The organism is Bartonella japonica, assembly GCF_040545385.1.
GTDB lineage: Bacteria > Pseudomonadota > Alphaproteobacteria > Rhizobiales > Rhizobiaceae > Bartonella > Bartonella japonica.
In genome coordinates this window covers 173015-230685 of sequence record NZ_JBEPLT010000001.1, presented here as the reverse complement: position 1 = coordinate 230685, position 57671 = coordinate 173015, and the positions used below count along the sequence as shown (strand labels likewise).

Below are 57671 nucleotides of genomic sequence, written 5' to 3'. Positions count from 1 at the left end.
GAGTCTTATTTAGTATACAAAATTTGATACAGATTATAATATATTGATTCATCTTATATTTATTTCAAACATGCGGCAAAATTAGATTTATATGCTGATTCGTCGAAAATTGCTAAAGCTCACATTTCATTGTTTTTTTTATTGTTGAGTTAATTTCTTCTTATAAAAAGAAGAAGTCCTTTTCTTAATGAGATTTACATGTCCTGCTCTTTTTTCAAAAAAATAATCTCATCATAACCTTCCTTACCACCCTACCTTCCTCACAATTTAAAAATCAACTTAAAAATCAACGAACATCAATATATGACCATTACAAAGATTTATAAAAACTTGAAAAGAATTTTTCATATAAAGAAGTCTTTCTATTCACTTGCATTTTTTTTTAATTTCTCCTACCGTTCGAGAAAAAATGATTTTAAAGGAATAAAAAAATGGCAACTCCAAATTATGTTGTCAAAGATATTGCGCTTGCTGCCTATGGACGTAAAGAACTTGATATTGCCGAAACAGAAATGCCTGGTCTCATGGCTTGTCGTAAAGAGTTTTCCTCAAGCCAGCCTTTGCGTGGAGCGCGCATTTCCGGCTCGTTACATATGACGATCCAAACAGCTGTTTTAATTGAAACATTGAAAGCGATCGGAGCTGAGGTACGGTGGAGTTCTAGCAATATTTTTTCCACGCAAGATCATGCTGCAGCGGCTATTGCAGCCACTGATACCCCTGTCTTTGCGGTCAAAGGCGAAACACTTGAAGAATATTGGTCTTATATAGATGCTATTTTCCAATGGCCAGATGGCAATCCCTCAAATCTTATCTTAGATGATGGAGCTGATGCGACAAATTATATTTTGATAGGATGTCGTGCAGAAACAAATAAAGATATATTATCACACCCCAAAACAAAAGAAGAAGAATTCTTTTTTAAACAAATCCAAAAACGTATGGATGCAACACCAGGTTTTTTCACACGCCAACATGCAGCAATCAAAGGTGTGAGCGAAGAAACGACAACAGGTGTAAACCGCCTTTATCAATTGCAAAAAGAAGGCTTTTTGCCTTTTCCTGCCATTAATGTCAATGATAGTGTTACGAAGTCGAAATTTGATAATAAATATGGCTGTAAAGAATCATTGGTCGACGGTATTCGACGTGCAACAGATATAATGATGGCTGGGAAAGTTGCCATTGTTTGTGGTTACGGTGATGTAGGGAAAGGTTCAGCGGCCTCTCTTTCAGGTGCTGGTGCTCGCGTCCAAGTAACAGAGATTGATCCAATCTGCGCCCTTCAAGCAGCTATGGATGGCTATGAAGTCGTGGATTTAGATGATGCCGCCTCCAGTGCCGATATTATCATCACAGCAACAGGCAATAAAGATATTGTTCGCTTAGACCATATGCGACAAGTTAAAGACATGTGTATTCTTGGAAATATTGGCCATTTTGATAATGAAATACAAGTAGCAGCTCTTAGAAATTTACCATGGACAAATATTAAACCACAGGTTGACATGATCACCTTTCCTGATGGAAAACGTGTTATTTTGCTTTCTGAAGGGCGTTTACTTAATCTTGGAAATGCTACAGGACATCCCTCTTTTGTCATGTCTGCCTCGTTTACTAACCAAGTTCTAGCGCAAATTGAACTCTTTACGCGTTCAGAACATTATAAAAATGAAGTGACCGTTTTGCCGAAGTATCTTGATGAAAAAGTTGCGCGCCTTCACCTTGATCGGCTAGGAATAAAATTAAGCGTATTATCAGAAGAACAAGCTGCTTATATTGGAGTTACACCACAAGGACCTTATAAACCAAATCATTATCGTTACTAATATGTTTCCTTGGGTTAAAAAAAAAGGAAAAGGTGCCGTGCTAAGCTTTGGTGATCATGACCCCAAAGAAAAAGCTCAAAAAATGATCCGGATTTGTACGTATCTTTTTTGCCTTCTTTCCCTTTTTTCCCCTACATACGTTGTTGCACAATCATGGGAAACACATTTACCGTTTATCTTCAATTTACCAGATGGTCCATGGCTTCTTTTAGCACTTTGCGGAGGAGTTTCTTGTGCCTCCCTTCTTACGTGTGTGGCAGTTATTATGCGTGCTAAAAAAACTTCACGCAAACCTCTGCAAGCCATGCAAACAGACTTTTCTGAAAAACTTAAATATTATGAGTGGCTTCTAGAAGAAACAGGGCAAATCCTTCTCATTTGGGAAAAACCAACCGAATCTCCTCGTGTTGTTGGGCATCTTCCCACTTTACAAAAAACAGAAATTTCTCAGCAAGATTTGCAACATTTTGAGCTTTGGATTGAGAAAAATTCTCTGCGAGAACTTGATTACGCATTAACGCAATTGCGTTATAAATCTCATCCTTTTGAGCTTTCCATCACCACTATAAACAATATGCTATTACAAGTTACAGGGGTTATTGCCGGAACAGTAGCCATTGCGCGCTTTCAAGATATCTCAACACAGCAAAGCGAAAATGCACGTTTACAAAAAGATATTGCCAAAATTCTTATCGAGCTCAGAATGCAGCGTAATCTTCTTGATCGCATTCAAGAACCTGTATGGATACGTGATGATAAAGGAGACATTTGTTTTGCTAATCGTGCCTTCAGAGAAATGACACGCTTTCGAGAAGGCAGTAATGAAGTCTACGATCTTTTCAATGAAACAACACAACGCAAAACAGAGGAAACAGAAACATTTTTTCAAGAACATATGCATACAGTCATTGATGGAGAACGGCACAATTTTCATCTCACACGGATTACAACAGAAGAAGGAATGGCAGCGTTTGCCCGCGATGATAGCGCATATGAAAATCTTACCAATGAATTGAGACGCATTCTTCAAAACCATTGTGAAACACTTGATCAAATATCAACAGCTGTAGCAATTTTTGATACCAACCAAAAATTAAAATTCTGCAACCATGCTTTTAAAATTTTATGGCCATTAGAGAGTTCTTTTCTAGAAAGTGAACCGAGCCATACATTGTTTCTTGAACGTTTGCGTGAAAAAGGACTCATTGCTGAACATCCTGATTGGCGTGCATGGAAAGAAAAGCTTTTTAACGCCTATCGGCAAACAGAATCAAATCAACAAATTTGGAACCTTCCAGATGGACGTACGGTACGTGTCATTTCTACCCCTCACCCACAAGGAGGTGTCACTTGGCTTTATGAAAATCTTACTGAAAAAATTGATCTTGAACGACGTTATAATACACTCATTAAAATACAAGGCGAAACTCTTGATAAACTTTCAGAAGGAGTAGTGGTCTTTGGCACTGACGGACGTCTCCGTTTATCCAATCCAGCCTTATCTAAATTATGGTCTCTTCCCTCTAATTTATTAGTAGAGGGTACTCATATTACCCAATTACAAAACCATTGTTCAGCCCTAACTTTGAGAAAAGAATGGGACCAATTTACCCAATTTATTACAGGCTTTGCCGAAAAACGCGACACATATTCAGGTCGTATAGATCTTGTCAATGAAATGATCATCGATTACACACTTGCACCACTTCCCGATGGGCAGACAATGCTTACTTTCCTAAATGTCACAGATTCCGTTCATGTTGCACGTGCCCTTCAAGAAAGAAATGCAGCCTTAGAAAGTGCTGATCGTCTGCGGAATGAATTTGTGCAACATGTTTCCTATGAATTGCGTACACCTCTCACCAATATTATTGGATTTTCTGATCTTTTACGTGATCAAATTTTTGGGTCTATCAATAAACGCCAAAAAGAATATCTCGAACATATTCACTCGGAATCAAACACTCTTTTAAATATTGTTAATGATATTCTTGACCTTGCAACCCTTGATGCGGGTATCATGGAACTTGATATAAAGCCTGTTAACATTACTGATGCAATGATACAGGCAGTAACACGCGTAGAAGAGCGCCTTAACGGGCGTTATATTACGCTTTTACAGCAAATTTCTCCATCCTTAAATTTTATTTCTGCTGATGCAACACGTTTACATCAAATCTTCGTTAATGTTTTGAGCAATGCTATTAATTTTGCAACAGAAGCAAGTATCATTGAATTTTGTGCCGACGAAGAAGCTGAACATATTGTTTTCAGTGTCTATAATGAGGGATCTGATATTCCTAAAGATATTCTTGACCGCATTTTTAAACGTTTTTCTTCCCATTCGCATCATGGTGGACGAGCAGGAGCAGGGCTTGGTCTTTCCCTTGTGAAAAGCTTTGTTGAACTTCACGGTGGACATGTTGAAATTCTTACCGGCACCGGACAAGGAACAACAGTTAAGTGTTTTTTCCCAATTTCTAAAGGAGATAAAGTTCTTTAATCTCGTTCTTTCTTATAACAGAATTTCCTTCAGTCATGGAATCGTTAATGAATTTTAGTTTTTTTCTCGAAAATGAAGAAGCAACAAAGCTTTTTGCACAGGATTTAGCCCTCGCTTTAAAGCCAAGTGATCTTGTAACATTACAAGGTGATCTTGGAGTGGGAAAATCAACCATCGCACGTACAATCATCCATACACTTGCCAATGATAATACTATGGATGTTCCAAGTCCTACTTTTACTCTTGCCCAAAGTTATCAACTTCCGCAATTGGAAATTATTCATGCTGACCTTTACCGCCTTTCTATGGCAGAAGAAATTGATGAATTAGGGCTTCATGAAGCGCGTGAACAAAGCATTTTGCTTATTGAATGGCCGGAAAAAGCTGAAGATCTTTTAGGGACTGTTACCTTTGCACTCACCTTACGATATGAAGGCTCTGGGCGTCATATCACTCTTACATCATCACAACATTCTACAGAACGTCTTCAGCGATCGTTTGCAATTCGCACATTTTTAAAAACCCATAAACGCGGTCATGTCCATCGTCATTTTTTGGCAGGTGATGCCTCTGCACGCATATATGAACTTCTGGATGATGGACATCATAAGGAAGTTCTTATGGATGCGCCAACTATGCAAATAGCACAAAACACAGATCTTTCTTACATAACGACGGCACGTCTTGCAAAAGATATCCGTCAATTTATCGGAATTAATCAGCTCATTTTAGACAATGGATTTTCTGCTCCTCACATTTTTGTCACAGATTTTGAAAAGGGTCTTGTAATTTTAGAAGATTTCGGACGTGAAGGACTTTTAGATCAAACAGGCAATCCGCTAGAAGAGCGTTATATTGCCTGTAGCCAATTGCTGGCTGCTTTTCACCAAAAATCATGGCCTTCAGAAAAACAATTTACAACATTTTTGCTTCAAATTCCCTCCTATGATTGCCAAACTCTACAATCAGAACTCTCCTTATTTCTGGATTGGTATATTCCCTTTCAAACACAAAAAAGCTTGAATCAGGAACAACGTAATGCATTTTTTAACTGTTGGCAGCCCTATCTCGATAGCCTTGTCCAAGGAGAAAATACCTTTGTTATGCGTGATTATCATTCTCCTAATATTCTTTGGCGCAAAGATAAAAAAGGAATGGCCCGCATTGGTCTTCTTGATTTTCAAGATGGTTTAAAAGGTCCAACAGCCTATGACCTTGTATCTTTAGCGCAAGATGCACGCGTATTTATCCCACCGACCCTCGAAACAAAAATTCTTGATACCTATTGCAATGCACGTCATAAAGCACCGCGACCTTTTGATGAAGATGAGTTGCGTAAACTCTATGCATTTGCAGGCGCTCAACGGGTTTCAAAAATTTTAGGGATTTTCGTACGACTCCATCAGCGTGATGGAAAATCATCTTACCTTAAACATCTACTCCATCTTCAGGATTATCTTGCTCGGAATCTCGCACACCCTATTCTTGCACCTCTACAAAATTTTTATCAAGAAATAGGAATCCTTGTAAAGAAATAGATGCTATATTTTGATTAACGATGATAACTTATGATTGTGTAAATTGAATGAGAACTTTGAATCAGATTTTTTCATTTTAATCCCTTTATGATGAATCAAAAGAAAATATTCTTTTGCACATTACCAACATGGATTAGTGTGTAAAAAAACACTTCAAAAACAAGACAATTACCTTCTATAAATCGTTCCAATATAAGAGAAATATTAGCAACTGACAAAACAATGATCATGCTAGCTTACACTTTTAAACATAAGGATGGTGATTAGTACCGTAACATCATCCTCTGCCTTGCAAGACATCAAAGTAATTCATTTTTATTATAAAATATGAAAATAAATTGAATCCACCTGTATTTTTTTAAACTTTTTGTGAAAATTAACAAATATTCTTTACGAAATTAATTGCTCAAATATTACAACGTCACGGATATCATTTTTCTGCAAATGATAAGACATGCGATAAGCATTCAAAGCATTGATTTATAATGATAATTTATAGTTATTCATATTGAATTAGATCCCCGAATAACGTAAGATTCCCTTATTTCAAACCTGCTTATCTTGAATCAATCAAAACCATTCGCTTGCACATCACAAGCGGGATGAGTGTGTGGATAAAATTTGTATAAGAAAGGACTAAAAATGACTCTTATGAACCATCTTAATGCAAGGGCTGCCGCAACATCGGGAGCTAGCAAATTTGGGAGGCTAGCAAATATAACGATAGTGCCAGCTTGCTTCTTCACAAACGTAAAGATGGAGGTGCTCAATGGATTTACCGTTATAATACCCTTCACGGGCCCCGTCGTGAAATAGGTTTGGATGCTTTAGATTTAGTAAAGCATTTCTTTTGTTGAATTGTCTCAGGAATTTTCTTTCTATTTTGATATGATTACTTAAATTTTGTAATATATTTCAATATTTGTTTCATAAAAAATCTATTGTGCAAATAGCGTTTTTTCATTTTTCTTTGCATAAAATTATTTTTTCTCCTGTATAAAAATTGTATACAGTATAAACAATGCAGATAATCAATAAATGGAATATTTTCCATGCACATCAAATGAGATCACATGCCCCAGAACCCACGTGTTTTTTCTATCTCCCCAGGAACTGCTTTTCTACCATGTTTTGTTGATGCACTATTCTCAGGTGCTCTTATTCATGATTTTGCATCCAGCGGAGATATCCAAACAGTCCTTGCGGATACTCTCATTTATGTGCCAACACGTCGCGCTGCGCGCGCTCTACGTATAGCCTTTGCTGAAAGAGATGATAAAAAATCAACCTTCTTGCCAATCATTTGCCCTTTAGGAGATGTTAACGAAGACAGTATCTTTTTTGCTGAACACTATACGAATACTCTGAACCCACCACTTGGAGAAATTGAACGCCTTCTGCTTTTAGCACGTCTTATTCGCCCTTGGCGTGAAAATTTACCAGCTCATTTGCATGCCATGTTTGGTAAAGAAGATGTCCTTATTCCTGCTCATACTGCTGATGCAATTTGGCTTGCTCAAAATCTAGCAAATTTGATGGATGAAATTGAAACAGAGTCAGCAGATTGGTCAAAACTTAAAGAAATTGCACCAGATACAGTAGCTGAATGGTGGCAAATCACACTCAGTTTTCTTACTATTGTCACACAAAACTGGCCACAAATCTTACAAGAAAGACAACGTAACAATCCAGCTGAATGGCGCAATCAAGTACTCAAAATGCACGCCGAAATTTTACACCACACACAGCCAAATAAACCCATCATTGTCGCTGGTGTGTCAGGCTCCATTCCCGCAGTTTCTCACCTCTTAAAGGTTATTGCGACTCTTCCCAAAGGAGCTGTTGTTCTTCCAGGTCTTGATCTTCACATGGATGAAGAACAATGGGAGGCATTAGACACAATGAATGAAAAAACAAATGATGATTCTTTTGATCATGCTGCTAACGTTTTTAGTCATCCCCAATACCATTTAAAAAAACTTCTTTCTCTCATGAAATGTCACCGCATGCATGTGTGCGAAATTGGTCAACAAAGCGCAATAAAGAAAAAACGGGCAGCTCTTGTATCAGAAGCATTCAGACCAACTTCTACAACAGACAAGTGGGCACGAATTATACGTGATGATTACGAAAATATTTGCACAAATTGGTCATTCATCGAAGCTATAAACGAACGCGAAGAAGCACTTACCATCGCTGTTGCTTTACGCAATGCTATTGAAGAACCTCAAAAAACTGCAGCTCTTATTACAAATGACCGTAATTTAGCACGTCGTGTTTCCGCGGAATTACAGCGTTTTGGAATTGAAGCAAATGATTCAGGTGGCATACCTCTTGCACAAACACTCCCTGCAACCCTTTTACGACTTATTTTAGAAAATGTATTTCAACCTTATGACCCTATTGCTTTTCTTTCTCTGCTCAAACACCCCCTCACAACGCTTAAACACAGCCGTCATCATTTACGCGAAATGGCAGAAAATTTTGAGATTTTTGTTCTTCGCGGAAACACGGGCAGTGTGAATCTTTGCGAATGTGACCAATTTTTTGAAAAATGGATGAAAATACGTTTCCAAAATACTAACATCAGCACCTTTGATCAACAAAAGAGTGAAGAAGCACATCTTCTTTGTCAGCTTTTGGTTAAAGCTGTCGAACCTTTAGCGTCTCTTATGAAACAAGTAAAGGAATGCACCATCAATGAAGCTGCGGCGGCAACAGTTGAAGTTTTTGAAAATTTCGGGCGTGATGAAAACAATTCTCTTGCCCATCTTTATCAAGATGAAGCGGGACAAGCTCTCCTAACTTTTTTGCGTGAATTGGTCAGTGACCAATCAGGACTCAAATTTCATCTTTGCGAATGGCCTGCTATGTTTTTAGCTCTGATGGCAACCCGTTCCGTTACCCCCTCACCCGGAGGACATCCACGCTTATTCATCTGGGGGGCTTTGGAATCGCGCTTGCAAACGGTTGATACCGTGGTTATCGGTGGGCTCAATGAAGGATCTTGGCCTATTACAACCCGCAATGACGCCTTTTTATCGCGACCAATGAAAATGATGTTAACTCTTGAACCACCTGAACAGCGTATCGGTCTTTCTGCGCATGATTTTCAGTGGGCTATGGGAATGGATAAAGTGGTTATGAGCAGAGCACTGCGAGTTAATCACGTTCCTTCTCTTCCTTCACGCTGGTTACAACGCTTGGAAACAGTTATAGGAAAACAGGTTTGGAAACAAATCCGTACACGAGGTGAAATATTACTTCATTGGGCGAAAATGATTGACAACACAAACACAACTGCATGTGTGCAGCGCCCTTGCCCTGTACCGCCTCTGAAAATGCGTCCACGTCATTTTTCGGTCACTGAAATAGCAACATTACGGTATGATCCTTATGCCATTTATGCAAAAAAAATCTTGCGTCTCAAACCGCTTAAGCCCCTCATTCGTAATCCTAACGCTACTGAGCGCGGAATACTTTACCACTCTATTCTTGCTGCTTTTTGTAAACAAGTAAAAAATCCAAACGCCGCAAATGCATTAAATGTCCTCTTAAATATTGGACGTCAAGAATTTGATAAATGCAATTTACCTACAGATGTTAAAGCAATCTGGTGGAACAATTTTGAACATTTTGCTCCGTTTTTTATTCAATGGGAAAAAAGTTTAAGTCCTCGAGAACGATATAGCGAAGTCGTATCACACAAAATACCTATAGGAACCACAGGTGTAACCCTCGCAGGACGTGCTGACCGTATTGATGTTTTGCCAGATAAAATGGTTGAAATTATTGATTTTAAAATCAGCTCTCCCCCCTCATCAAAACAAGTTCACAGCTTATTATTTCCACAATTGGCATTGGAAACAGCTTTGCTGATGCAAGGCGCATTTATAGACTTTCAAGATCTGATGCCCTCAAATTTGTTTTATATTCCCCTCAATAAAAAAGGTAAAATCATTTCCCAATCCATTTTTTTACAGAAAAGAGAAAAAGATGACCAAAGTGTAATGGACCTTGGTAAAAAAGCATGGAAATATCTTATCGCATTAATGGAATATTATCAAAATCCGCAACAAGGCTATCTTTCACATGCCATCCCCATAAAAACACAATATGAAGGTGATTATGACCATCTGGCACGCTTATGGGAATGGTCCAACAGCCTTCACCAAGCAGAACAATCATGACTCTTTTTTCTATTCCTGAAGCAGCCCTTGAGGCACAAGCAACGGCAACACATCCAAAAACAAATGTTTGGGTTTCTGCAAATGCAGGCTCTGGAAAAACCCACGTTTTAAGCGAACGTGTTATTCGTTTGCTTTTAAATGGTACCCCTCCAGCACGTATTTTATGCCTCACTTACACAAAAGCTGCCGCTGCCGTTATGCAATCGCGAATTTTTCGCACACTTTCTAGTTGGAATGAACTCGATGATACACAGCTTCTAAAAACCTTATCGCAGCTTGAAAATAAGCCCATCAACGCACAAAAATTGGCTTATGCACGTCAACTCTTTGCTCGTGCCCTTGAAACACCTGGAGGCTTAAAAATTCAAACTATCCACGCATTTTGTGAATCTCTTTTGCATCAGTTTATGCTCGAAGCCAATATTGCAGGACATTTTGAAATGATCGACGATATCCGTCGAAAAAAATTATTACAAGAAGCGCGTTGTCAACTTTTAGAGTATAACGATGCACAATCTGCTTTGAAGCAGTTACTTGAAGTTATTGGTGAACATAATTTTAACCAATTGCTGTATGAAACCACTGAAAAACAACATGAACTGTCGAATTTTTTGTCTTCTCTTCATTCAGAAAATGGAGAACAGAAATTGCGTGCGCTCTTTAATTTAGCGCCCGATGACACAAGCCAACATCTTCTGGAAAAAATTCAACAAACTGCTCATCTGCCTCTTTACGCTTTTAAACATTGCCAAACCTATGGCAATAAAAGTCTTAAAGAGATGATCAATAAATTTGCTCCATTAGAAAATACGACTGATGAAACAAAGATTATCAACATTATTTCTGATATTTATTTTAAAAACACAGGAGAACCTCGTAGTTTTGCACGTTTCTCTTGTAAAAAATCAGATGATATTTGGCCTTTTATTCAACCAATTATTGAAGAAAAACAAAGCCAGCTTTCTGTTCTTTTCAAAAAATATCAATGCCTAAAAATTATGACACTTAATGTGGCTGCTTTTCAACTTTGTGCCTTATATCTTAAAATCTATGCAAATTTAAAAAAAGCCAATGGTTTATTCGATTTTGATGATCTTATTGAACGCACACTTTATTTATTACAGCGTAAAGGAGCAAGCCAATGGGTGCATTATAAACTTGATCGTGGTCTTGATCATATTTTGCTTGATGAAGCACAAGATACTAACCCCAAGCAGTGGCAAATTATTCAACTTTTAGCACAAGAATTTTTCACTGGGCATGGTCAACGTACGAATACACGCACGCTTTTTGCTGTTGGAGATGAAAAACAGTCTATCTATTCTTTTCAAGGTGCTGCACCAGAAAATTTTGCTGCTAATGGACGAATTATTCAAACAAAAGCAAAACAAGCAAAACAAAAATTTGAAAAAGTACAATTACATTATTCTTTTCGCTCTACACCTGATGTCCTTAAAAGTGTGGATCTTGTTTTTGAAACACCAAAAAATTATAAAGGATTGTCAGCAGAAAATACAAAAACAGTGCATGAAGCTATTCGTGTTCACAGTCCAGGTGAAGTTATTTTATGGGATGCCATTTCCAAAGAAATAAACGAATTGCCTGATGATTGGCATACCGCTGTTGATCATTTAGATACTCCAGCAATGCTTTTGGCAGAAAAGATTGCTGAAACTATCGCTAACTGGTTACACAAAGGAGAAACACTTCCCACAAAAGGACGTTTTTTGCGTGCCAGTGATATTATGATTTTGGTCCGTAAGCGTGATCAATTTGCCTCGACGCTTTCTCGTGCACTTAAACAACGCGATATTCCTGTCGCTGGTGCTGACCGTTTACAGCTTATCAATCATATGAGCATCCGTGATCTCATGGCGCTTGCCCGTTTTATCTTGCAACCACAAGATGATCTTTCTCTTGCTTGTGTTTTAAAAAGTCCACTTTTCGCGCTCACGGAAGAGGAACTTTTTCAGCTTGCAGCCTACCGTACTGACTCGCTTTGGAAAAACCTTTGTACGCACGCATCATCTTGTGCATCTTTTAAATATGCCTTTGAAAAACTAAGCTATTATCGCACTCTAGTAGATAAAATACCAGTATTTGAATTCTATAGCCATATTCTGAATAATGATAAGGGACGACAAAAAATTTTAGCGCGTCTAGGATCTGAAGCAAATGATGTGCTCGATGCTTTCATGGACTATACATTGTCTATTCAAAAAACTGGTTTACCAGGATTACAAGCCTTTTTAGAAACACTCAGTGTAAGCGAACCAGAAATTAAACGAGAATTTGATCAAAACCATGAAGAAGTTCGCATCATGACTGTTCATGCTGCTAAAGGACTAGAAGCTGCTGTTGTATTTTTGGTTGATCCAGGCAGTGCTATTTGGCATTCTGCACATGCGCCTCATTTGCTTAAAGTTCCTTTACACAATACACAATCGAACGATCAACAAGGTTTTATTTGGCGTCCTAATGAAAAATTTGACATCCCCACTTCTGAAAAAGCTCTTTCGCATTTAAAGGAGCGCGCTGAAGAAGAGTATAAACGCCTTCTCTATGTAGGAATGACACGCGCTGAAGACAGATTATTTATCTGCGGATACAGTGGTAAAAAAATCTTCTCTGACACATGGTTACAATTGGTAAAGAAAGCTCTTACACCGCATATGGTTGCTATAAAAGGTCCTGCAGAAGATATTGCGGCTTGGCGCTATTGCATCACACCTTCTTCTTCTATGCCTATAGACCAAGAAATATCTTGTGCTAAAGACCAAATACTTCCACCTTTACCTGACTTTTTCTCCCGTAAAGTACCAGAAGAACAAGCCCTACCAAAACCGTTGAACCCTTCCGTTGCTAGTCTTTCTATTGAAGCTGATAGTGAAATTTCCTCTCAGACAAAATATCTTAGCATTTCACCTGTCTTGGGAGAAACAAACACCAAGAGAGCCTTTTTTATCGAATATGGTAATATTGTTCACAGGTTACTACAATATCTCCCCAATTGTCCCCCTCGAAAACGTCGAGATTACGCACGACATTATCTCGATACCAAAGCCTCTCACTGGAATGAAGATCAAAAAGAAAATGCACTGCGTCATGTTTGGCAAATCCTAGATCATTCTTACCTTAAACCCCTCTTCTCTGAACACTCACGTGCTGAAGTTTCTTTGACGGGTATTGTAAAAATTCGTGGAAAAAAACAAACGGTTTCCGGTCAAATTGATCGTCTATACATCACTCAAGATAGCGTTATTTTTGCTGATTTTAAAACTGGAACACCGCCAGAAGATCAAGCTGCTATTGCGCCACACTATTTGCTGCAAATGGCTCTTTATCGAAAATTGTTGCAAACTATCTATCCTGACAAAGACATTCAGGCTCTTATTGCATACAGCAAAGAAATCAAAGTTTTCAAACTTCTTCCAGAAAAACTCGATGCACTTCTTGATGAAATTGCTTAATAAGTTCAGAAATTTTCCTCATAAAAGCTTCTTTAATAATTTATCTTTGCAATAACTTGATATGGCTTGTTAATATACCAATCTATAAAAGTGAATATATTTAAAGGATAAATCAATGGTATGTATAAAAATTGATAAGAGCAATTTCGAAAGTGAAGTTCTGACTTCTTCCACCCCTGTTGTTGTAGATTTTTGGGCAGAGTGGTGTGGTCCTTGCAAAATGATTGCTCCAATTTTGGATGAAATTTCAGTAGAAATGCAAAATCAAGTTAAAATTGTCAAAGTGAATATTGATGAAAACCCAGAACTGGCTACCCAATATGGTGTGCGCTCGATTCCTACCTTATTGATGTTTAAAAACGGGAATGTTGCATCAAATATGGTTGGCGCTGCTTCTAAAGGACGTATTTCTGACTGGATCAAAGAAGGACTTCATTAAATTTGCTTGTAATGTTTTTTACGATAACCTGCTATGAGCATTATTTTACTTGTTTTTAATATTATACCTACTCTTGCATTCATACAGTTCATAATGAGCATATTTATGCCTTTTTAAGAAACTTTTTCCCATATTGGTGCGCTATCTTTGAGAATGAAAGAATGGTTTTTTAATTTTGAACACGTAGATTTTAAAGGAAATAAGCTTACCGTCTTTGAGATTTCATTGAAGCTTAAAAATGATTAATTCTCTTTAAAATCAAATTATTGTAGCAAAGGAGAGGTATTATCCTCTCCTTTTATTTAATTCTTTAAGAACTATTTTTTGTAACGCATATTTGTTTATTCAGAGCGTATTTGATAGTCTTTAAAGACTGCAAATTTTATTTTTGGTGCCCGTTCTGCCTCATAATTCAATGAAAAATGGTTTTCTGCTAAAAAAACTGGATCACCCTCTAGGTCATGAGCAATAGCAAAACGATGATTGATAAGAAATTTTTGAAGTTCCTCTTTGCTCTGTGCCGAAATCCAACGACATATATTAAAACGTGCTGCTTCAAAACTTACTGGTAAGCCATATTCTATCTTCAGTCGTTCCTTGAGAACATCAATTTGCAAAGCACCAATGACACCAATGAGAGAAGGTGAACCATCATCAGGGATAAATAATTGTACAACTCCTTCTTCAGCCATTTGCTGTAAAGCTTCTTTCAATTTTTTTGCTTTCATCGGATCGCCTAAACAAACACGACGCAAAATTTCTGGTGCAAAATTAGGTACTCCCTTAAACAGAATATCTTCTCCTTCCGTCAAGGTATCACCAATACGCAACGTTCCATGATTAGGAATCCCTACGATATCACCAGCATAGGCTTGATCAGCAATTTGGCGTGAACGTGCAAAGAAAAATTGCGGTGCCGAAAGTGTCATCGATTTTCCTGTTCGTACCAGCTTTGCTTTCATACCACGTTCAAGCGTTCCTGAACAAACCCGAAAGAATGCAATACGGTCACGGTGATTGGGATCCATATTCGCCTGAATTTTAAAAACAAACCCCGTCATTTTTGGTTCTGTTGCTATGACATTGCGTTGATCTGCACTCTGATCACGAGGACTCTGTCCAAAATCGATGAGTGCATTGATCAAATCACGAACACCAAAATTTCGTAAGGCCGAACCAAAATAAACCGGTGTCATATGCCCTTCACGGAAAGCTTGAAGATCAAAGTTTTTGCAGGCACTTCGTGCAAGTTCTACCCCTTCGATAAAAGACAAGCGTTGATTTTCAGGAAGCAAATTTGCAACTTCATCAGGTCCAGAAACCGTCTGTTGCATTACCTCATCATCTTTTTGACGAAAACGATTATTGTGAAAATCAAATGTTCCAACAAAATCTTTGCCCATCCCAATTGGCCAAGTTATTGGTGCAGTATCTAGGGCAAGTTTTTCTTCAATTTCATCTAAAAGTTCTATAGGATCACGTGCTTCACGATCCATTTTGTTGATAAAAGTAACAATAGGAATATCCCGCATACGACACACCTCAAACAATTTCAGTGTTCGAGGCTCAATTCCACGTGCACCATCTAGCACCATAATAGCGCTATCAACAGCTGTGAGAGTGCGGTATGTGTCGTCAGCAAAATCCTCATGTCCTGGAGTGTCTAGCAGATTAAAGATATGATCTTCATATTCAAATGTCATCACCGATGTTACAACTGAAATACCGCGGTCCCGTTCAATATTCATCCAATCGGAACGGGTTTGAATACGATCTTTTTTCGCTTTCACTTCACCAGCAAGTTGAATGGCTCCACCAAATAATAAAAGCTTTTCTGTCAGCGTTGTTTTCCCTGCATCTGGATGAGCTATAATTGCAAATGTGCGACGCCGTTTTACTTCCTGCACTCTCTTTTCCATTATTCCCCCATAGGTCGTGTAAGCGCTTCAGAAATCAGTGCACGCGTTTCATTAATCCCATACAACGCAATAAACGATCCCCACCGTGGTCCTCGTTCTTGTCCTAAAAGAACCTCATATAACATTTGAAAAAAGACATTTGAAACACCCGGACCGCCTTCAGGACTTTTTTTGTTATGATCTTGATAGCGTTCCGTTAAACGTGCAACATCAAGAAGCGCATTTTGAATCGTGTTTCCATCAACACATGTAGATAAGCTAGCTAATTTTTCATCAATTTGTATTAATGTTGTACGCTCACTCTCATCTGGTGCTCGAAATTTTTTGTTCGGTTTGACAAAAATATCAAAATACTTAATGGCAAATTGTACCAACTGATCAAGTTCTGGACAAGTTTGGGCGTTTACTCCTTCTGTATAGCGAGAAATAAACCCCCAAAGAACTTCTTTATTCTCCGCATTTGAAGCACTTACTAAATTTAACAGCATTGCAAAAGATACAGGCAAATCAACTTGCGGAGGGCAACCATTATGGATATGCCATACAGGATTACTAAGCCGCTCTTGCCATTTTTGACGACCATAAGCTGAAAGATGCGCATAATATTCATCAACAGCTTTTGGAATAACATCAAAATAGAGCCGTTTGGCTGTTTTTGGCTTTGAAAACATATAAAGCCCAAGACTCTCCGTAGGAGCATATGTTAACCATTCATCGATGGTTAAGCCATTTCCTTTCGATTTGGAAATTTTTTGTCCCTTATCATCCAAAAAGAGCTCATAATTAAACCCTTCTGGTGGATTACCCCCAAGTACTCTACAAATTTTAGAAGAAAGATTTGTGGAATCAATAAGATCTTTTCCCGCCATTTCATAATCAATGCCAAGCGCTTTCCAACGCATCGCCCAATCCACCTTCCACTGGCATTTCACTTTTCCACCAGTCACTTCCGTTTCAATGGTTTCTCCAGTTTCAGGCTCAATATAAGTAACGGTGCCTTTTTCAACATTCCGAGCAATCATCGGAACCTGCAGTACTTTTCCAGAAAATGGAGAAATAGGTAAAAAAAGTGAATAAGTCGCCCGCCGTTCTTCTCCCAATGTTGGTAGAACAATTGCCATCACCTTATCATAACAGGAAAGTATTTTTAAAAGTGTTTCATCAAAATGGCCCAAGCCATAATAATCAGTGGCACTTGCAAACTCATAATCAAAACCAAAACGATCAAGGAAACTACACAAACGTGCGTTATTCGCCGCCCCAAAAGAAGGATAAGTCTCACCAAAAGGGTCTGGTACCCTACTCAGAGGTTGACCAAGATAACTTTCCATTTTTTCGCGATCAGGTACATTATCGGGAACCTTGCGCAAACCATCCATATCATCAGAAAAACAAAGCAGCTTTGTTTTTACTTTATTCTCCGTAAGAATATGAAAAGCATGACGCACCATGGTTGTACGCGCGACTTCCCCAAAAGTTCCAATATGCGGTAAACCAGAAGGTCCATAACCCGTTTCAAATATTATACTCTCTGGATAACCTGTTTTTTCATACCGTTTAATGATCTTACGTGCTTCTTCAAAAGGCCAAATTTTTGATTGAACAGCCGCATCTTTTAATTCAGACGAAAGGCTAAGGGCATCACACTGATCACGCATCATTATCTCTATCCTAAAAAATTAAACTCTTTAAATGTATGGTGTATGGTTCTTGAATTTATTCGTCAATAATAGCAAGTGAAAAGCGCGCTTAAAGTCTTCTTATTATGCTCTTATTGTAACAAATTTTTGCTTTGTTCTTTCCATTGTATTTTCTTTTATTTTTATATCAATGCAATATCAGTGTCATATGAACCGTAATTTACTCATTCTGCTTATTGGTATTCTAATTACCGTGATTTTAGGTCTTTCTTACTACACCTGTCAGCAAGAAAAAAATCCACGTGTATCGAACTTAAAATCGGAGAAGTAACCTCTTCACCAATACCAGTGAGCGAATTGAATACTATAAGCCTTATAACGTTGTAAGGGTAATTTTATGGTGTTGTTTATTCGCATTCTGATAAACGCGCTGCCAATGTACGCAAACGAAGAGCATTTAACTTAATAAAACCAGCAGCATCTTTTTGATCATAAGCACCTTCATCATCCTCAAAGGTTACCAATTTACTGGAATAAAGAGACTTTTCGCTTTGACGTCCTTCAACAATCACATTTCCCTTATAAAGCTTTAATGTAACTTCACCTTCAACATTTTCTTGAGATAAATCAATAGCAGCCTGCAACATTTTGCGCTCAGGTGAAAACCAAAAGCCATAATAAATGAGTTCTGCATAACGTGGCATTAATTCATCTTTTAAATGAGCAGCCCCTCTATCCAACGTCAAAGACTCCATCGCACGATGAGCTGTTAAGAGAATGGTTCCTCCTGGCGTTTCATAAATGCCACGTGACTTCATACCGACAAAACGATTTTCCACCAAATCTAACCGACCAATACCATTATTTCGTCCATAATCATTCAATTGCGAAAGTAAAGTCGCAGGAGATAATTTTTTTCCATTAATCGAAATGGCATCACCTTTTTTAAAACCAATAGTGATTCTTGTTGCTTGATCTGGAGCAGCTTCTGGTGAAAGAGTACGCATATGCACATATTCAGGAGCAGGAAATGCCGGATCCTCTAGAATTTTCCCTTCTGATGACGAGTGCAATAAATTCGCATCAACTGAAAAAGGTGCCTCACCTTGCTTATCCTTCTCTATCGGAATTTGATGTATATGCGCAAAATTCATTAAATCCGTCCGACTCTTAAAAGACCAATCACGCCATGGAGCGATAATTTTGATATCAGGATTAAGTGCGTAAGCAGAAAGCTCAAAACGTACTTGATCATTGCCTTTTCCTGTTGCCCCATGAGCAATTGCGTCTGCCCCTGTTTCCTTGGCAATTTCAATAAGGCGCTTTGAAATAAGTGGGCGAGCAATTGAAGTTCCTAAAAGATAGGTACCTTCATAAACTGCATTCGCTCGAAACATAGGAAAAACGAAATCACGCACAAATTCTTCGCGTAAATCCTCAATATAAATTTCTTTAACACCAAACATTTCAGCTTTACTACGAGCAAGAGCTAATTCTTCTCTTTGACCCAAATCAGCTGTAAAGGTTACAACTTCTGCACCGAGTTCACTTTGTAACCATTTAAGAATAATTGAGGTATCTAATCCTCCTGAATAAGCCAAAACAACTTTTTTAATATTTTGCCACTTTTGCATCTTAAATTCTGTTGTATTTGTCTTTTTTACATTTAGAAAAGATGTAAAAAAGAATGAAAATGTGTAAAATAACAATATAAGAGGTATAAATTTAAACCTCTTTGCACAATAAATAAAGAGGTTTATATGTCGTTTCTTCCTGAATGGCCTATCTTGATACAATTTTCTGCAGCAGCATTAATTTTAGCACTTATTCCAGGACCTGATATTATGCTGTCAGTAAGTGCTACCATTGCACAAAGTAAAAAAGCTGGAATTGTATGCGCTCTAGGAAGCGCAACAGGTTTTGCTATTCAGGTTACTGCTGTAGCTTTGGGTCTATCAGCGCTTATTTTTACCTCACCACGTGCTTTTTTCTTCCTCAAAATTGTGGGAGCCTTTTATCTTTTATGGCTTTCTTTGCAAGCAGTGCTTAAACATTCGAAATTTTCTCTCAAACAGATACCTAAAAAACATAAAAGCCTTAAACAAAACTACTTCGCTGGTATTGGAATCAACCTTTTAAATCCTAAAGTTATTCTTTTCAATGTCATTTTCTTACCGCAATTTATTCATGTTGATGATCCTATGGCTACACCAAAACTGTTCATTTTAGGTCTTCTCTATATCCCTATTTCTCTGCCTATTACAATTTCCATGGTTTTTATGGCTCATAAGCTTACTCAGAGACTTCGACAAAATCCTTCTTATATCCGCTATCTGGATTGGCTTATGGCAGGCATCTTCACAAGTTTTGCTTTGCGCCTTCTTATCGCTCAAGATTAAAGTTGTCTGTTGCCTGTCCCACATTCAAGCTGAAAACGTTCAGATTTTCTCAAACGTTCTGAAGCTGATTTGAGCTGACCGCACGCAGCTAAAATATCACGCCCACGTGGCATTCGAATAGGTGAAGCATATCCAGCTTGATTAATGACATCAGCAAAACGTTCAATTTGTTCCCAATCAGAACATTGATAATTACTCCCCGGCCATGGATTAAAAGGAATCAAATTGATCTTAGCTGGAATACCTTTTAATAATTGAATTAAGCGCTTAGCATCATCCAAGCTATCATTTATGTCTCTCAGCATAACATATTCAAATGTAATTCGCTTAGCATTAGAAAGACCAGGATAGCTACGACAAGCATCCATTAAGAGAGCAAGAGGATATTTTTTATTGATTGGAACAAGCATATCCCGAAGCGTATCATGTACCGCATGGAGTGAAATCGCCAACATAACACCAATTTCTTCTCCAGTTCGGACAATTCCGGGAACAACACCACTGGTTGAAAGCGTAATCCGACGTTTTGATAAAGAAAGTCCCTCTCCATCAGACGCAATTAATAAAGCTTTTTTGACTGCTTCAAAATTATAAAGCGGTTCTCCCATGCCCATCATAACAATATTGGTGATTTTACGCCCTTCAACCGGAACAATCGCTCCATCAGGAGTATTTTTATCAGGGAAATCACCCAAACAATCACGTGCAACTAATAACTGTGCTAAAATCTCCTCTGCTGTCAGATTACGAACAAGTACCTGCGTTCCTGTATGGCAAAAAGAACAAGTTAATGTACACCCTACCTGTGATGAAAGACATAAAGTACCACGCCCTTCTTCAGGAATATAAACCGTTTCAATTTCAACAGGCCTTCCAGCTCCACGCGCAGGAAAGCGCAAGAGCCATTTACGCGTTCCATCTTTTGATATTTGTTCTCCAACAATTTCCGGACGAGCAATAGAAAAATGACTTTTAAGCATTTCCTGCATGGATTTAGAAATATTCAGCATTTCATCAAAATTTGAAACACCACGCACATAAAGCCAATGCCAGAGCTGACGTACACGCATACGCGTCTGACGCTCTGGCACACCAACACCCCTTAAAGCTTGCACCATTTCATCTTGTGATAAACCAATTAAAGAGAGCTTAGAGCTCTCCTGCATGATAATATTATCTTTTTCTCGTGCTAGACATGAACCAACAGGTCTAAGGTCATATGAAATGGCCATCGTTTTCAAATCTATATCGTTATTTTAGAGTTACAGAAACTTTAATAGCATTCCTGAGTCGCATTTAAAGCAGCGGTGATCCCTCTCAAGGAATAAGTATAAGTTGTATGAGTTCCTCGTTTTGAAATAGCCTTCACCGTCATATTGATTCCAGAACGCATAGCAGCAACGAGCTGTTTTTCTAGCGCTGCAGATGCCAACCAAGCTGACGAATCTTTAGTGAAAAAATCAAAATCTTTATCCCCTATCGTCACAGTAACTTTTGAACCTTCTTTAAGTGTATATCCAGCTATGAACTGTGGTTCAAAAGAAACTGGCGAATGAGAACGTTTGGTAACCAAAAAGAAATTATCTCCATGCTTCACTGTCGTAGGAAATGCCTCCAAGGGTACAGATAACACGTAGCAAATTGTATTTTTGGGTGATTTATAAGAATAAGCTCCCCAAGCTTCAAATTGACTTAAACGGCTCGGCACTTGCGCACATACTGCTCCGACAGCAAACAGAACCATTATAGATGCAACAATAAAAGTCTTTCCAGATATCTTCATTTAATTCACTTCTTTAATCTCTAACAAAATGTTTTCATTGGAAACGCTCAACAAAAACTCGTCAATCTATTAATTTAGTTGTTACAATCCTCTAAAAAAGCAAAATATTCTTGTATAAATGAGAGTAAATACTTACGTTTAATTACTAAAACATGAATTTTTTATTCAATAACAAGATTTCAAAAAATAACATTCTGATTTCGTGCTATCAATTTTGTTTTTCGCGTAAACCTACCTCTCATGAGGTATGAACATATGCTCATCCTGCTAAGAAATAAACTACATTTTTCTACCGTAGGAGATTTCTCGCAAAACCCTCGGAATGTATTCCATAAAAAACACTCCACATTCCACAATCTTTCGAATATCATCCATAAATTTTAATTTATTAAACTCATTTTGTGTTAATAAAAATCACAAACTCTACTTTTCACCGATTATAGTATGTTCAGACTTCATATTCAACACCCATCGTAGATACTATGTAGGTACTATCTCTCCACGATTTTAAAATTTTTCTGCAAAAAATTATAAAATATTATCAGAAAATATTTACCATGAAATACAAATTATTTTGATGCAATTTATAAACAACAATATCAGACTGCTTGCTTTCCACAAAAGTTTATAAACCTTTTTCTACCCAATACTTTCAACAAACTCTCAATTAATTTAATCGTGATTGAACAAACTTGTACATTCATCAACAATCTTTTTTTAAAACCAAAAACCCGTAATTTCCATTTTGCACCGTTCGAAATTGTTCTTTAATACGCGCTCTACACAGTAGCTGACATTTAAACAAAGTTTGTTCTTAAACTGTTAACCTTTCTCACCATTTTACAAAAAACATATGATTTCCTTTATCCCCTTTGAACCTTAAACATAAAAAAAGATTCAAAGCACCTGAATTTATGAAAAACTTAATTCATGGATAAATATCTAAAATAAATAGATAAAAAAGTATGATAATGAATAGTTCGTACACAAAAAATAACAGAAATTAAAAGTCATTTTTTCCTCTGTTTTGGAAGTAAAGCTTTCCTCAAAAAAGTTTCCTTCAAAACTATGTGAAGCAATCACCGATACTCAGTTCATTAAATACAAATTATATTATTTCTCAGCCTGCTTTGTGGTATACTGCTCACGAACAGTATCTCACAAAGTTATTTTAAGCTGCATTTGATTCTGAATTTTGAATCAACAAAGCGTAAAGTTCATGGACCTCATGTGTATTGCGCAATTTTTGAACAACATCAGCATGACGCAAAACACGCGCAATCTGTGACAAAGCTTTTAAATGATCTGCACCAGCATTCTCAGATGCTAAAAGAAGAAAAACAAGATCTATTGGTTCGTCATCAAGAGCTTCAAAATCAACAGGACACTCAAGGCGCGCAAATATACCAGTGATTCGGTCAATATTTGGCAATTTTCCATGAGGAATCGCAATGCCACCACCCAGACCAGTTGAACCTAGTTTTTCACGCTGCAAAACAGTATCAAAAATGATACCCTCATTAAGCCCTGTTAATTTAGCTGCCTTTTCAGCTAAAGCTTGCAAAACTTGTTTTTTCGAATTCGCCTTAAGAGCCGGAATAATTGCTTCCGGTGCTATTAACTCACTCAAGTTCATACTTCAATTTTCCTTTTGCACGCTCTAATGCCCACAAACAAACCCGTGAATGGTATGGATACCTAAAAAGTCCTGTTGCTTTCTCGCATCATAGCATGTGTATCTACTTTTCAATTTACAACAGCTGACAGATTAACTCACCTCATATCACTATCAGCGCAACAATAAATAAGTACTCAGATCCTAATTAACAGTATGAGAAAAAAGGAAACGTAGCTGTACATAAAATTAATTTTCCTATGATACGAGCAAAGACCCTTATTCATAAATTTATTTAACTTTTCATCACAGAAGTTAGCGTACAATTTTTCATCAGTTTCTCCTCTCCTTTTTTAAACTCGCTTCTATAAAATATGAAGTACCACAAAGAAAATGGCACTTTGATTTTGATAATTACTATCATTATGCAGCTTAAATGCTGTTTTCCTATAACAGTCCCAAAAGTTCTTAAGTCGTTTAATGATATTTTAAAAAGATTTACAAATCTGATTGAATACCTGCAGTTATGTCCCATCTTTAAATGCGCAAAGAAAACCAACGAAATACCACAAATCCTATTTGACAACCGTAATATATAGACCCCATGGTGCTACCATCAAAATATTCAAAACAGCATCATCGATATGTTTTTTCATCCAACAGAGAAAAGTATTTTTAATCATACCTTACAACAACACGCGCGCTTATTCATGGCCCCCATTTATCATTCATTATAAAGTTAATCCAGTGATATCTTTCCTACGGTACAATTAAAAATAAATAAAACAGATAAAACAACAGGATAACTCCATATTGATGAAGCTTTTTTCATCGCCTATAAAAAATTTAGTTTAGGATTATCATCATAAAAGAAATTCAGAATATTTTCTCAACAAGAACACGCTAAACACAACCAGTCGAGAAGATCTTATTGCGTACCAATCTCAAAAAACGCTCATCCTTCCTTTGCTGAAAAGCAACCATATTTCCCTACTATTTCACATCACTTAACAACATCATTATAATTAAAATATAACAGAAAAACTGTTGTTCCTGATTATATGGCAAAAATATCTATCAATAATAACTGTATAAAAATCAATAAAGTTTTATCCACCCTTAATGAAAAATATTTGATTGCCCAAAGGAGTGGAAAGCGTTTGTACAGACCATGTTGATCTATTGAAACTGAAATGAGAATTCATAGAAGATTAAAATCAAAGAGAAAATTGATTTCCCAAATAAATTCTGCGCACATCAGCGTTGTTGATAATATCATGAGGACAACCATGAACTAACACTTGTCCAGCATGAATGATGTAAGCACGATCAACAAGACCCAACGTCTCACGCACATTATGATCTGTTATTAACACACCAATTCCACGCTGAGTTAAATGACGAACAAGCTGTTGAATATCAGAAATAGCAATGGGATCAATTCCCGCAAATGGTTCATCAAGTAACATAAAATTGGGGCGAGAAGCTAAAGCACGTGCAATTTCAAGCCTTCGACGCTCTCCTCCAGACAAGGAAAGAGCAGACATTTTCCGTAAATGATCAATTTTGAATTCATGTAAAAGAGCATCTAACTCTTCACAGCGCTTAACACGGTCTTTTTCGACCACTTCTAACACAGCTTTAATGTTATTTTCTACTGAAAGACCACGAAAAATAGAAGCTTCTTGAGGGAGATACCCAATACCTAAACGAGCACGCCTATACATCGGAAGATGGGTGATATCAAATCCATCAATTTTAATGGATCCCCCATCAGATTTCATGAGACCTGTCACCATATAAAAACAAGTCGTTTTACCTGCACCATTGGGACCTAAAATGCCAACAGCTTCTCCAGTATGAATATCAAAAGAAACATCTTTAATAACTTGTCTTCCACGATAGATCTTAACCAAATGGCTCGCAACTAAAGTTCCCTTTAAGTGATTACTTAAAGCTTCACTTACAAAATCATGTTTGTTCATCTGTTTTTTTCTTTTGATTCCAAACATGAAGTCTTAATTGCCACTCTTTTGACTTTGCTTAAAAATGATAGAAACACGGCCTTTTTTTTCAGATGCTTCACAACCTTCTAGAAAAGCCTTTCCGCTTTTCATATCTGCTGTCAATTTACACCCTGTTGCCACATTATCACCATCGGTTAATACAACTTTTCTCCCTGTCAAATGCATCATTTTTGACTTTCCATCAAAAACACCTTTATCACCCGTAACAATTTGTGTGGCAATTTTTACATAAACTTTTCCTAAAGCTTCCATTTTCTTAATAACCGCTGAACCCAAAAAAGCCAATGGTGCTTCCGTCTTCATGTCTCCCAGATCCCTATCAGCTACTTTATGCGCTTTATCATAATAAACAACTAATTTTGCTGTTCGCAAAAGACGCTCCCCCTGAACCACCGAAACATCACCATCAAAGAGCGCTATTCCCTCTTTATCACGTATTTCTAAAGAATTTGCATAAAGTTCAACCGGTTTTTGATCATTTGAGAGATTAATTCCTAAATGAGCCACTTCAGCATGTCCAGAAACTTCTCCTCCTCCCAGTATTCCAACACCAAAAGCTAAAGTAATACACATCCATTTTTTGTATAATTCCTTCAGCTTCATCTTATCACTCTCAATTCTTCTATTTACATACACCCATGTTTCTCTTTCATAAATGTTTCTCAAAATTTGTATTGATATTCTCTCATTTCTTGTCAAGAACCAAATACACACCACCATGAAAGTACATATTTTGTCCTTTTTCTCGAATTTTCAAAGCATTTGATGAAAGATGCAAACCTGCACGTTGAATATTGACACGTTGATCTGTATTTAATTGCCCTTCAGATAAATTAATATGTGCCGCCATAAATTGTACAATCATTCCATCATTTGTTGTAATCGTGAATGGCTTGTTCAGCTGCAAATACCCATTAATATTATCGTAAACGCCCCCTTCTGCATCGAGGAAAACCCGTTTTTGTTTGCCTATAAACGCCTCAGCAGTAATGTTTTGTAATCCAATTACTCCAGAACCTGTACGATCCTGAAATGCCTTTTCTGCTTTAAGCCAATAAGGCTCATGAGAACGTGTATAACCTTCTAATTTTGGATTGAAAATCGCCAATTTCATTATACTCTCCTCTTCATTTTTATTCAATGTTACAGAAACAGAAGAAACGGGAGCAAAGAAAAATGTAAACAGGTAAAAAACAAACGCTATAGCCAGTGCTACAAGAGGTAAAAAAAGTTTTAATATGTTAATGTAACGTGAATGACGGGAGGCTTTTTTAAAAACATCACCAGAAGATGATTTTTTCGAAAAAGCTTCATAATGATTATGTACGGACATACTATCCTAATCTCTTAAATATGCGGCACTTTTTATTTTTTATAACTCTTATAAAATGTATTTTCAAATTTTGTTTCTTGCAATTTGTATTTTCTTGGTTTTATTTTGCTTTCATTTATTTATATATGTAATGTAATCTATAAACGTACAGAGAAAGAATTTTTTGTGTGAAAGTGAGGTTATTTTGGTTAAATCAGAGCTTGTGCAAATTATTGCTCGTCAAAACCCGCATCTCATTCAACGTGATGTGGAAAATATTGTGAACGCTATTTTTGAAGAAATTTCAACAGCGCTCGCTAATGGTAATCGTGTTGAGCTGCGTGGTTTTGGAGCTTTTTCTATTAAAAGCCGCTCAGCCCGTAATGGTCGCAACCCGCGAACAGGAGAAGCCGTTGCAATTGAAGAAAAATGGATTCCTTTTTTTAAAACAGGTAAAGATTTACGTGATAGGCTTAATCAATGAGTAGCCTTATAATAATCAAACGTGTCTTTTTAGTGATTATTGCGGCAATTCTCACTGTGTTTCTGATCGCTTTTATCGTAGCTAATCATCAAATGGTTACGTTAACGCTCGATCCATTTCGGACAAACTCTAAAAACTTTACCTATAATGCTCCTTTTTTTACATGGCTCTTTCTTTTTTTAGGTATTGGTATTTTTTTAGGAAACTTAATCAATTGGTTTGCATATCATAAATGCAAAAAAGACCTAAAAAAAAGCAATGAAGAGCTTGAGAAATTAAAAATGTCGATTGCGAATATGATAGAATGATATTGTATAATTTTTCTTTCATCGTGTTTATTGCAAAATGAAAAGTATCCTTCCTATTTTTTCTTATACATGCTTTAATTGATTTTAAACTTTTGTTCTTTTACGAGAAATTTAAGAAGTGTTTAACGTGAATTTTTAAAATACCTGTATCATCGTGAAACAAAACATGCCTGCACAATGCTTTCAACCTCATAACAATGATAGATATCCGCAGGAAAAGTTGCCTGTTATTTTAGAAACAGGTGCTAGTGCAGATTATGCTCTCATTGACTCTGGTAATGGGCAAAAACTGGAGCGTTATGGAGATTATCGCATTATCCGTCCAGAAGGCCAAGCATTATGGAAACCAACTCTATCACAAAAGCAATGGACTGATGTTGATGCTATTTTCACAGGAAATCGAGATGAAGAGGGTGTTGGTCGCTGGCATTTTCCCAAAAAACCACTTAACGAAACTTGGCCACTTTCTTGGAATGGACTGTCTTTTCTAGGACGTTTTACTTCCTTTCGTCATGTAGGAGTCTTTCCTGAACAAGATGCCCATTGGCGCTTTATGGAAGAACAAATTGTTAAAGCTGCACATCCGGTCAAATTGCTCAATCTTTTTGGCTATACAGGTATTGCTTCCTTGATTGGTGCACGCGCAGGAGCAAGTATAACACATGTTGATGCTTCTAAAAAAGCAATTGCTTGGGCAAAAGCCAATCAAGAAAGAGCAGGATTATCAGATCGCTCTATTCGCTGGATTTGCGATGATGCTGTAAAATTTGTCGAGCGTGAACTGCGTCGTAATAAAAAATATGATATGATCGTTCTTGATCCTCCTGCATATGGGCGTGGACCTCATGGTGAAATTTGGCAACTATTCGATCATTTACCAGCTATGATTACGAACTGTCGCAAACTTCTCTCTGATAAACCTCTTTCCATTGTCCTTACAGCTTATTCTATTCGCGCTTCCTTCTACGCACTTCATACTTTAATGTATGATGAATTTGTCAATCTTAGTGGCATCATCGAATCAGGAGAACTGATTTTGCGTGACGAAACCGCTGGACGTGCCCTTTCTACTTCTCTTTTTAGCCGTTGGATTGCTTGAATATGTGTATACCTAAAATCGGTAAAGTTAAAGAAATCACCTCCCTTAGCAATCCTATTATCAAAGATCTCCGAGCACTGAGCCAAAAGAAAATCCGTAATAGAGAAGGTCTTTTTATGGCAGAAGGACTGAAATTGGTGATCGATGCTCTTGATCTTGGATGGATGATACAAACACTTATCTTTTCCAAAAGCCAAATTGGTAACACTGCAATCGAAAGTACTGCTGCACGTACTGTAGCCAATGGCGGATTTGTTATTAAAACTTCACAAAAGGTGATGGAATCCATCACCCGCCGCGATAATCCACAAACAGTTATTGGTATTTTTAGACAACAATGGCAATCACTTGAAACAATACAAGGACAGATCGAAGATGTTTATATCGCGCTTGATCGGGTACGTGATCCTGGAAATCTTGGTACCATTATCCGCACTGCTGATGCCGTAGGAGCAAGAGGAATTATTTTGATCGGTGAAACAACAGATCCTTTCTCACCTGAAACAGTGCGTGCAACAATGGGATCAATTTTTTCTATCCCACTTTATCGCTGTGATGAAAGTGCTTTTTTAAACTGGTCTGCAAACTTTAAAAGCGTGATTGTTGGTACACACCTTAAAGGATCTAAAGATTATCGTACAATTGATTTCAAAAACGGTCCCGTTGTACTTCTCATGGGAAATGAAAAACAGGGGTTACCAGATATTCTTGCAAATCATTGCGATCATCTCGCACGTATCCCACAAAGTGGACGCGCTGATTCTCTAAATCTGGCAATCGCAACAGCTATCATGCTTTATGAAATTCGCCGCCCTTATTTAACACTGGAATCATGCGAGAATAGAATATGATACGTAAATCACTGCCTTTTTTTCTTCTTGGCTTGATCTTTACAGTAGGGATTGATCAAGCAGTAAAATACTGGATTGTAAACAATATACCCCTAGGAACAACAAAACCATTCCTTCCTTTTCTTTCTCTCTATCATGTGCGCAATTCAGGCGTTGCATTTTCGTTTTTCTCTTCCTTTTCCCATTGGGGACTCATTGCCATTACTCTTGTCATTATTATTTTTCTTTTATGGCTTTGGAAAAATGTTGAATATAATAAATCTTTAACGCGTTTTGGTCTTATACTGATCATTGGCGGAGCAATTGGTAATCTTATTGACCGCATCCGCTTTCACCATGTCACTGATTATATACTCTTTCATATTGATGATATTTTTTATTTTGCTGTTTTCAATCTTGCAGATAGTTTTATCACGCTCGGTGTTCTTGCTATTCTCATTGAAGAATTGTACCTATGGATAAAAGGAAAGCATTCTCCTAATCGTACATTTTCTGAATAAAAATCATGTATTGCTCAGGATTATTGTATTTTACGACCTCCTTATAAAGTATAAAGAGCTTTTTATAAGGTGTATATGTCTTTACATTTTGATCTTTCCCCTCCTATGCTAAGAAAGAAAAAAGCTTTCAATACTATATCAACTATATCAGTATATATCTCGAAAATGCTGTTTTTAAATTCAACACACCTCTCATGAACCACACAATTATGGCATTGAGTACTGGAAAATATAATGATCTTTACAAACTTATCGTTTCATACACATAAAAATGGTTATGACCAACAGATTTTACATTATATCATTTACATGAAAAACAAAGGAAATCTTATATCATAACTTCTTCCTATTTCTCTTGCAAAAAGTATTACTCAAAAGGCTTAAACATTTTTAATAAATAAGCTCTTTTCTTACAAATTTGTAAGGTTTATTCCTAGTATAACTCTCTTGTAATTTTAAAATAAATCTCCATAATAAGAAGGGGTATGCTGGAATTCCACCAGCAGCACCTAGGGGTGTGTATCTGCTGCGTTAAAAGCTTATACATGCTTGTTATTGTGGCAGTAGAGACTCTTTTTTACCCCAATATCTGGTGGAACATATGCTAAAGGACTTTATATTATGGCTGATTTCAAAAATTTACGTTCGGCGTCTGTTTCCCATGCCGATGCATCAATTGATCAAGGGTTGCGTAGCTATATGCTGGGCGTCTATAATACAATGGCCATTGGTTTGCTTATTACAGCCGTGGCTGCTTATGCAATTGCGTCATTAGCAACAACGACAGATATAAGCCAAGCTGCCGCCCAAATTACTAACGGCATTTACTTAACTTCATTCGGAGTGACATTTTATACCTCGCCGCTTTCCTATATTGTTATGTTTGCACCTCTTGTGGCGGTATTCTTCCTTAGTTTCAAAATTAGCACATTGAGTACAAGTGCAGCTCGTAGCTTCTTTTTTGTTTATGCTGCCCTTGTTGGACTTTCACTATCTGCAATCGTTTTGCGTTACACAACAGAAAGTGTTGTGCAAACTTTTGTTATTACTGCTGCTTCTTTCGGTGCTCTTTCACTTTATGGTTATACAACAAAGCGCGATCTTACGGCACTAAAATCATTCCTTTTTATTGGTTTGATTGGTTTGGTACTTTCCATGATTGTTAATATCTTTCTTGGATCAAGTGCCTTGCAATTTGCGATTTCTGTGATTGGTGTTTTCATCTTTGCTGGTCTAACAGCTTACGATACACAAAACATCAAATTAATGTATTATGAAGGAGATGGTGTTGACACCCAAGGCCGTAAAATTATTATGGGTGCGCTAAGTCTTTATCTTGATTTCGTTAATATGTTTATCTTCTTGCTACAATTTGTTGGTGCAAAGCGTGATTGATAGCAACACTCATAGTTAAATCAAAGAACCTTGTTTCTTAAAGGAAGCAAGGTTTTTTTGTTTTCAGTGCCAATATTTTATTTCCTATTTATCTTTCTAACGTACCCACTTTATAAAATGACAAAGCAGAAAAAGAAGCCTCAAGGATTTTTTCGATTCACTGAATTTATGCAGAAAAAGCTTCATCACCCTCTTTTAAATGCAATTCGCAACGGTTCTTGTCATCGATCAGATATAATGAATAATAATAGCCATTATGATCTTACGGCTGCTTCTTATAACGTTCATAAATGCGTAGGCGTTGATAAAATTTTTAATCCTGCACGAATTATACGTGTTATTGCTGAACTGCAAGTTGATATTCTCGCTCTTCAAGAAGCAGATAAACGTTTTGGTGAACGCGTTGGCTTGATTGATCTTAAACTGTTAAAATCCGAAACAGGATTGGTTCATGTACCCTTGAATACTATGTCACCTCACGGTCATGGTTGGCATGGTAATGCTCTTTTTTTACGAAAAGGGCATGTACGCGATATCTTACAAATCACTCTTCCTAGTATTGAACCACGTGGGGCTGTGATTGTAGAGTTAGAAATGAAAGCAGGTCTTCTTCGTGTTATTGCTGCTCATTTTGGTTTATTACGTTATTCTCGTAATCAGCAAACAAAAATGCTCCTTTCGCTTTTGAAAACACGTCCTCTTATGCCCACACTCCTTGTTGGTGATTTTAACGAATGGCGCGTAGGAAAAGGCTCATCTTTAAACCATTTTTTCTCTTACTTTGATAACACACTTGGAACTGTGCCAAGCTTTCCTTCTCGCTTTCCTTTTCTAGCTCTTGATAGAGTTTTTGCTTTTCCTCATCAATTAGTAACGCATATAGAAACACACCATTCACCACTTGCCCGCATTGCTTCAGATCACTTACCTATCAAAGCTTACCTTGATCTTGCCAATACCATGACCTTTTTAAAAAACAAGATAAGCGAAAAAGGCTAATGTGCCTCATCCCAATTTTGAGCGGCCATTACTTTTACTTCAAGCGGTACAGACAAAGAAAGAACCGGCATTGTAGCATTTTCCATCACCTTTTTAACAAGAGCAATCGTTTTTTCACTTTCATCTTTTGGTACCTCAAAAATCAATTCGTCATGTACTTGCAGCAACATTTTTGCTGATAATTTTTCTTTTTCCAAAGCACCTTCCATTTGAATCATAGCACGACGAATAATATCTGCTGCTGATCCTTGAATCGGTGCATTAATAGCAGCACGTTCATTAAATGCACGGACTTGTGGGTTCGTTGCTTTTATTTCTGGATAATGGATACGACGTCCAAAAATAGTTTCTACATAACCATTTTGGCGTGCAAACATCTTCGTTGTTTCCATATAGTCTTTAATTCCTGGAAATCTCTCAAAATAAAGTTGAATATAACGCCTTGCTTCTTGCCGTGAAAGCCCTAATTGGTTGGCTAATCCAAAAGCTGAAATGCCATAAATAATACCAAAATTAATCGCTTTTGCACGTCGTCGTATATATGAATCCATCCCTTCTATCGAAACCCCAAACATTTGTGATGCTGTAATTGCATGAATATCCTGATTTTGAGCAAAAGCTTCTTTTAACGCTGTGATATCAGCAACATGTGCAAGAATGCGCAATTCAATCTGGCTATAATCAGCCGAAAGCAATACATGCCCTTCTGGAGCAATAAAAGCAGTTCGTATTTTACGCCCCTCAGCGGTTCGCACTGGAATATTTTGTAAATTGGGTTCTGATGATGATAACCGCCCTGTTGAGGTTGTTGCCAAAGAATAATTCGTATGAACACGACCTGTTTTTGGCAAAATGTAAGTGGGTAAAGCATCTGTATAAGTAGATTTTAGCTTTGCAAGTTGACGCCAATCAATAATTTTACGCGGTAAAACATGGCCTTCAGCAGCCAACTCTTCCAAAGTCTGCGCAGAAGTTGACCACTGTCCACCTTTTGTTTTAGCCCCCCCAGACAAACCTATTTTGCCAAAGAGGATATCTCCTAATTGCTTTGGAGAAGCAAGATTAAACTTTTCACCAGCTAGCTGATAAATTTCTTCTTCTAGCATAAAAGCAGCCTGTGCTAATTCTCCCGAAAGCCGTAATAAAATCTGCTTATCAACGAGAATTCCACGCTCTTCCATTCTTGCAAGAACTTCTATGAGTGGTCGGTCAAGACGTTCATAAATTTTTGTCATTCCCTGAGCAACAAGCTGTGGTTTTAAAACTTGCCATAATCGAAGTGTTACATCAGCATCCTCTGCAGCGTAATGGGTTGCTTGTTGTAAATCCACTTGCGCAAAAGAAGAAATCTTTTTTCCGTTATGCATTAAATCTTTGTAAGCAATCGGCTTATGTCCAAGCCAACGTTCGGATAAATCATCCATATTATGGGTTAAAACTCCAGCGTCTAAAGCATAGGATAAAAGCATTGTATCATCAAAAGAACGTATCACAATGCCATTTTGCTTCATTACTAACCAATCATATTTAATATTTTGACCAATCTTTAATACCGTTTCATTTTCTAATATCGGCTTTAAAAGTGCCAAAGCTTTTTGTGTCTCAATCTGCCCAGTGATACGTCCATTTCCCAAAAGATCATCTTCTCCTTCGATATGTTCAAGAGGAATATAGGCTGCTTTTCCTGGCTGTAATGAGAGTGAAAACCCCACGAGTTTTGCTTGCATAGGGTCAAGTGAGGATGTTTCAGTATCAAAAGCGAAAAAACCCTGTTCTTGTGCCTCTAATAACCACTCTTTTAAAGATTCTTCATCAAGAATCGTTACATAAGCATCTCTTGTAATTTTTTGACTGAGAGCTTGATCTCTACGTTTTTGTGCCAAAATTTGTGGAGAATTTTCAAGAAAATCGTGAGAAGGTACTTTCTTAGCTTTTTTAACCTCATGATCAAATCTCTGTGCAGAAGAATCCCATTCAATATCTATATCAAGTGAATCAATCATTGCAGCATCACATTCTGTTGCCTCTGCTACACGACGTGTTAGAGTTGAAAACTCCATAGCTTTAAGAAAAGCAATTAAGCGTGGACCATTTTGAGGCTCTAAAATAAAATCATCTAAATCATTGTCTATAGGCACATCTGCTTTCAGCCGAACGAGTTCACGAGAAATTTTTGCCTGTTCACTATAAGCTTGGATATTTTCACGCCTTTTTATTTGCTTCACTTCCCTTACACGCTGCAGCAAAATATCAAGAGAACCAAATTGCTCTAATAATTGTGCTGCAATTTTCGGACCAATACCTGGAATACCTGGCACGTTATCCGTCGGATCTCCAGTCAAAGCTTGCAAATCAACCATTTTTTCAGGTTTAACACCCCATTTTTCTATAACTTCGGAAATACCTATATGTTTATCTTTCATTCCATCATACAAAGATACATGCGTATTCACCAATTGCATCAAATCTTTATCAGAAGAGATAATTGTTGTTTTTGCCCCAACCTTTGTTGCCAATCGTGCATAGGTAGCAATTAAATCATCTGCTTCAAATCCTTCCTTCTCGATACAAGGCAAATTAAAAGCTTTTGTTGCCTGTCGTATGAGAGAAAATTGAGGTATAAGATCTTCAGGAGGAGCTGCTCTGTTAGCTTTGTATTGTGGATAAATTTGTTTCCGAAATGTATCAGATGAATAATCAAAAATGACAGCAAAATGCGTTGGAATAACGCCAGTAGATGTATTGCGTGCATCACAAAGCAGTTTCCATAACATATTACAAAAACCAGCTACAGCTCCTACAGGAAGCCCATCTTTTTTGCGCTTTAAAGCCGGTAAAGCATAGTAAGCACGAAAAACATAACCTGATCCATCAACTAAAAAAAGGTGATCTGTCGCTTTCATGACAATATCATTTCTCCATTTCAGCAAAAAAATAATTCATTTTTTTATTATTTTTATTTTAAAATTTATAGAAATGCCTCTAAAAAGCCATTTTTTGTTTTCATAAAGATATCATGTCGTTATGATTTAAGTAATGAGTACCTAGAGCTTTTCTTTGCTGTTACAGGATATAATAGCTTTCATTTTGCTCCTCCTATGATAGCTGAGGTACGAAGTAGCGACAGGGTCGTTGTGGTGTTCCCCTCCCCACAACGACCGTTTTTTAGAGAATACTTCTAGAAGTCTTATTCTTTCTAAGTTTTAATAATATTTTCATAAAAAAGAGGTCATTGAAGGAATTTGAAATTATTCCACAAAGCTTTTTCACCCATTTTTTTGATAAAATCAGCATGCATACTCCTTTCTTGCGCGCTTAATCTTGGAGGTAAAGGCTGTGGACGAAGTTTAATGGTGTGGACAGCATCCTTATCGCTTTTAGGATTATTATCAAAATTTTCCTTTTTATCAAAACCCAATACCCCCTGCTTTCCACCAATGAGCTCGATATAAACATCAGCAAGAATCTCTGCATCAAGCAGAGCACCATGAAGAACGCGATGGCTATTATCAATTCCAAAACGTTTGCATAAAAAATCAAGAGAATTAGGTCCCATGGGAAATTTACGCCGTGCCATGGATAATGTATCAATAATATTATCAACACCTATAAGTGGCTTATTTACTCGTCCTAATTCTGCATTAAGAAAGCCAATATCAAAACTAGCGTTATGTGCAATCATTGTTGCACCATTGATAAATTCTAAAAATTCATCAGCAATATCGCTAAAGATTTTTTCATTTTTCAAGCGTTCATTGGTCAAACCATGAATTTCTACAACTTCATCAGGGATAATCACGCCTTGTGGATTCAAATAAACATGAAATTGGCGTCCTGTAAGATAACGATCAACCATCTCGACACAACCAATTTCGATTATGCGGTCTTTATCTTTATCTAAACCCGTCGTTTCTGTATCAAAAATAATTTCACGCATGACGTTAATTCTTTAGCAAACTTTTTATCAAATCAAAAACCTGTTGACGTGTATTCTCTAAATCTTTTCCTGTATCAATAACAAAATGTGCGCGTTCTCGTTTTTTTTCATCAGGCATTTGTTGAGCATTGATGAAAGAAAACTTTTCTTCATTCATATGAGAACGAATCATTACACGTTCTTTTTGTATTGCCAATGGAGCAGAAACAACAACCACAAAATCCACACGTTTCTCACTATTTGTTTCAAAAAGAAGCGGAATATCAAGAACAATTAACTTTTTTTCCTGTTTACGTGCTGTATGAATAAATTCTTCTTCTTTTTTTTTAACTAAAGGATGAATTATTTTTTCTAGTTTTTGTAATTTTTTATTATCATTGAGAAAAATTTGAGAAAGCTTTTGTCTATTAACCTTACCATTTTCAACAACCTCAGGAAAAATACTTTCTATGAGCGATAATGTTGGCTCACTTTCATAAAGTTGATGTACCACCTCATCAGCACTGAAAACAGAAATACCTGCTTCCTTAAAAAAATCAGCAACCGTTGATTTCCCCATAGCAATTGATCCGGTTAGCCCTATGATTTTCATCCTCTCTGTTCACCCATATCCTCTAAAATTGCAGCCCTTAATGCCTTTGTTACTTGTGGTCTTATTCCAAACCATCGTTCAAAACCAGGAACAGCCTGATGTAACAGCATACCAAGTCCATCAACTATCTTTAAACCGTGTGCCTTTGCTTGTTTTAAAAAAGGCGTTATTAATGGTGTATAAACAATATCTGTCACTAATACAGTTTTCTTTGTTTTACTAAAATCACAAAGGAAAAAATCACTTTTTTTTGCGTTTGGATCTTCCATACCTACAGAATTTGGATTTTTCATCCCTACAGAAGTTGTATTGACAATTAAATCAGCTTGGCAAAATATTTCATGAACATTATGCCAATCGTGAATTTCAACAGTTTTTCCAAAATGCTCGGCTAAATTCTCTGCATGTTGCTTTGTACGATTAATTAAGAAAATACGTTCAAATCTACGCTTTTTTAAAGCATATAAGATGGCACGTGCAGCACCTCCTGCACCAAGAACAAGTGCTATTTCTCCTCCCCAATCAGGAACATAATCATCAAGATTAGCACTAAAACCATAAGCATCGCTATTTGTGGCACAGAGTTTGTTTTTTTCATACCAAAGCGTATTAACAGCACCAATCATTGTTGCTACATCATCTTTATGTTTTACAAAATGAAAAGCTTTCTGCTTGTAAGGTAGAGTAATATTACCTCCACAAAAACCTCTTTTTTGTAAAGATGTAAGAAAAACTTCAAATTCTTCAGATGCTACTTCCTGTGCTAAGTATTCACCTTGTAAATTATATTGTTTAAGCCAAAAATTGTAAATTTTTGGTGATTTTGAATGATGAATAGGAGTACCAACAACAAAAGCACGCGGAAAAATCGTTTTTCTATTCTTTTGTGTCAAATCAACCATCAATCGCTCCTAAATGGCGCAGTTTTATTAATAAAGGTAATAAAGGTAAACCAACAATTGTAAAAAAATCTCCATCAATTTTTTCAAAAAGATGGATCCCTTCTCCCTCAATTTGATATACACCCACACTGTTTAAAACATCTGCTCCTACACGTGTTAAATAACGTTCAATAAACTCTGATGAAAGAGAACGTACCGACATATATGCACTAGAAACTTCCACCCAAATTTCTTGTCCATTTTTAACTAAAGCTACTGCACTGTGAAGAGAATGTTTTTTTCCTGATAAATCACATAAACGTTGATGTGCTTCTCGCCTATTCGTAACTTTATGAAAAATCCTTCCTTCCAAATCAAGAACTTGATCACAACCTATGACCAAAGCATTAGGAAAACGATTAGAAACATCTTTTGCTTTTGCACTTGCAAGAAAACGGCTTAAATCCTTTGAAGTCTTTGTTTTTCCTATTTTTTCTATTTCTCTTTCATCAAAAGAGGCTCCTTCAATGCAAAAACTTAAACCTGCTTTTTTCAATAATTGTGCACGATAAGAACTAAGAGAAGCTAATATTAATGTATCTGCTGCCATGAAAATTTTCCTTCATTTTCCTTCACGAAATCGCGACAAAAGCTCAAATATGGCTGCAGCAGTTTCTTCAATAGAACGCCTTGTTACATCAATAATAGGCCAACCAAAACGTTCACAAATGCGCTTTGCATAAGTCAATTCTTCAGCTATACTGATACGGTTTGTATAATTTTCAACGACAAAATCACTTCCTAGATCACGATTTTGACGAATATGTGAGATTCTTTCAGCTGAAGCAATTAAACCTATAATCAAAGCATTTTTCGCTTCTAAAAGGGTTTCTGGTAGTTCAATACCTGGAATAAGAGGTATATTAGCAGTCTTTATACCACGATTTGCTAAATAGATACTTGTAGGTGTCTTAGAGGTTCTTGAAATTCCTACAAGAATTACATCTGCATCCGATAAACTAACGGGAGATTGCCCATCATCATGCTCTATTGTAAAATCCAACGCTTCAATACGACGAAAATAATCTGCATTAAGATCATGCTGTGCACTCGCCCGTAAATTTGTTGGCATTCCAAGATAAGATTGAAAAGCATCTAAAACGGGGTGGAGTATATCAATACAAGGAACTTTTATTTTCTCACATCTTTTTTTAAGAAGCAGTTTAATTTTTTTATCAATGATTGTGTAAAGAACAATACCCGGTTCTTGTTGTATCTCATCAAGAGCTCTTTGCAACTGTTTTTCATTACGAATCATCGGGTAAATATGTTCTGTTGCCTGACTCATCGTATACTGTGATGCGACAGCCTTTCCAAGTGAAATAAGTGTTTCTCCTGTTGCATCAGAAAGCATGTGCAAATGAAAGAATTTTTTTTTAATTGTCACAAAAATTTTAACTCCTTGTTAACAGATGTGTATATATCCTACTGAGGTTTTATAAAACTAAAATCTAGAGAAAATCTTCCATTATTATGCACAAATTAAACCATTGTGATAAGAAAAACCCTTTTATAAGAAAAAAACGGGGATAATATCCCTAAGAAAGTGTTATATCTATTTTTTTTTCTTTCATCTTTGTGGATAAAACTGAGGATGAACGGGGTATAAAAACAGTTCACATTAAACACAGACTTAAATAAGAAAAAATCCTCTTTTTTAAAAAATTATTAAATAAAATTCTCTTGAAAAATCTAAAAAATTAAATAATTTATATTTTAAATAATACCAAGAAAAATTCAGATCATTACATTGATCTTATAAAATAATTTTATATTTTACTTATGTATAATAGGAGCGTTACTTATATACTCTAATTTTTTTTTTATTTTCTCAAATGTTTTATGAATTTATTGAAGTTATATAAATAATTTTTTTATTGTATTACTTAATTTTATAGGAAAATAATTCGTATAAATGGTGCTTGCAGATTTTTAAAATTAAGTGTATAATGATCCTTCCTTACAATAGTTATCTATCATAAGTTTTCTATAATTTATCCAAGAACAATTTCCCATATATTTAAAGAGCATATTTTATGCAAGAAATGAAACTACAAGAACTTAAAAGTAAAAATCCGGTTGAACTTGTTTCTTTTGCTGAAACATTAGAAGTTGAAAATGCTTCTTTGATGCGTAAACAAGAGCTAATGTTTGCTATTTTGAAAAAACTTGCTTCACAAGATGTAGAAATTATTGGAGAAGGGGTTGTTGAAGTCTTACAAGATGGATTTGGTTTTTTGCGATCTGCTGATGCTAATTATCTCCCAGGTCCTGATGATATCTATCTATCACCTGCTCAAATTCAGTCTTTTTCTTTGAAAACAGGGGATACTGTTGAAGGTCCTATACGGAGTCCAAAAGAAGGTGAGCGTTATTTTGCTCTTCTTAAAATTAATACAATTAATTTTGAAGATCCTGAAAAAATTCGCTATAAAATTCACTTTGACAATCTTACTCCTCTTTATTCAAATGAACGTTTTCAAATGGAAATACAAGATCCTACAGAGAAGGATATGTCATCACGAGTGATTGATTTGATAACTCCTTTAGGAAAAGGACAGAGAGGATTAATTGTAGCTCCTCCTAGAACCGGAAAAACGGTTTTACTTCAGAATATTGCTCATTCTATTACCACTAATCATCCTGAATGTTATCTTATTGTTCTTTTAATTGATGAACGACCAGAAGAAGTCACTGATATGCAGCGTTCTGTAAAAGGGGAAGTCGTTTCTTCTACTTTTGATGAGCCAGCAATACGTCATGTGCAAGTTGCTGAGATGGTTATTGAAAAAGCAAAACGACTTGTTGAATATGGGCGTGATGTTGTTATCCTTCTTGACTCTATTACACGTCTTGGGCGTGCGTATAATACGGTTGTTCCTTCATCAGGGAAGGTTTTAACAGGTGGTGTGGATGCAAATGCATTACAACGTCCTAAGCGCTTTTTTGGTGCTGCACGCAATATTGAAGAGGGTGGATCTTTAACCATTATTGCAACGGCTTTGATTGACACTGGTAGTCGTATGGATGAGGTTATTTTCGAAGAATTTAAAGGGACGGGTAATTCTGAAATTGTTCTTGATCGTAAGGTTGCTGATAAACGTACCTTCCCAGCTATGGATATTTTGAAGTCAGGAACACGTAAGGAAGAACTTTTGGTGGCGCGACAAGATTTACACAAAATTTTTGTTCTTCGCCGTATTTTAGCACCTATGAATGCAATAGATGCAATTGAATTTTTGATTGATAAATTAAAACAAACTAAAAATAATAGTGAGTTTTTTGATTCAATGAATACATAGAAATATTAAGTTTTTTATTAGGATACATCCTGTGGATACAATCTTTGCTGTTTCGAGTGGGTTGTTGCCTTCAGGGGTTGCTGTTATTCGAGTTTCCGGTCCCCATGTTGTGAATGTTGTGAAAACGCTTTGTGGTTGTTTGCCTAAAGCTCGTTTTATGCATTACGGTAATCTTACTGCTCGTGATGGAAGCTTTTTAGATTCTGCTTTAACAGTTTTTTTTCCTGCTCCACATAGTTTTACAGGGGAAGACTGTGCTGAATTTCATTTACATGGGGGAAAAGCGGTTGTTAATCGTTTTCTTGATGAATTATCTACATTTTCTGGATGCCGTATTGCAGAAGCAGGTGAATTTTCACGTCGTGCATTTATAGAGGGAAAATTAGATCTTGTTCAAGCAGAAGGTCTTGCTGATTTAATAGCGGCAGAAACGGAGAGTCAGCGGCGTTTAGCGATTATGGGGACAAGTGGACGTCTTACAACGCTTTATCGCGATTGGCGTTATAAACTCATGAAAGCGCGTGCTTTTATTGAAGCAGAACTTGATTTTGCTGATGAGGCTGATATTCCCAATTCAGTATCTGATAGAGTTTGGAAAGAGGTAAGGGATCTTTGTGCTTCTATTCATAAACATGTTGATGAAGGAGAACGCGCGAGTATATTGCATGATGGATTAAAAATTGTTATTGCGGGTGCTCCAAATTCTGGAAAATCAAGCATTATGAATCGTTTGGCTGGAAAATCTGTTTCTATTGTAACAGAGGAAGCAGGAACAACCCGCGATGCTTTAGAAATAAGACTTGTTCTAGGTGGTTTACCGGTTTTTTTTATAGATACTGCTGGTTTTAGAGAGACAAAAAATAAAATAGAACAATTAGGAATAGAGGTTGCAAAGCAGCATGTTAAAGATGCTGATTTGGTTATTTTAGTTTATGATATGGGAAATCCTAAAGAGGTTGAATTACCAAAAACCTCAGCTGAAATATGGCATATTGGTAATAAGCTAGATCTTTATGAAAAAAATGAAATTGATTGGTCTATACAATTTTCTGCATTAACTGGTTTGAATTTTGATAATTTTATTCGTGAACTTGAAACATTTTGTTCACGTCGTGCTTCTGAAATTGGAAATCTTGTTCCAGCACGAAAAAGGCAACTCCATTTATTAAAAGAGGCTGTTAAAGAGATAGAAGCTTCCATAAATTATTATTCTCTTGATTTAAGTTTGCGTGCAGAACATCTTCGTCGTGCGAGTGATTTTCTTGGGAAAATTACGGGAGATATAGATGTTGAAGATTTACTTGATATTATTTTTTCAGAATTTTGTATTGGCAAGTAATGATTAACTTGAAACATTGATTATTTTATAGACAGATTTAAAAGACTATGTATTTTATATATTATGTTCCACGTGAAACTTTAGAATAACTCTCTATGGGATGAATCCTGATGCAATTATACGATGTTATTGTTGTTGGAGGCGGTCATGCTGGCTGTGAAGCTGCTTCCGCTTCAGCGCGTGTTGGAGCACAGACAGTTCTTGTTACACATAAAATATCAGCATTGGGAACAATGTCGTGTAATCCTGCTATTGGTGGGCTTGGAAAAGGGCATCTTGTTCGTGAAATAGATGCTTTGGATGGTCTTATGGGGAGAGCGGCAGATGCTGCTGGAATTCAATTTAGACTTCTTAATAGACGTAAAGGACCAGCTGTAAGAGGACCGCGTACACAAGCTGATAGAAGACTTTATAAAGAAGAAATTCAAAAACTCTTGAAAAAACAAAATAATTTATCTCTACTTGAAGATGAAGTACTTGATATAATTGTTAAGGAAAATTGTGTTTCAGGTGTTGTTTTAAAAAATAGAGGAATAATTTTTTCTGGTGCTGTTGTTTTAACAACAGGTACATTTTTAAATGGTTTTATTCATATTGGCAATAAAACATGGGCTGCTGGACGTATGGGAGATAAGTCAAGTGTAAAACTTGCTGAACGTCTAAAAAGTTATCATATCAATCTTGGTCGATTAAAAACAGGAACACCTGCACGGCTTAGTAAAAAAACAATCCGTTGGGATATGTTAGAAAAACAGAAAGCTGATGAAGATCCAGTTCCTTTTTCTCTTTTAACAGAAAAAATTAAACAGCCTCAAATTGAATGTGCAATAACACGTACAAATACACAAACACATAAAATTATCCGTGAAAATATTCAGCGATCTGCTTTATATTCTGGAAATATTGAAGGATTAGGTCCACGTTATTGTCCTTCTATTGAAGATAAAATTGTTAAATTTGGAGAACGTGACGGACATCAAATTTTTCTGGAGCCAGAAGGATTAAATGATGATACTATTTATCCAAATGGTCTCTCTACCTCTCTTCCTGAAGATATACAAATTTCCCTTTTAAAAACTATTGAAGGGTTAGAAAATGTTACAGTATTGCAGCCTGGTTATGCTATAGAATACGATTTTGTTAATCCACAACAATTGACGAAAACTTTAGAATTACGTTCTTTATCTGGGTTATTTTTGGCAGGACAAATTAATGGTACGACAGGATATGAGGAAGCTGCAGCACAAGGTCTTTTGGCTGGATTAAATGCTGCACGTAAAGTTGGTAAATTAAGTGAGATACTTATAAGTCGTTCTACAGCTTATATTGGTGTTATGATTGATGATCTAGTTTCACGTGGGGTTTGTGAACCTTATAGAATGTTTACATCGCGCGCTGAGTTTCGTTTGTCTTTGCGATCTGATAATGCTGATGCACGTTTAACACCTTTAGCACAGCAATGGGGAATTGTGAGTCAAAACCGTTGGAATTGTTATCAGGAAAAACGGCAACGTCTTGATCAAGCGCGATTAATATGCCAAAAACTTTTTTTAACGCCTAATGAAGCTTCTGCACATGGATTACAAGTAAACCACGATGGGGTTAGACGTTCAGCTTATGATTTTCTTGCTTATCCTCATATAACTATAGAGCGTCTTTCACATTTTTGGCCACAATTACGATCGATAGACTCTAAAACTGTAGAATCTTTAGAAATTGAAGCGCAATACGCGGTTTATTTAGAAAAACAAGCACAAGATATTGCTGCTCTTCAGCGAGATGAACGTTTAGAAATTCCTTCTTCTCTTGATATTCAATCAATTTCTGGTCTTTCAAATGAATTAAAAACAAAAATTCAAAAAATATCACCGCGTTCAATCGCAGATGCTCAAAAAATTGATGGCATGACACCAGCGGCATTATCACTCATTATTACCTATATTCAACGTCAACGGCGTGAAAAGGTTAAATCAGCTTAATGGATATTTCTGAAGAAAAAAAATATCAAGCGTTATTAAAGGTCATTCCTTCTGTTTCACGTGAAACGATGAGAGATTTAATACAATTTGAATCTCTCCTTATTCAGTGGAATGCGCATATTAATTTAATATCCTCTACAACAGTACCAATCTTATGGACGCGTCATATTTTAGATTCAGCACAGATCTATCCCTTATACAGTAATTTATTACATTGGTGTGATCTTGGATCAGGAGGAGGATTTCCTGCAATTGTCATTGCTATTCTTATGAAAGAAAAAAAATCAGGACATATTGTTCTTGTTGAGAGTAATGGAAAAAAAGTAGCTTTTCTACGAACGATTATTGCTCATTTGAATCTTCCCGCAACAGTATATCATTGTAGAATTGAGGACGTGTATAAAAAAATAGCACCACCAGAAATTATAACAGCACGGGGATTAGCTTCCCTTGATGATCTTTTACGGCTTATTTTTCCTTTATTTACAGAAAAAACAAGAGCTGTTTTTCAAAAAGGTAGGGATTATTCTACAGAAATAAAAAATGCCTCTGCCAATTGGCTCTTTGATCTGCTAAAATATAAAAGTAAAATTGATGAGAATTCTATTATTTTAGAAATTTCTCATCTTCGATCATATGAGGGTAAAGCAAAATGAGCGGCACACGGATTATCGCTATTGCAAACCAAAAGGGCGGGGTAGGTAAAACAACTACAGCTATTAATCTTGCTACAGCTTTAGCTGCTATTGGTGAAAATGTACTTATTATGGATATTGATCCGCAAGGTAATGCAAGTACAGGATTAGGTATTGATCGCAATAGTCGTCCTTTATCATCTTATGATGTTTTGGTTTCAAGAGTTTCAATTACAAAAGCAGCTTTAAAAACAGAAGTGCACAATCTTCATATTGTGCCTTCTACACTTGATCTTTTAGGTGTAGAAATGGAAATAGCTTCATCACAAGATCGCATCCAACGACTGCGTAAGGCGCTTTGTGATGATCCAGAGATGCAAAAAAAATTCAATTATATTTTCATTGATTGTCCTCCATCACTTAATCTTTTAACACTCAATGCTATGGCGGCTGCGGATTCAGTTTTGGTTCCTATGCAATGCGAATTTTTAGCGCTTGAAGGATTAAGTCAATTGCTTGAAACAGTAAAAAAAGTGCAGTCTTTTCTTAATCCATCTTTAGAAATTCAAGGTATTGTTTTAACGATGTATGATGTACGTAATAATCTTTCAAATCAAGTTGTTGAAGATGTGCGTTCTTTTATGGGAGATAAAGTTTATCGTACGGTTATTCCACGAAATATTCGAGTATCAGAAGCACCTTCTTTTGGTAAACCAGTGTTGATTTATGATCTTAAATGTGCTGGTAGTCAGGCTTATTTACGCCTAGCATCCGAAGTGATACAACGTGAAAGACAAGCATGTGCTGCTGCTTAAAATATAAAAAATAATTTTTGTTAAATAAATTCGAAGAGCAAAATTATGAATGATGATCAATCAAAAAAAAGACTGGGACGTGGTTTAGCAGCATTGATTGGAGATATGAATTTAAACAATAATCCTATACCTTCATACAGTCCTGATAAATTAATAGAGCCTCATACAACTTATAATTTTTCAGAAAAATTTGTTCCTATCGAATCTATTTCGTGTAATCCACGTAATCCTCGACGCCATTTTACAGAATCAGAACTTGATAATTTAGCGCAGTCCATTCGACAGCACGGTATTGTTCAACCCATTATTGTAAAACCTTTACGTGATTATCCTCATCGATTTGAGTTAATCGCTGGTGAACGGCGATGGCGCGCTGCACAACGCGCTAATTTAAGTCAATTACCAGTTATTATTCGTGATGTGGATGATAAAACAGCTTTAGAATTAGCAATTATTGAAAATGTTCAGCGTACTGATCTTAATCCTATTGAAGAAGCAATGGGATATGAAATGTTGCTTAATGAGCATGGTTATACACAAGTAGATTTAGCACAAGTGATTGGAAAAAGCCGAAGTCATGTTGCAAATACACTTCGTTTATTAAAATTGCCACCAAAAGTACAACAGTTTGTAACTGAGGGTCAACTTTCTTCTGGCCATGCCCGTTGTCTTATAACCGTTGATAATCCGAAAGAATTGGCAGAAAAAATTATTCGTGAAGGTCTTTCTGTACGTCAAACGGAAATATTAGCATATGAACAGGCAAATCCTAAGATAAAAAAACGAACGATTGTAGAAAAAAATGCAGAAACAAAGTCTTTAGAAAAATTACTTGCAGATGTTATCGGAATGAAAGTTATCATTCGACATGGTAAAAAAGGTGGAAATTTAAAAATACATTATTCTTCACTAGAGCAATTGGATGATATTTGCCGACGTCTAAAAAGCTAATAAATTGTTATCAAAGATCTTTTTAACAACTACCTTTTAAAATTTTTATCATTCTATACATATGCTTTTTAGCAAATTCTAAATTGCTTAAAGGTACAATGTTTTTCTCATAAATAGAATTTTCTTCATCTGTTGTAAGCACATTCAATGTTGCTTGAAGTGTTAGGTGAGCAATAACAAAATCTTTAGGTGTGATATTATTTTCTTTTAAAATACTCATGAGTTTTGGTTTACTAGAAATATAAGCAATGTAGTTTTCAATACTATCACCATCAGCGATGTGATCGCTTTTTGTATCTGTTTCTTCTAGCTCTGGAGGTAAATTTTTACATTCTCTTTCGATTTTTTCCAGCTTTAAAAGAAGATCTTCTGTTAAGGGATAATTTGCAATGAGATGTAATATAAGAGAAGTATTATCCGGTTCTTGTTTTTTTTCCTGAGCATATGTTATAAAAGAAAAAAGGAAAAGGAAAAGAAAATACAACGCAAATCTAAACATGGTTAAAAATCATCCTTTCTTTTTCTAATTTAGGAAAAAATTTTTCATCAGTTACTTTCATTGTAAGATTTTTTCACTGTATTACCATTTCGACGAAGAAAAGAGTTTGTTTTCCTTAAAGTGACAAGTGAAATTATAGCATTTTTTTGTGCGCAGCAAAAAACATCTTCTACCTTTTGGTGAAGTCTTTGGATCAATGATCAATGCAAAAAGAGCGTTGTTGTTGTATATTATGCCCACAATTCATCGATAGTTAACGAATCTCTCTCTAAAAATTTAGCATTTGTGCTGGTGTTCTTTCAAAAAGGTGTCTCTACATCTGAGAAAAAAGAATACCTTCTTCAGAAAGATAATAGGATAATACGCCTAAAGTATGACTGAGTATTGAAAGAACTAAAATCGAGCATGTGACAAGGAAAAAAATCATCAGATTGATCAGATTGACGAAGTGCTTGATCAAAATGATAAATCTTTTCTTTCTCTGCTTCTGGTCCAATAACAACAACCTTATAAACTTGTTTTAACTCCAGTAACGCTTCTATATAGTCGTGATGATGAATGAGTACACTAAAATTATCTTTTCGACATATGAATTGTTCAGTTAACGTATCTTTTCTCCACGAACAGTGTGCAGCAATAAATCTGCAAAATAATTTATAGTTATGTATGTGTTATATTTAAGAATCAGATTTGTTCTCTTCTGTAAAAAGTCCCTTTGAGTGTTTAAGGATAAGGGGCATTTGGGTAATCGTAAATAGAATTGTTATGGGCATGATGCCAAATACTTTAAAGTTGGTCCAAAAATTATCGCTAAAATTTCGCCAAATGACTTCATTCAAAAGAGCAAGAAAAACGAAAAAAAATGCCCAACGATAGGTTAATTTTTCCCATCCTAAATCATCAAGTTTTAAAGTAGAATCAAAGGCATAACGTAAGAATGGTTTTTTTAAACACATACCACAAAAGAGGATGAGCGCAAATAAACTATTAATAATTGTTGGTTTCATTTTGATGAAGACATCATTGTGAAGCCAAAGAGTTAAAAATCCAAAGACTAGAACAAAGATTCCTGAAATAAGAGGCATTATGGGAATTTTTCGTGCAAGAATCCATGATAAACTTAGAGCAATTACAATAGTCACCATGAAAATAGCGGTTGCAGGAAAAATAGGCTTACTAAAATTTTTAAAAAGTCCAATATTATTTAACAACCAGTTACCTTTATAATTGGCCAGAAAAAATACGACTAATGGTCCAAATTCCAAGAGAAATTTAACGGTTGGTGAAAAATTCGATTTTTGACTTTTATTGATATTTTTCAAATTGGGATTGTTATAAGAATTAGACTTCAAAGAAGATTTTTTCATACGTGTTTTCCTGCGATGGTTGTTGCAAAATCAGTAGCTGAAAAAGGTTGGAGATCCTCGATGTTTTCTCCTATACCTATAAAATAAATAGGCAATTTGTATTTGGATGCGATGGCAACAAGAATTCCTCCTCGTGCGGTACCGTCGAGTTTTGTCATGACTAAACCATTAACGCCAGCAGTATCACGGAAAATATCCACTTGGTTAAGTGCATTTTGTCCAGTGGTTGCATCAAGTGTTTGAAGCACTGTATGGGGAGCTTCGGGAGTATGTTTGCCTAAGACGCGAATAATTTTTGCTAATTCATCCATAAGCTCAGTTTTATTTTGTAGACGTCCAGCTGTATCAATAATCAATATATCACTGTTTTCTTTTTTCGCTTTTTCATAAGCATCAAATGCTAAGCTTGCAGCATCTGCACCTAATTTTGTTGAAATAACGGGAGATCCTGTGCGTTCACCCCAAATATGCAATTGTTCAATAGCAGCAGCGCGAAATGTATCACCAGCAGCTAACATAACTTTTAATCCACCTGCGGTGAATTTCGCTGCAAGTTTTCCAATAGTTGTTGTTTTTCCTGTACCATTTACACCAACCATTAAAATAACGTGAGGTTTATGATTGAGATCAAGTTCTAATGGTATCGCAACGGGTTCTAAAACTTTTCTTATTTCATCAGAGACAATGGTATGAATGTTATCTGGAGATAAATTCTTCTCATAGCGATTAGAAGCCAAGATATCAGTAATGCGCGTAGCTGTTTCTACACCAAGATCAGCCTGAATAAGAATATCTTCTAGTCCTTGTAATATGTCTTCATCAAGTTTTCCTTTGACGAAGAGATCGCTAATTGATCCGCTTAAACGTTGTGAAGAAAGAGATAAACCTTCTTTAAGGCGTCCAAACCATGCTGTCTTTTTTTGTTCAACAGATGATATAGGTAAGAATTCTTCAATCTTTTTTTCACGAACTGTATCTGCTACAATTACTTTACCTGAGTGTGATACTTTATCGGAGTGTGGCTCAAAAGGTGGATTTTTCTCATCACATCCTGCAGGCGTTGTGTTTTGATTTTTTTCTATACTTACTGAGACGTGATTGTTTTTCGTATTTTTGCTTTTATATTCGCTTTCTTTTTTTATATCAGTTCCAGAAGAAGTGGAAATTTGTTCCATTTCCCGTTCTTTAGATTTGTTAAAAGAGAATATTTTTTTGATAAAAGATTTTGTCATAAGGTGTTCCTGCTCAAGCTGCGTTTAATTTAGGGAGAACAGCAATTAATTTATCACCATCATGGCCAACGATAAGGGCTTGAACAATTGTTCCAGCTTTCGCACCTTTGATTTGTGTAAGAGTATAATCTTCTGTTCGTCCAATCTCATCTTTTTCAACGAGGATTGTTTGCTGACTATTTTGTAAATGAGCAAGATGTTTTTGATAAGCCACTTCCCCTGCTTTGCGTAATCTTTCTGCCCGCATTTTTACTACTCTACGATTGATTTGTGGCATTCGTGCGGCAGGGGTTCCTTCTCTTGGGCTAAAAGGAAAGACATGGAGATGGGTTAAATAACAATCATTGATCAAAGAAAGACTATTTTGGAACATTTCTTCTGTTTCAGTCGGAAAACCAGCAATTAAATCAGCACCATAAACCATTGTTGGGCGTTTAGCACGCAGATCTTGGCAAAATTGAATTGCATCTTCGCGTAAGTGACGACGTTTCATTCTTTTTAGAATCATGTTATCGCCAGCTTGCAAGGATAAGTGCAAATGTGGCATGATCCTTTTTTCATAGGCTAAAAGATTGATAAGTTCTTCATCTGCTTCAATAGAATCGATCGATGAAAGGCGTAAGCGAGGTAAATCAGGAACATGCTGCAAAATGGCGGAGGTTAATTTTCCGAGAGTCGCTTTCCCTGGGAGATCGTGACCATAGCTTGTAAGGTCAACACCTGTCAGAACTACTTCTTGAATGCCATTATCTATGATCTTTTTAATTTGTTCAATGACAGCACCCATGGGAACTGAGCGTGATGGTCCTCGTCCATAGGGGATAATGCAAAATGTACAGCGATGGTCGCATCCATTTTGTACCTGTACAAAGGCTCGTGTGCGCTCTTCCATTGCACTTACCATATGAGGAGCAATTGTCTGTACTTCCATAATGTCATTAATACGCAATTTTTCGGAATGGTTGATACCAAAATCTGGAAGTTGACGATAGGAATGTGCATGAAGTTTGTCTTCATTTCCTAAAATAAGATCTACCTCTGTCATGGAAGCAAAATTTTGTGCTTCTGTTTGTGCGGCACATCCTGTCACAATAATGCGAGCATGAGGATTTTCACGTCTTGCTTTGCGGATAGCTTGTTTTGCTTGTCGTACAGCTTCGGCAGTAACTGCGCAGGTATTAAATATAATAGCACCATCTTTGAGTTGATCGAGACCAGAAGACATACTTTCTTTGCGTATAATTTCTGATTCATAGCTATTTAGACGACAACCAAACGTTACAATTTCTACTGCCATTAAACGTGATCCTTTTTGTAGCTCCCTGTTAAAGGGTTTAAAAAACCACTAAACTCATATTGGGATGGGCCTGTCATGATAATATGGTTGTCTTCTCGATAAAAAATATTCAGTGTTCCCCCTGGTAAAACCACATCGATATGGCGTTTTGTGATGAGTCTACGTCGATAGGCAGCTACTGCACTCGCACAAGCAGCACTCCCACATGCTTGAGTTAATCCAGCACCTCGTTCCCATGTATGCAAATTTAGGCTTTTCTTTGACGTTATGCAAGCTATAGAAATATTACATCGTTCTGGAAAAAGAGGATCATATTCAAGCTGTGGTCCATATTTTTCTAATGGAATATGTTGAATATCACTCTCAACAAAAAAAATAGCATGGAGATTGCCAACCGATACAAGGGAAGCATCCTTTAAAGGACCAGCAGTAATTTCTACGTGATTGGTATCGACTATTTCACGTGAAACAGGCATATCTTTGGCATTGAAATTTGGGCATCCCATGTCCACAGAGATGAGATTATCGGTTTGGCGTTTACCTTCGATAATTCCAGCGGGCGTTTCCAATCGAAAAAAATCACCAAGGTTATTGTCTGTAAGCCACGCAATAACACAGCGGGTTCCATTGCCGCAAGCATTGGCTATTGAACCGTCAGAATTCCATATTTCAAGGCGGAAATCGTTTTCATTTTGAAGTGGTGGGTGAATAGTCATAATTTGATCAAAAGATGTTTGAGGATCAGCTGCTAAGGCGAGAATTGCTTGCGGTGTAAGTGTATGTGTGCTTTCACGCATATCAGCGACAATAATTTTATTTCCAAGACCGTTCATTTTGCTGAATGGCGTTTTCATGAAGTTTCTCTATTTTTTAGTGATTACCCACAAAAGAATATATGGCTGAAAATCTTGTAAATTTCTAGTGTTTAATAAATATAAAACGGGTAGCAAAATTATATTGTTTAAAATAGGCAATTTTCACGCTGTTTTTCGTATTTGTTAATTTATCTTTGTAAAATACCATATAATAAATGTTTACCGCTTAACTTTAAGTTGGCTTATTTATTATGATGGGAGAGAGTATAGATATGTCATTTTCAAAAAAATCATTTTTTGTTGTAATATCAACTGTAACATTTTTAGCGGGATGTTTAACATCGCGGAATAATAGTGGCGATGCATTAGAAGTTTTTTATCCCGTTCAACAAATATCGACATTTGAAGTTATGTCTGATCCATCCTCTTCTGTATCTGAAGCGGCATATGCTTCAATGTATGAGACAGGAGAAGTTCAGAGTGATGGACAAATGGCTAATTTTGAACTGCCAGACAATGCTGTTGATTTATTTCCTGCAAGTATTGCTGGGGTATGGAATCTTTCTATGGGTGGTAAATCTTGTCGAATTGCAACACCACAAACAAAATTTGGTCAAGGGTATCGGGCGGGTCCTTTGCACTGTCCAGGAATCGTTTCCCAAGTAAATTCTTGGGATATTAGAGGAAAAAGACTATATTTCTATGATAAATCAGGACGTATTATAGTTGTGCTTCATTCCAACGATCTTAATCTCTTTGAAGGGAAAACACTTGATGGTTATCCAGTTTCTTTAAGACGTTAGATCATTAGGGGTCATTTATAATCATGTACAAGTTTATGAAGAAAATATGTATTCTCATTGAAAACGGTTTGAAAAAAGGTTGTTTGGATGACTTTGGTTTCAACGCGTTATAAAGAATTGGTCTGCAAAAAAGAAATTAATTTGGATCCGGCTCAATTGGATTTAACAAAGCATTTTGATCGTTTATTACAAAAAATTTCTGAGCAAAATGTTTCTCGTCCTTGGGAATTTTTGCATTTCTTTAAGAGAAAAAAACAAACTTTTTCTACTGTTTCAAAGCAAGGTGATGAAGATAGTTTTTTTCAGGGATTGTATATTTACGGAAAAGTCGGGTGTGGCAAAACCATGCTGATGGATTTGTTTTTTTCTTGCTTGCCGCAAAATCGTAAAAAACGCGCCCATTTTAACGATTTTATGGCAGATATCCATGAGCGCATTAATGTTTATCGTCAGGCATCAACACGTGCAAAAGCTAGGCAAGATAATCTTATTTTAGCTGTCGCTGAAGATCTTGCACGAGAAGCCCAAGTCCTTTGTTTTGATGAATTTAGCGTAACAGATATTGCTGATGCGATGATACTTGGTCGCCTTGTCTCGGCTTTATTTGAGAAAGGGGTTTTCTTTGTTGCAACTTCAAATGTTGCGCCTAACAATCTTTATTATAATGGTTTAAATCGAGAGCTTTTTTTGCCTTTTATTCGAACTTTGAAAGCACATGTTCACGTCATTAATCTTGATGTAAAAACAGATTATCGTCTTGAAAAATCTAATCTACAACATGTGTATATAACGCCACTAGGATTGGAAGCAAATAAATCTATGGATCAAGCGTGGACGCTGGTGCTGCAAGGACAAAGGGAAACATCTGATGAACTTCTTATAAAAGGGCGTCTTCTTCATATTCCACGGACTGGAGCGGGGTGTGCACGCTTTAATTATCAAGATTTATGTGCAAAATCCTTGTCAGCGGCTGAGTATTTAGTCTTAGGAGAACACTATCATACGATTTTTGTTGATAATGTACCGGTAATGGATGATACAAGTCGCAATGAAACAAAGCGGTTTATTTTGCTTATTGATGTTCTCTATGAACGTCACATAAGATTATTTATATCAGCGGCGGTAAAACTTGAAGATTTATATAAGGGGAATGCGCAAACTTCTGAAACATTTGAATTTCAGAGAACACAATCGCGCCTTTTCGAGATGCAAAGTCAAGATTATTTGAAATTTTGGGAAAAACGTTTTCTTTTGAAGGAAAAAAATTGATTATAGTTTCACTTCACATAAATTGCAAAAGTAATAACTCTTTGAATTTAAAAGAAGTGTAATAATTCTATTGTATTTTTAAAAAATTCACTTTATCGATACATCATAGTAATTTTCTAATAGTATATTCCTTGGAGGATTATAACTTCTGTGAAGTCAAGAAATTTAGTGAATTTCATCCTTATCTTCTTTTGAAGATATTGTTATGGCTAAGGTTAAAAAAGTATTTAATATACAAGTACTGGTAAATACATGCTGAGTTTTCTAATGTTAGGAAAAATAAAATGGCACGAAAAAAAATAGCTCTCATTGGTTCAGGTATGATTGGTGGCACTTTAGCACATATTATTGGATTTAAAGAACTTGGTGATGTTGTCTTATTTGATATTGTGGAAGGTATGCCACAGGGTAAGGCTCTCGATATTGCCGAATCTTCACCCGTTGATGGTTTTAACATCAGTTTGAAAGGTGCAAATGCTTATGAGGCAATCGAGGGAGCTGATGTCGTTATTGTAACAGCAGGTGTTGCGAGAAAACCTGGTATGAGCCGTGATGATCTTTTGGGCATTAATCTAAAAGTGATGGAACAAGTTGGTGTTGGGATCAAAAAATATGCGTCTTCAGCATTTGTTATTTGTATTACCAATCCCCTTGATGCAATGGTATGGGCATTGCAGAAGTTTTCAGGTTTTCCTACACATAAAGTGGTTGGTATGGCTGGGATTCTTGATTCAGCACGGTTTCGTTATTTCTTATCTGAGGAATTTAAGGTTTCTATTAAAGATGTGACGGCGTTTGTTTTAGGAGGGCACGGTGATTCAATGGTGCCTTTAGTACGTTATTCAACAGTTGGTGGTATTTCTTTGCCTGATCTTGTGAAAATGGGCTGGACTACACAGGAAAGAATTGATCAAATTATCCAAAGAACCCGTGATGGTGGTGCAGAAATCGTTAGTTTACTAAAAACAGGCTCTGCTTTTTATGCACCAGCAGCTTCTGCGGTTTCTATGGCTGAAGCCTATTTAAAGGATACTAAGCGTGTTGTTCCTATAGCGGCCTATCTTTCAGGGGAATACGGGGTTAATGATACCTATGTTGGTGTTCCCGTTGTACTTGGTGCAGGCGGCGTTGAACGGGTCATCGAAATTGACCTTGATAAAGAAGAAAGAAATGCTTTTGAGCATTCAGTAAGTGCAGTTAAGAATCTTTGTGAGGCTTGTATCGCTCTTGTACCTGCTCTTAAATAAATTGGGGAATTTTTTGTTTATTAAAACAGAGTATTTAAAATATTAGGATTTAAAGATTTATAAAGTAATCCATAAAAGAAAAGGACAAATACATGAATATCCATGAATATCAGGCCAAACGTTTGCTTCATGAATATGGAGCACCGGTTGCAAATGGTGTTGCCGTTTATTCTGTAGAGCAAGCTGAGACATGGGCAAAGAAATTGCCTGGTCCACTCTATGTGGTTAAAAGTCAGATACATGCTGGTGGACGTGGTAAAGGAAAGTTTAAAGAACTTGATCCTGATGCAAAGGGTGGTGTTCGGCTTGCAAAATCTGTTGAAGAAGTTGTTGCGAACGTTCAAGAAATGCTCGGTAAAACTTTGGTAACCAAACAAACTGGTCCAGAGGGTAAGCAAGTCAATCGCCTTTATATTGAGGATGGTGCTGATATCGAGAGAGAACTTTATCTTTCACTTTTGGTTGATCGTACGGTTGGTCAGGTGGCTTTCGTTGTTTCAACAGAAGGGGGAATGGATATTGAAACGGTTGCTGAAGAAACACCAGAAAAGATATTAACCCTCGCCATTGATGCTGAACAAGGGGTTACTTCTGCTGATTGTACAAAGCTTTGTGATGCGCTAGAATTGCGTGATAGTGCACGAGAAGATGGTGAAAAACTTTTCCCAATTCTTTATAAGGTATTTTGTGAAAAAGATATGAGTCTTCTTGAAATAAATCCGCTTATTGTGATGGAAAATGGTCATTTGCGTGTTCTTGATGCGAAAGTTTCTTTTGATAATAATGCCTTGTTTCGTCATCCAGACATTGTAGAACTGCGCGATACTTCAGAAGAAGATCCGAAAGAGATAGAAGCATCAAAACATGATCTTGCTTATGTTGCTCTTGAAGGTACAATTGGTTGCATGGTCAATGGTGCAGGTCTTGCTATGGCAACAATGGATATCATTAAGCTTTATGGAGCTGAACCAGCAAATTTTCTTGATGTTGGTGGTGGGGCTTCAAAAGAGAAAGTCACAGCTGCTTTTAAAATTATTACTGCTGATCCAAATGTTAAGGGTATTTTGGTCAATATTTTTGGTGGCATTATGCGTTGTGATGTCATTGCTGAAGGTGTCGTTGCTGCTGTTCGGGAAGTTGGTTTAAAGGTTCCTCTGGTTGTGCGTCTTGAAGGTACAAATGTTGAGCAAGGTAAAGCAATTATCAGTGACAGTGGTTTGAATGTTATTCCCGCTGATGATTTAGATGATGCTGCTCAAAAAATTGTTGCAGCCGTAAAGGGAGCTTAAGTTATGTCGATTCTTGTGAATAAAGATACAAAAGTTCTAGTTCAAGGTCTTACAGGGAAAACAGGAACGTTTCATACAGAACAAGCGCTTGCTTATCATGGTACGCAAATGGTTGGTGGCGTCAATCCTAAAAAGGGTGGCGAGACATGGGAGGGCTCAAAAGGAGAAACTCTTCCTATTTTTGCCAGTGTCGCGGAAGGAAAAGAAAAGACAGGTGCGGATGCTTCCGTTATTTATGTTCCTCCTGCGGGGGCAGCGGCAGCTATTATAGAGGCTATTGATGCTGAGATCAGTTTGATTATCTGTATTACAGAAGGTATTCCCGTTATGGATATGGTGAGGGTAAAGGCGAGATTAGAAAAATCAAAATCACGTCTCATAGGTCCTAATTGTCCTGGTATTCTTACACCAAATGAATGTAAGATCGGTATTATGCCAGGTTCTATTTTTAGAAAAGGTTCTGTTGGGGTTGTTTCGCGTTCGGGAACTTTAACTTATGAAGCTGTCTTTCAAACAAGTTGTGAAGGTCTTGGGCAAACAACAGCTATTGGTATTGGTGGTGACCCAGTTAAGGGAACTGAGTTTATTGATGTGTTGGAAATGTTTTTAGCCGATGATGAAACTCAATCTATTGTTATGATTGGTGAAATTGGTGGTTGTGCTGAAGAAGAAGCTGCACAGTTCCTTCAAGATGAGGCAAAAAAAGGTCGTAAAAAACCTGTGGTTGGATTTATTGCTGGTCGTACAGCTCCTCCAGGGCGTACAATGGGTCATGCTGGTGCTGTTATTTCTGGCGGTAAAGGTGGGGCAGAAGATAAAATTGCTGCAATGGAATCCGCTGGGATTCGGGTCTCTCCCTCACCATCACAGATAGGTAAGACCTTGATGACAGTTTTAAAAGGGTAAAAAGCTTCATCTTAATAAGGGTATATTCTTATTTTGATGAAATAATGGATAGAAAAAGATAAGTTTTTGAACTTTTTGATTTTTGTTTGCTTTGCAAATATTTGAAGGTTGAAAAGAAATATAAGGAGACGGAATAGGTATTCCGGAGAGGTATAT

General features: G+C 36.6%; 46 protein-coding genes and 2 pseudogenes (1 of these 48 cut by a window edge). 27 read left to right on the top strand and 21 right to left on the bottom strand.

All coding sequences use genetic code 11. The features are described from left to right. Positions 1–431 precede the first annotated feature (431 nt). From ahcY to trxA, 7 genes and pseudogenes are all read left to right on the top strand, one after another. Entirely contained in the window at positions 432–1829 is a 1398-nt protein-coding gene (gene ahcY, locus ABID39_RS01010; protein ID WP_354185142.1) for an adenosylhomocysteinase, read from the top strand. Positions 1830–1866: 37 nt separating this feature from the next. Next, complete coding sequence (locus tag ABID39_RS01005; RefSeq protein WP_354185140.1) at positions 1867–4332, top strand: PAS domain-containing sensor histidine kinase; 2466 nt, start codon at positions 1867–1869, stop codon at positions 4330–4332. A gap of 47 nt (positions 4333–4379) precedes the next feature. Further along, entirely contained in the window at positions 4380–5870 is a 1491-nt protein-coding gene (tsaE, locus tag ABID39_RS01000; RefSeq protein WP_354185138.1) for a tRNA (adenosine(37)-N6)-threonylcarbamoyltransferase complex ATPase subunit type 1 TsaE, read from the top strand. 642 nt (positions 5871–6512) lie between these two features. Next, positions 6513–6700, top strand: a pseudogene (locus tag ABID39_RS00995) (hypothetical protein); the annotation flags it as partial. Positions 6701–6943: 243 nt separating this feature from the next. Further along, the gene (addB, locus tag ABID39_RS00990) at positions 6944–10060 is read left to right on the top strand and encodes a double-strand break repair protein AddB (protein ID WP_354185136.1); all 3117 of its coding nucleotides are present in this window, start codon (positions 6944–6946) and stop codon (positions 10058–10060) included. Continuing rightward, entirely contained in the window at positions 10057–13530 is a 3474-nt protein-coding gene (gene addA / locus ABID39_RS00985) for a double-strand break repair helicase AddA (protein ID WP_354185134.1), read from the top strand. Before addB ends, addA begins: the two co-directional genes overlap by 4 nt. A 115-nt stretch (positions 13531–13645) precedes the next feature. Then, positions 13646–13969, top strand: a complete 324-nt coding sequence (trxA, locus tag ABID39_RS00980) for a thioredoxin (RefSeq protein WP_354185132.1) — start codon at positions 13646–13648, stop codon at positions 13967–13969. A gap of 341 nt (positions 13970–14310) precedes the next feature. Here the strand turns inward: trxA and ABID39_RS00975 are convergent, their stop codons facing one another. The 3 genes from ABID39_RS00975 to ABID39_RS00965 form a co-directional block, all read right to left on the bottom strand. Beyond that, complete coding sequence (locus ABID39_RS00975; protein WP_354185130.1) at positions 14311–15888, bottom strand: peptide chain release factor 3; 1578 nt, start codon at positions 15886–15888, stop codon at positions 14311–14313. Continuing rightward, positions 15888–17549, bottom strand: coding sequence for a lysine--tRNA ligase (locus ABID39_RS00970; RefSeq protein WP_354185128.1), 1662 nt, complete (start codon positions 17547–17549; stop codon positions 15888–15890). The genes ABID39_RS00975 and ABID39_RS00970 overlap by 1 nt, the downstream gene beginning before the upstream one ends. Positions 17550–17935: 386 nt before the next feature. Then, positions 17936–19162, bottom strand: coding sequence for an argininosuccinate synthase (locus tag ABID39_RS00965; RefSeq protein ID WP_354185126.1), 1227 nt, complete (start codon positions 19160–19162; stop codon positions 17936–17938). A 126-nt stretch (positions 19163–19288) separates the two neighbouring features. On the opposite strand from ABID39_RS00965, the gene ABID39_RS00960 reads away from it, so the two are divergent. After that, positions 19289–19927: a LysE family translocator gene (locus ABID39_RS00960; protein ID WP_354185124.1), complete on the top strand. Its 639-nt coding sequence runs from the start codon at positions 19289–19291 to the stop codon at positions 19925–19927. Here ABID39_RS00960 and rlmN read toward each other — a convergent pair. The 6 genes from rlmN to lptC form a co-directional block, all read right to left on the bottom strand. Beyond that, a complete protein-coding gene (gene rlmN / locus ABID39_RS00955; RefSeq protein ID WP_354185122.1) occupies positions 19924–21159 on the bottom strand; it encodes a dual-specificity RNA methyltransferase RlmN in 1236 nt (411 codons plus the stop codon). The genes ABID39_RS00960 and rlmN overlap by 4 nt on opposite strands. A 41-nt stretch (positions 21160–21200) precedes the next feature. Next, complete coding sequence (locus ABID39_RS00950; RefSeq protein ID WP_354185120.1) at positions 21201–21710, bottom strand: invasion associated locus B family protein; 510 nt, start codon at positions 21708–21710, stop codon at positions 21201–21203. Between the two features lie 1171 nt (positions 21711–22881). After that, on the bottom strand, positions 22882–23346 hold the full coding sequence (ptsN, locus tag ABID39_RS00945) for a PTS IIA-like nitrogen regulatory protein PtsN (protein WP_354185118.1): 465 nt from the start codon (positions 23344–23346) through the stop codon (positions 22882–22884). Between the two features lie 1196 nt (positions 23347–24542). Then, a complete protein-coding gene (gene lptB, locus ABID39_RS00940; protein WP_354185116.1) occupies positions 24543–25337 on the bottom strand; it encodes an LPS export ABC transporter ATP-binding protein in 795 nt (264 codons plus the stop codon). Between the two features lie 6 nt (positions 25338–25343). Next, the gene (locus ABID39_RS00935) at positions 25344–25955 is read right to left on the bottom strand and encodes an LptA/OstA family protein (protein WP_354185114.1); all 612 of its coding nucleotides are present in this window, start codon (positions 25953–25955) and stop codon (positions 25344–25346) included. Positions 25956–26037: 82 nt separating this feature from the next. Continuing rightward, positions 26038–26685 (bottom strand): LPS export ABC transporter periplasmic protein LptC, encoded by a 648-nt coding sequence (lptC, locus tag ABID39_RS00930; RefSeq protein WP_354185112.1) that lies wholly within the window; start codon positions 26683–26685, stop codon positions 26038–26040. 184 nt (positions 26686–26869) lie between these two features. Here lptC and ihfB point away from each other — a divergent pair, with 184 nt between their 5' ends. The 7 genes from ihfB to ABID39_RS00895 all read left to right on the top strand — a co-directional run bounded on the left by ihfB (position 26870) and on the right by ABID39_RS00895 (position 32300). Further along, positions 26870–27148: an integration host factor subunit beta gene (gene ihfB, locus ABID39_RS00925; RefSeq protein ID WP_354185375.1), complete on the top strand. Its 279-nt coding sequence runs from the start codon at positions 26870–26872 to the stop codon at positions 27146–27148. Then, entirely contained in the window at positions 27145–27456 is a 312-nt protein-coding gene (locus ABID39_RS00920; protein ID WP_435521292.1) for a LapA family protein, read from the top strand. The genes ihfB and ABID39_RS00920 overlap by 4 nt, the downstream gene beginning before the upstream one ends. Positions 27457–27622: 166 nt before the next feature. Beyond that, on the top strand, positions 27623–28555 hold the full coding sequence (locus ABID39_RS00915; protein ID WP_354185110.1) for a class I SAM-dependent methyltransferase: 933 nt from the start codon (positions 27623–27625) through the stop codon (positions 28553–28555). A 2-nt stretch (positions 28556–28557) separates the two neighbouring features. After that, positions 28558–29406, top strand: a complete 849-nt coding sequence (locus ABID39_RS00910; RefSeq protein ID WP_354185108.1) for a TrmH family RNA methyltransferase — start codon at positions 28558–28560, stop codon at positions 29404–29406. Further along, positions 29403–29906, top strand: coding sequence for a signal peptidase II (gene lspA, locus ABID39_RS00905; RefSeq protein WP_354185106.1), 504 nt, complete (start codon positions 29403–29405; stop codon positions 29904–29906). Before ABID39_RS00910 ends, lspA begins: the two co-directional genes overlap by 4 nt. A 621-nt stretch (positions 29907–30527) precedes the next feature. Beyond that, entirely contained in the window at positions 30528–31301 is a 774-nt protein-coding gene (locus ABID39_RS00900) for a Bax inhibitor-1/YccA family protein (RefSeq protein WP_354185104.1), read from the top strand. A 117-nt stretch (positions 31302–31418) separates the two neighbouring features. Further along, positions 31419–32300 carry an endonuclease/exonuclease/phosphatase family protein gene (locus tag ABID39_RS00895; protein WP_354185102.1) on the top strand — a complete coding sequence of 294 codons (882 nt, stop codon included), beginning with the start codon at positions 31419–31421 and terminating at the stop codon, positions 32298–32300. On the opposite strand, the gene polA is transcribed toward ABID39_RS00895, so the two are convergent. The 6 genes from polA to ABID39_RS00865 all read right to left on the bottom strand — a co-directional run bounded on the left by polA (position 32297) and on the right by ABID39_RS00865 (position 39157). Further along, positions 32297–35203, bottom strand: coding sequence for a DNA polymerase I (polA, locus tag ABID39_RS00890; RefSeq protein ID WP_354185100.1), 2907 nt, complete (start codon positions 35201–35203; stop codon positions 32297–32299). The genes ABID39_RS00895 and polA overlap by 4 nt on opposite strands. A gap of 326 nt (positions 35204–35529) precedes the next feature. Next, the gene (gene dnaQ / locus ABID39_RS00885) at positions 35530–36237 is read right to left on the bottom strand and encodes a DNA polymerase III subunit epsilon (RefSeq protein WP_354185098.1); all 708 of its coding nucleotides are present in this window, start codon (positions 36235–36237) and stop codon (positions 35530–35532) included. A 4-nt stretch (positions 36238–36241) separates the two neighbouring features. Continuing rightward, on the bottom strand, positions 36242–36829 hold the full coding sequence (gene coaE, locus ABID39_RS00880) for a dephospho-CoA kinase (RefSeq protein ID WP_354185096.1): 588 nt from the start codon (positions 36827–36829) through the stop codon (positions 36242–36244). Continuing rightward, positions 36826–37731, bottom strand: coding sequence for a shikimate dehydrogenase (locus ABID39_RS00875; protein WP_354185094.1), 906 nt, complete (start codon positions 37729–37731; stop codon positions 36826–36828). Before ABID39_RS00875 ends, coaE begins: the two co-directional genes overlap by 4 nt. Continuing rightward, positions 37724–38320: a Maf family nucleotide pyrophosphatase gene (locus ABID39_RS00870; RefSeq protein ID WP_354185092.1), complete on the bottom strand. Its 597-nt coding sequence runs from the start codon at positions 38318–38320 to the stop codon at positions 37724–37726. The genes ABID39_RS00875 and ABID39_RS00870 overlap by 8 nt, the downstream gene beginning before the upstream one ends. A 12-nt stretch (positions 38321–38332) precedes the next feature. Beyond that, positions 38333–39157, bottom strand: a complete 825-nt coding sequence (locus ABID39_RS00865) for a pyruvate, water dikinase regulatory protein (RefSeq protein ID WP_354185089.1) — start codon at positions 39155–39157, stop codon at positions 38333–38335. A gap of 649 nt (positions 39158–39806) precedes the next feature. Between ABID39_RS00865 and rho the strand changes: the two genes are divergently transcribed. From rho to ABID39_RS00835, 6 genes are all read left to right on the top strand, one after another. Beyond that, positions 39807–41072, top strand: a complete 1266-nt coding sequence (gene rho / locus ABID39_RS00860) for a transcription termination factor Rho (protein ID WP_354185087.1) — start codon at positions 39807–39809, stop codon at positions 41070–41072. A gap of 31 nt (positions 41073–41103) precedes the next feature. Continuing rightward, the gene (gene mnmE / locus ABID39_RS00855; RefSeq protein WP_354185085.1) at positions 41104–42411 is read left to right on the top strand and encodes a tRNA uridine-5-carboxymethylaminomethyl(34) synthesis GTPase MnmE; all 1308 of its coding nucleotides are present in this window, start codon (positions 41104–41106) and stop codon (positions 42409–42411) included. A 110-nt stretch (positions 42412–42521) separates the two neighbouring features. Further along, complete coding sequence (mnmG, locus tag ABID39_RS00850; RefSeq protein WP_354185083.1) at positions 42522–44390, top strand: tRNA uridine-5-carboxymethylaminomethyl(34) synthesis enzyme MnmG; 1869 nt, start codon at positions 42522–42524, stop codon at positions 44388–44390. Then, a complete protein-coding gene (rsmG, locus tag ABID39_RS00845; protein WP_354185081.1) occupies positions 44390–45046 on the top strand; it encodes a 16S rRNA (guanine(527)-N(7))-methyltransferase RsmG in 657 nt (218 codons plus the stop codon). Before mnmG ends, rsmG begins: the two co-directional genes overlap by 1 nt. Next, positions 45043–45840: a ParA family protein gene (locus tag ABID39_RS00840; RefSeq protein ID WP_354185079.1), complete on the top strand. Its 798-nt coding sequence runs from the start codon at positions 45043–45045 to the stop codon at positions 45838–45840. Before rsmG ends, ABID39_RS00840 begins: the two co-directional genes overlap by 4 nt. Before the next feature lie 45 nt (positions 45841–45885). Then, positions 45886–46791, top strand: a complete 906-nt coding sequence (locus ABID39_RS00835) for a ParB/RepB/Spo0J family partition protein (RefSeq protein WP_354185077.1) — start codon at positions 45886–45888, stop codon at positions 46789–46791. Between the two features lie 22 nt (positions 46792–46813). Here the strand turns inward: ABID39_RS00835 and ABID39_RS00830 are convergent, their stop codons facing one another. From ABID39_RS00830 to dapF, 6 genes and pseudogenes are all read right to left on the bottom strand, one after another. Then, positions 46814–47290 (bottom strand): hypothetical protein, encoded by a 477-nt coding sequence (locus tag ABID39_RS00830; protein ID WP_354185075.1) that lies wholly within the window; start codon positions 47288–47290, stop codon positions 46814–46816. A gap of 2 nt (positions 47291–47292) precedes the next feature. Continuing rightward, positions 47293–47928 (bottom strand): annotated as a pseudogene (locus ABID39_RS00825) (hydroxyacylglutathione hydrolase). Positions 47929–47967: 39 nt separating this feature from the next. After that, a complete protein-coding gene (locus ABID39_RS00820; protein ID WP_354185073.1) occupies positions 47968–48657 on the bottom strand; it encodes a septation protein A in 690 nt (229 codons plus the stop codon). Continuing rightward, a complete protein-coding gene (ftsY, locus tag ABID39_RS00815; protein ID WP_354185071.1) occupies positions 48654–49889 on the bottom strand; it encodes a signal recognition particle-docking protein FtsY in 1236 nt (411 codons plus the stop codon). The genes ABID39_RS00820 and ftsY overlap by 4 nt, the downstream gene beginning before the upstream one ends. A 13-nt stretch (positions 49890–49902) precedes the next feature. Continuing rightward, positions 49903–51186, bottom strand: coding sequence for a tRNA (N(6)-L-threonylcarbamoyladenosine(37)-C(2))-methylthiotransferase MtaB (gene mtaB / locus ABID39_RS00810; RefSeq protein ID WP_354185069.1), 1284 nt, complete (start codon positions 51184–51186; stop codon positions 49903–49905). Next, positions 51186–52040 (bottom strand): diaminopimelate epimerase, encoded by an 855-nt coding sequence (gene dapF / locus ABID39_RS00805; RefSeq protein ID WP_354185067.1) that lies wholly within the window; start codon positions 52038–52040, stop codon positions 51186–51188. Before dapF ends, mtaB begins: the two co-directional genes overlap by 1 nt. 233 nt (positions 52041–52273) lie before the next feature. Here dapF and ABID39_RS00800 point away from each other — a divergent pair, with 233 nt between their 5' ends. The 6 genes from ABID39_RS00800 to ABID39_RS00775 form a co-directional block, all read left to right on the top strand. Continuing rightward, positions 52274–52804, top strand: coding sequence for an AprI/Inh family metalloprotease inhibitor (locus tag ABID39_RS00800; RefSeq protein WP_354185065.1), 531 nt, complete (start codon positions 52274–52276; stop codon positions 52802–52804). A gap of 87 nt (positions 52805–52891) precedes the next feature. Beyond that, the gene (gene zapE, locus ABID39_RS00795; RefSeq protein ID WP_354185063.1) at positions 52892–54073 is read left to right on the top strand and encodes a cell division protein ZapE; all 1182 of its coding nucleotides are present in this window, start codon (positions 52892–52894) and stop codon (positions 54071–54073) included. A gap of 284 nt (positions 54074–54357) precedes the next feature. Then, positions 54358–55320 carry a malate dehydrogenase gene (mdh, locus tag ABID39_RS00790; protein ID WP_354185061.1) on the top strand — a complete coding sequence of 321 codons (963 nt, stop codon included), beginning with the start codon at positions 54358–54360 and terminating at the stop codon, positions 55318–55320. Between the two features lie 92 nt (positions 55321–55412). After that, the gene (gene sucC, locus ABID39_RS00785; RefSeq protein WP_354185059.1) at positions 55413–56609 is read left to right on the top strand and encodes an ADP-forming succinate--CoA ligase subunit beta; all 1197 of its coding nucleotides are present in this window, start codon (positions 55413–55415) and stop codon (positions 56607–56609) included. Between the two features lie 3 nt (positions 56610–56612). Further along, a complete protein-coding gene (gene sucD, locus ABID39_RS00780) occupies positions 56613–57515 on the top strand; it encodes a succinate--CoA ligase subunit alpha (RefSeq protein ID WP_354185057.1) in 903 nt (300 codons plus the stop codon). A 154-nt stretch (positions 57516–57669) separates the two neighbouring features. Beyond that, positions 57670–57671, top strand: a 2-nt sliver of a protein-coding gene (locus ABID39_RS00775; RefSeq protein ID WP_354185055.1) for a 2-oxoglutarate dehydrogenase E1 component. The gene runs 3001 nt beyond the window's last position; just 2 of its 3003 coding nucleotides fall inside the window; its start codon straddles the right edge of the window (only 2 of its three bases are visible, at positions 57670–57671); the stop codon falls past the right edge of the window.

Coding starts and splice junctions, on each gene's coding strand:
- ahcY (WP_354185142.1), top strand. CDS start 432: ATGGCAACTCCAAATTATGTTGTCAAAGATATTGCGCTTGCTGCCTAT.
- tsaE (WP_354185138.1), top strand. CDS start 4,380: ATGAATTTTAGTTTTTTTCTCGAAAATGAAGAAGCAACAAAGCTTTTT.
- addB (WP_354185136.1), top strand. CDS start 6,944: ATGCCCCAGAACCCACGTGTTTTTTCTATCTCCCCAGGAACTGCTTTT.
- addA (WP_354185134.1), top strand. CDS start 10,057: ATGACTCTTTTTTCTATTCCTGAAGCAGCCCTTGAGGCACAAGCAACG.
- trxA (WP_354185132.1), top strand. CDS start 13,646: ATGGTATGTATAAAAATTGATAAGAGCAATTTCGAAAGTGAAGTTCTG.
- ABID39_RS00975 (WP_354185130.1), bottom strand. CDS start 15,888: ATGGAAAAGAGAGTGCAGGAAGTAAAACGGCGTCGCACATTTGCAATT.
- ABID39_RS00970 (WP_354185128.1), bottom strand. CDS start 17,549: ATGATGCGTGATCAGTGTGATGCCCTTAGCCTTTCGTCTGAATTAAAA.
- ABID39_RS00965 (WP_354185126.1), bottom strand. CDS start 19,162: ATGCAAAAGTGGCAAAATATTAAAAAAGTTGTTTTGGCTTATTCAGGA.
- ABID39_RS00960 (WP_354185124.1), top strand. CDS start 19,289: ATGTCGTTTCTTCCTGAATGGCCTATCTTGATACAATTTTCTGCAGCA.
- rlmN (WP_354185122.1), bottom strand. CDS start 21,159: ATGGCCATTTCATATGACCTTAGACCTGTTGGTTCATGTCTAGCACGA.
- ABID39_RS00950 (WP_354185120.1), bottom strand. CDS start 21,710: ATGAAGATATCTGGAAAGACTTTTATTGTTGCATCTATAATGGTTCTG.
- ptsN (WP_354185118.1), bottom strand. CDS start 23,346: ATGAACTTGAGTGAGTTAATAGCACCGGAAGCAATTATTCCGGCTCTT.
- lptB (WP_354185116.1), bottom strand. CDS start 25,337: ATGTTTGGAATCAAAAGAAAAAAACAGATGAACAAACATGATTTTGTA.
- ABID39_RS00935 (WP_354185114.1), bottom strand. CDS start 25,955: ATGAAGCTGAAGGAATTATACAAAAAATGGATGTGTATTACTTTAGCT.
- lptC (WP_354185112.1), bottom strand. CDS start 26,685: ATGTCCGTACATAATCATTATGAAGCTTTTTCGAAAAAATCATCTTCT.
- ABID39_RS00920 (WP_435521292.1), top strand. CDS start 27,145: ATGAGTAGCCTTATAATAATCAAACGTGTCTTTTTAGTGATTATTGCG.
- ABID39_RS00915 (WP_354185110.1), top strand. CDS start 27,623: ATGCCTGCACAATGCTTTCAACCTCATAACAATGATAGATATCCGCAG.
- ABID39_RS00910 (WP_354185108.1), top strand. CDS start 28,558: ATGTGTATACCTAAAATCGGTAAAGTTAAAGAAATCACCTCCCTTAGC.
- lspA (WP_354185106.1), top strand. CDS start 29,403: ATGATACGTAAATCACTGCCTTTTTTTCTTCTTGGCTTGATCTTTACA.
- ABID39_RS00900 (WP_354185104.1), top strand. CDS start 30,528: ATGGCTGATTTCAAAAATTTACGTTCGGCGTCTGTTTCCCATGCCGAT.
- ABID39_RS00895 (WP_354185102.1), top strand. CDS start 31,419: ATGACAAAGCAGAAAAAGAAGCCTCAAGGATTTTTTCGATTCACTGAA.
- polA (WP_354185100.1), bottom strand. CDS start 35,203: ATGAAAGCGACAGATCACCTTTTTTTAGTTGATGGATCAGGTTATGTT.
- dnaQ (WP_354185098.1), bottom strand. CDS start 36,237: ATGCGTGAAATTATTTTTGATACAGAAACGACGGGTTTAGATAAAGAT.
- coaE (WP_354185096.1), bottom strand. CDS start 36,829: ATGAAAATCATAGGGCTAACCGGATCAATTGCTATGGGGAAATCAACG.
- ABID39_RS00875 (WP_354185094.1), bottom strand. CDS start 37,731: ATGGTTGATTTGACACAAAAGAATAGAAAAACGATTTTTCCGCGTGCT.
- ABID39_RS00870 (WP_354185092.1), bottom strand. CDS start 38,320: ATGGCAGCAGATACATTAATATTAGCTTCTCTTAGTTCTTATCGTGCA.
- rho (WP_354185087.1), top strand. CDS start 39,807: ATGCAAGAAATGAAACTACAAGAACTTAAAAGTAAAAATCCGGTTGAA.
- mnmG (WP_354185083.1), top strand. CDS start 42,522: ATGCAATTATACGATGTTATTGTTGTTGGAGGCGGTCATGCTGGCTGT.
- rsmG (WP_354185081.1), top strand. CDS start 44,390: ATGGATATTTCTGAAGAAAAAAAATATCAAGCGTTATTAAAGGTCATT.
- ABID39_RS00840 (WP_354185079.1), top strand. CDS start 45,043: ATGAGCGGCACACGGATTATCGCTATTGCAAACCAAAAGGGCGGGGTA.
- ABID39_RS00835 (WP_354185077.1), top strand. CDS start 45,886: ATGAATGATGATCAATCAAAAAAAAGACTGGGACGTGGTTTAGCAGCA.
- ABID39_RS00830 (WP_354185075.1), bottom strand. CDS start 47,290: ATGTTTAGATTTGCGTTGTATTTTCTTTTCCTTTTCCTTTTTTCTTTT.
- ABID39_RS00820 (WP_354185073.1), bottom strand. CDS start 48,657: ATGAAAAAATCTTCTTTGAAGTCTAATTCTTATAACAATCCCAATTTG.
- ftsY (WP_354185071.1), bottom strand. CDS start 49,889: ATGACAAAATCTTTTATCAAAAAAATATTCTCTTTTAACAAATCTAAA.
- mtaB (WP_354185069.1), bottom strand. CDS start 51,186: ATGGCAGTAGAAATTGTAACGTTTGGTTGTCGTCTAAATAGCTATGAA.
- dapF (WP_354185067.1), bottom strand. CDS start 52,040: ATGAAAACGCCATTCAGCAAAATGAACGGTCTTGGAAATAAAATTATT.
- ABID39_RS00800 (WP_354185065.1), top strand. CDS start 52,274: ATGTCATTTTCAAAAAAATCATTTTTTGTTGTAATATCAACTGTAACA.
- zapE (WP_354185063.1), top strand. CDS start 52,892: ATGACTTTGGTTTCAACGCGTTATAAAGAATTGGTCTGCAAAAAAGAA.
- mdh (WP_354185061.1), top strand. CDS start 54,358: ATGGCACGAAAAAAAATAGCTCTCATTGGTTCAGGTATGATTGGTGGC.
- sucC (WP_354185059.1), top strand. CDS start 55,413: ATGAATATCCATGAATATCAGGCCAAACGTTTGCTTCATGAATATGGA.
- sucD (WP_354185057.1), top strand. CDS start 56,613: ATGTCGATTCTTGTGAATAAAGATACAAAAGTTCTAGTTCAAGGTCTT.